This window comes from Sphingobium xenophagum (genome assembly GCF_002288285.1).
Lineage (GTDB): Bacteria > Pseudomonadota > Alphaproteobacteria > Sphingomonadales > Sphingomonadaceae > Sphingobium > Sphingobium xenophagum.
In genome coordinates, this window is record NZ_CP022745.1 from 2966349 (window position 1) to 3024019 (window position 57671).

48 protein-coding genes, 2 tRNA genes, 1 other RNA gene and 3 pseudogenes (2 of these 54 cut by a window edge) are annotated in these 57671 nt (G+C 63.9%); 23 read left to right on the plus strand and 31 right to left on the minus strand.

The window, feature by feature from the left end; translation table 11 throughout:
- Both CJD35_RS14465 and CJD35_RS14470 read right to left on the minus strand, forming a co-directional pair.
- On the minus strand, positions 1–778 hold the 5' portion of the coding sequence (locus CJD35_RS14465; protein WP_095687172.1) for a L,D-transpeptidase family protein. The gene continues 323 nt to the left of window position 1, outside the view; the window shows 778 of its 1101 coding nt (coding positions 1–778); its start codon is at positions 776–778; the stop codon falls past the left edge of the window.
- 50 nt (positions 779–828) lie between these two features.
- Entirely contained in the window at positions 829–2946 is a 2118-nt protein-coding gene (locus CJD35_RS14470) for a malate synthase G (RefSeq protein ID WP_017184611.1), read from the minus strand.
- 91 nt (positions 2947–3037) lie between these two features.
- Here CJD35_RS14470 and CJD35_RS14475 point away from each other — a divergent pair, with 91 nt between their 5' ends.
- The 6 genes from CJD35_RS14475 (at position 3038) to CJD35_RS14500 (ending at position 10232) form a co-directional block, all read left to right on the plus strand.
- Positions 3038–3961, plus strand: a complete 924-nt coding sequence (locus tag CJD35_RS14475; protein WP_037515248.1) for a LysR family transcriptional regulator — start codon at positions 3038–3040, stop codon at positions 3959–3961.
- Positions 3962–3970: 9 nt separating this feature from the next.
- Entirely contained in the window at positions 3971–6238 is a 2268-nt protein-coding gene (locus CJD35_RS14480) for an NADP-dependent malic enzyme (protein ID WP_017184613.1), read from the plus strand.
- A 54-nt stretch (positions 6239–6292) separates the two neighbouring features.
- On the plus strand, positions 6293–6976 hold the full coding sequence (locus tag CJD35_RS14485; protein WP_017184614.1) for a L,D-transpeptidase family protein: 684 nt from the start codon (positions 6293–6295) through the stop codon (positions 6974–6976).
- Between the two features lie 167 nt (positions 6977–7143).
- Positions 7144–8340: an MFS transporter gene (locus tag CJD35_RS14490; protein WP_420876317.1), complete on the plus strand. Its 1197-nt coding sequence runs from the start codon at positions 7144–7146 to the stop codon at positions 8338–8340.
- A gap of 40 nt (positions 8341–8380) precedes the next feature.
- Positions 8381–9520 (plus strand): aspartyl/asparaginyl beta-hydroxylase domain-containing protein, encoded by a 1140-nt coding sequence (locus CJD35_RS14495; RefSeq protein WP_017184616.1) that lies wholly within the window; start codon positions 8381–8383, stop codon positions 9518–9520.
- A 91-nt stretch (positions 9521–9611) separates the two neighbouring features.
- The gene (locus CJD35_RS14500) at positions 9612–10232 is read left to right on the plus strand and encodes a YitT family protein (RefSeq protein WP_017184617.1); all 621 of its coding nucleotides are present in this window, start codon (positions 9612–9614) and stop codon (positions 10230–10232) included.
- Here CJD35_RS14500 and CJD35_RS14505 read toward each other — a convergent pair.
- From CJD35_RS14505 to CJD35_RS14565, 13 genes are all read right to left on the minus strand, one after another.
- Positions 10226–10756 carry a hypothetical protein gene (locus tag CJD35_RS14505; RefSeq protein ID WP_017184618.1) on the minus strand — a complete coding sequence of 177 codons (531 nt, stop codon included), beginning with the start codon at positions 10754–10756 and terminating at the stop codon, positions 10226–10228. The genes CJD35_RS14500 and CJD35_RS14505 overlap by 7 nt on opposite strands.
- Positions 10743–11114, minus strand: coding sequence for a phosphoribosyl-AMP cyclohydrolase (gene hisI, locus CJD35_RS14510; protein WP_026002673.1), 372 nt, complete (start codon positions 11112–11114; stop codon positions 10743–10745). The genes CJD35_RS14505 and hisI overlap by 14 nt, the downstream gene beginning before the upstream one ends.
- Before the next feature lie 90 nt (positions 11115–11204).
- Positions 11205–11281, minus strand: a tRNA-His gene (locus CJD35_RS14515).
- Positions 11282–11389: 108 nt separating this feature from the next.
- Positions 11390–11941, minus strand: coding sequence for a septal ring lytic transglycosylase RlpA family protein (locus CJD35_RS14520; RefSeq protein ID WP_017184619.1), 552 nt, complete (start codon positions 11939–11941; stop codon positions 11390–11392).
- Between the two features lie 209 nt (positions 11942–12150).
- Entirely contained in the window at positions 12151–12423 is a 273-nt protein-coding gene (locus tag CJD35_RS14525; protein ID WP_006959670.1) for an HU family DNA-binding protein, read from the minus strand.
- Between the two features lie 181 nt (positions 12424–12604).
- Positions 12605–15001: an endopeptidase La gene (gene lon, locus CJD35_RS14530; protein ID WP_017184620.1), complete on the minus strand. Its 2397-nt coding sequence runs from the start codon at positions 14999–15001 to the stop codon at positions 12605–12607.
- 155 nt (positions 15002–15156) lie between these two features.
- Positions 15157–15480 carry a YbaB/EbfC family nucleoid-associated protein gene (locus CJD35_RS14535; RefSeq protein WP_017184621.1) on the minus strand — a complete coding sequence of 108 codons (324 nt, stop codon included), beginning with the start codon at positions 15478–15480 and terminating at the stop codon, positions 15157–15159.
- Positions 15481–15483: 3 nt separating this feature from the next.
- Positions 15484–17094 (minus strand): DNA polymerase III subunit gamma/tau, encoded by a 1611-nt coding sequence (locus CJD35_RS14540; RefSeq protein ID WP_095687173.1) that lies wholly within the window; start codon positions 17092–17094, stop codon positions 15484–15486.
- Positions 17095–17145: 51 nt separating this feature from the next.
- Positions 17146–17243, minus strand: an RNA gene (gene ffs, locus CJD35_RS14545) — signal recognition particle sRNA small type.
- Between the two features lie 125 nt (positions 17244–17368).
- Entirely contained in the window at positions 17369–18337 is a 969-nt protein-coding gene (gene blaSGM, locus CJD35_RS14550; RefSeq protein ID WP_037515250.1) for an SGM family class A beta-lactamase, read from the minus strand.
- Positions 18338–18345: 8 nt separating this feature from the next.
- The gene (locus CJD35_RS14555; protein WP_017184624.1) at positions 18346–18681 is read right to left on the minus strand and encodes a 2Fe-2S iron-sulfur cluster-binding protein; all 336 of its coding nucleotides are present in this window, start codon (positions 18679–18681) and stop codon (positions 18346–18348) included.
- 17 nt (positions 18682–18698) lie between these two features.
- Positions 18699–19817: a cysteine desulfurase family protein gene (locus CJD35_RS14560; RefSeq protein WP_017184625.1), complete on the minus strand. Its 1119-nt coding sequence runs from the start codon at positions 19815–19817 to the stop codon at positions 18699–18701.
- Positions 19784–20884, minus strand: coding sequence for a cysteine desulfurase family protein (locus CJD35_RS14565; protein WP_017184626.1), 1101 nt, complete (start codon positions 20882–20884; stop codon positions 19784–19786). Before CJD35_RS14565 ends, CJD35_RS14560 begins: the two co-directional genes overlap by 34 nt.
- A gap of 152 nt (positions 20885–21036) precedes the next feature.
- Between CJD35_RS14565 and CJD35_RS14570 the strand changes: the two genes are divergently transcribed.
- Positions 21037–21693 carry an alpha/beta hydrolase gene (locus CJD35_RS14570; RefSeq protein ID WP_017184627.1) on the plus strand — a complete coding sequence of 219 codons (657 nt, stop codon included), beginning with the start codon at positions 21037–21039 and terminating at the stop codon, positions 21691–21693.
- Positions 21694–21870: 177 nt separating this feature from the next.
- On the opposite strand, the gene CJD35_RS14575 is transcribed toward CJD35_RS14570, so the two are convergent.
- A complete protein-coding gene (locus tag CJD35_RS14575) occupies positions 21871–22062 on the minus strand; it encodes a hypothetical protein (RefSeq protein WP_017184628.1) in 192 nt (63 codons plus the stop codon).
- 102 nt (positions 22063–22164) lie between these two features.
- On the opposite strand from CJD35_RS14575, the gene rpiB reads away from it, so the two are divergent.
- The 4 genes from rpiB (at position 22165) to CJD35_RS14595 (ending at position 25652) form a co-directional block, all read left to right on the plus strand.
- Positions 22165–22602 (plus strand): ribose 5-phosphate isomerase B, encoded by a 438-nt coding sequence (gene rpiB, locus CJD35_RS14580; protein WP_017184629.1) that lies wholly within the window; start codon positions 22165–22167, stop codon positions 22600–22602.
- Between the two features lie 24 nt (positions 22603–22626).
- Positions 22627–23928, plus strand: a complete 1302-nt coding sequence (gene glyA / locus CJD35_RS14585) for a serine hydroxymethyltransferase (protein WP_017184630.1) — start codon at positions 22627–22629, stop codon at positions 23926–23928.
- Between the two features lie 127 nt (positions 23929–24055).
- Positions 24056–24514, plus strand: coding sequence for a transcriptional regulator NrdR (nrdR, locus tag CJD35_RS14590; protein ID WP_026002674.1), 459 nt, complete (start codon positions 24056–24058; stop codon positions 24512–24514).
- Between the two features lie 82 nt (positions 24515–24596).
- Complete coding sequence (locus tag CJD35_RS14595) at positions 24597–25652, plus strand: TrmJ/YjtD family RNA methyltransferase (protein ID WP_017184632.1); 1056 nt, start codon at positions 24597–24599, stop codon at positions 25650–25652.
- Positions 25653–25688: 36 nt separating this feature from the next.
- Here CJD35_RS14595 and CJD35_RS14600 read toward each other — a convergent pair whose 3' ends face one another.
- A complete protein-coding gene (locus tag CJD35_RS14600; RefSeq protein WP_017184633.1) occupies positions 25689–25985 on the minus strand; it encodes a chorismate mutase in 297 nt (98 codons plus the stop codon).
- Positions 25986–26199: 214 nt separating this feature from the next.
- Here CJD35_RS14600 and rpsD point away from each other — a divergent pair, with 214 nt between their 5' ends.
- The 4 genes from rpsD (at position 26200) to CJD35_RS14620 (ending at position 27795) form a co-directional block, all read left to right on the plus strand.
- Complete coding sequence (rpsD, locus tag CJD35_RS14605; RefSeq protein WP_017184634.1) at positions 26200–26814, plus strand: 30S ribosomal protein S4; 615 nt, start codon at positions 26200–26202, stop codon at positions 26812–26814.
- A 58-nt stretch (positions 26815–26872) separates the two neighbouring features.
- Positions 26873–27124, plus strand: coding sequence for a hypothetical protein (locus CJD35_RS14610; protein ID WP_017184635.1), 252 nt, complete (start codon positions 26873–26875; stop codon positions 27122–27124).
- 43 nt (positions 27125–27167) lie between these two features.
- On the plus strand, positions 27168–27764 hold the full coding sequence (gene folK, locus CJD35_RS14615; RefSeq protein ID WP_095687217.1) for a 2-amino-4-hydroxy-6-hydroxymethyldihydropteridine diphosphokinase: 597 nt from the start codon (positions 27168–27170) through the stop codon (positions 27762–27764).
- Positions 27720–27795: transfer RNA gene (locus CJD35_RS14620), tRNA-Lys, on the plus strand. The genes folK and CJD35_RS14620 overlap by 45 nt, the downstream gene beginning before the upstream one ends.
- A 2-nt stretch (positions 27796–27797) precedes the next feature.
- Here the strand turns inward: CJD35_RS14620 and CJD35_RS14625 are convergent.
- The 7 genes and pseudogenes from CJD35_RS14625 to CJD35_RS14655 all read right to left on the minus strand — a co-directional run bounded on the left by CJD35_RS14625 (position 27798) and on the right by CJD35_RS14655 (position 39072).
- Complete coding sequence (locus tag CJD35_RS14625) at positions 27798–28358, minus strand: PaaI family thioesterase (RefSeq protein WP_017184637.1); 561 nt, start codon at positions 28356–28358, stop codon at positions 27798–27800.
- Between the two features lie 114 nt (positions 28359–28472).
- The gene (gene glgX, locus CJD35_RS14630; RefSeq protein ID WP_017184638.1) at positions 28473–30359 is read right to left on the minus strand and encodes a glycogen debranching protein GlgX; all 1887 of its coding nucleotides are present in this window, start codon (positions 30357–30359) and stop codon (positions 28473–28475) included.
- Positions 30356–31803 (minus strand): annotated as a pseudogene (glgA, locus tag CJD35_RS14635) (glycogen synthase GlgA). Before glgA ends, glgX begins: the two are co-directional and overlap by 4 nt.
- Positions 31804–31811: 8 nt before the next feature.
- The gene (gene glgC / locus CJD35_RS14640) at positions 31812–33074 is read right to left on the minus strand and encodes a glucose-1-phosphate adenylyltransferase (protein ID WP_026002676.1); all 1263 of its coding nucleotides are present in this window, start codon (positions 33072–33074) and stop codon (positions 31812–31814) included.
- Between the two features lie 56 nt (positions 33075–33130).
- Positions 33131–35289, minus strand: a pseudogene (gene glgB / locus CJD35_RS14645) (1,4-alpha-glucan branching protein GlgB).
- Positions 35290–35309: 20 nt separating this feature from the next.
- Complete coding sequence (locus CJD35_RS14650) at positions 35310–37778, minus strand: glycogen/starch/alpha-glucan phosphorylase (RefSeq protein ID WP_017184642.1); 2469 nt, start codon at positions 37776–37778, stop codon at positions 35310–35312.
- Positions 37779–37863: 85 nt separating this feature from the next.
- A complete protein-coding gene (locus CJD35_RS14655) occupies positions 37864–39072 on the minus strand; it encodes a serine hydrolase domain-containing protein (protein WP_017184643.1) in 1209 nt (402 codons plus the stop codon).
- Between the two features lie 291 nt (positions 39073–39363).
- On the opposite strand from CJD35_RS14655, the gene CJD35_RS14660 reads away from it, so the two are divergent.
- From CJD35_RS14660 to CJD35_RS14675, 4 genes and pseudogenes are all read left to right on the plus strand, one after another.
- Complete coding sequence (locus tag CJD35_RS14660; RefSeq protein ID WP_017184644.1) at positions 39364–39876, plus strand: RNA polymerase sigma factor; 513 nt, start codon at positions 39364–39366, stop codon at positions 39874–39876.
- A gap of 55 nt (positions 39877–39931) precedes the next feature.
- Positions 39932–40873, plus strand: coding sequence for a FecR family protein (locus CJD35_RS14665; RefSeq protein WP_017184645.1), 942 nt, complete (start codon positions 39932–39934; stop codon positions 40871–40873).
- A pseudogene (locus CJD35_RS14670) lies at positions 40857–43279 on the plus strand (TonB-dependent receptor). The gene CJD35_RS14665 and the pseudogene CJD35_RS14670 overlap by 17 nt, the downstream one beginning before the upstream one ends.
- An 87-nt stretch (positions 43280–43366) precedes the next feature.
- Complete coding sequence (locus CJD35_RS14675) at positions 43367–46570, plus strand: autotransporter outer membrane beta-barrel domain-containing protein (protein ID WP_017184647.1); 3204 nt, start codon at positions 43367–43369, stop codon at positions 46568–46570.
- 174 nt (positions 46571–46744) lie between these two features.
- Here CJD35_RS14675 and gatB read toward each other — a convergent pair whose 3' ends face one another.
- Genes gatB through gatC form a run of 4 tightly spaced genes read right to left on the minus strand, consistent with a single transcriptional unit; the run spans position 46745 to position 50246 of the window.
- The gene (gatB, locus tag CJD35_RS14680; RefSeq protein WP_017184648.1) at positions 46745–48250 is read right to left on the minus strand and encodes an Asp-tRNA(Asn)/Glu-tRNA(Gln) amidotransferase subunit GatB; all 1506 of its coding nucleotides are present in this window, start codon (positions 48248–48250) and stop codon (positions 46745–46747) included.
- Positions 48243–48476: a hypothetical protein gene (locus CJD35_RS14685; RefSeq protein ID WP_095687174.1), complete on the minus strand. Its 234-nt coding sequence runs from the start codon at positions 48474–48476 to the stop codon at positions 48243–48245. The genes gatB and CJD35_RS14685 overlap by 8 nt, the downstream gene beginning before the upstream one ends.
- Position 48477: 1 nt before the next feature.
- Positions 48478–49962, minus strand: a complete 1485-nt coding sequence (gene gatA, locus CJD35_RS14690; protein WP_017184649.1) for an Asp-tRNA(Asn)/Glu-tRNA(Gln) amidotransferase subunit GatA — start codon at positions 49960–49962, stop codon at positions 48478–48480.
- Positions 49959–50246, minus strand: coding sequence for an Asp-tRNA(Asn)/Glu-tRNA(Gln) amidotransferase subunit GatC (gene gatC, locus CJD35_RS14695; RefSeq protein WP_017184650.1), 288 nt, complete (start codon positions 50244–50246; stop codon positions 49959–49961). Before gatC ends, gatA begins: the two co-directional genes overlap by 4 nt.
- 140 nt (positions 50247–50386) lie before the next feature.
- Here gatC and CJD35_RS14700 point away from each other — a divergent pair, with 140 nt between their 5' ends.
- Together CJD35_RS14700 and ruvX are read left to right on the plus strand one after the other, a co-directional pair.
- Positions 50387–51505, plus strand: coding sequence for a DUF3089 domain-containing protein (locus tag CJD35_RS14700; protein ID WP_017184651.1), 1119 nt, complete (start codon positions 50387–50389; stop codon positions 51503–51505).
- A complete protein-coding gene (ruvX, locus tag CJD35_RS14705) occupies positions 51502–51972 on the plus strand; it encodes a Holliday junction resolvase RuvX (protein ID WP_017184652.1) in 471 nt (156 codons plus the stop codon). Before CJD35_RS14700 ends, ruvX begins: the two co-directional genes overlap by 4 nt.
- Before the next feature lie 163 nt (positions 51973–52135).
- Here the strand turns inward: ruvX and CJD35_RS14710 are convergent, their stop codons facing one another.
- From CJD35_RS14710 to serB, 3 genes are all read right to left on the minus strand, one after another.
- A complete protein-coding gene (locus tag CJD35_RS14710; RefSeq protein WP_478048180.1) occupies positions 52136–53746 on the minus strand; it encodes a L,D-transpeptidase family protein in 1611 nt (536 codons plus the stop codon).
- A complete protein-coding gene (locus CJD35_RS14715) occupies positions 53695–53949 on the minus strand; it encodes a hypothetical protein (RefSeq protein WP_017184654.1) in 255 nt (84 codons plus the stop codon). Before CJD35_RS14715 ends, CJD35_RS14710 begins: the two co-directional genes overlap by 52 nt.
- 169 nt (positions 53950–54118) lie before the next feature.
- Complete coding sequence (gene serB / locus CJD35_RS14720; RefSeq protein WP_017184655.1) at positions 54119–54997, minus strand: phosphoserine phosphatase SerB; 879 nt, start codon at positions 54995–54997, stop codon at positions 54119–54121.
- On the opposite strand from serB, the gene miaA reads away from it, so the two are divergent.
- Positions 54996–55940, plus strand: coding sequence for a tRNA (adenosine(37)-N6)-dimethylallyltransferase MiaA (gene miaA / locus CJD35_RS14725; protein ID WP_017184656.1), 945 nt, complete (start codon positions 54996–54998; stop codon positions 55938–55940). The genes serB and miaA overlap by 2 nt on opposite strands.
- Positions 55941–56040: 100 nt before the next feature.
- Positions 56041–57671: the 5' portion of an acetolactate synthase 3 large subunit gene (locus tag CJD35_RS14730; RefSeq protein WP_026002679.1), read on the plus strand. The gene runs 121 nt beyond the window's last position; 1631 of the gene's 1752 nt are visible here — the first part of the coding sequence; its start codon is at positions 56041–56043; its stop codon lies off the right edge, out of view.

Below are 57671 nucleotides of genomic sequence, written 5' to 3' on the forward strand. Positions count from 1 at the left end.
TGGTCGCTGGAAATTGCGCGATCAGCCGGTTTTCAGCGTCATAGACTTTGAGCAGCCCTTCGGACTTGTCGACAACGATATGATCGGCCTTGGGCTGGTCCTTGGCGACCGCCAGGCTCGCCAGCGTCTCGCCCCAGCCGCGCGCATCGCCCTCGATCGTGGCGATAGGCTGGTTGGCGATTGCCGGCACCCGGATGTTGGCCCCCGCCCCTACCCGCGTACCCGGCTGGTTCAGCGCCACCAGCGCCTCCGGCGTTGTGTGAAACCGCTCCGCCAGCTTCTCCAGCAGATTGCGATAGGACAAGGCAGGCAGCTTCGCCTGTTCGTTCAGCCCCTTGGGAATTTCGGCAAAAGGCCCGCGCGCAAAACCCTCCGGCACCTGCACGATCCATGTGGCGGGTTGCGGCGCATCGCCCAGCAGGACTTTCGCCGTCGCCTCATCATATTTGCCATTGGGAGTCAGCCCGCGCGCCTGCTGAAAGCCGGTGAGCGCCTTGGTGAAGGACATGCCCTCCTTGCCATCCAGCACGCCGGGCGAAAAGCCCGCCCGATCGAGCGCGACCTGCGCCTGCAGGATCGAATCCACGCGCGGCGGCACACCAGCCGGTTCAGGCTGCACGACAAAGGCGTAGGGATCGACCGCAGCCTGCGTTGCGCTGCGTTCTTCCCCCTGCGGCGCGGGGGCGCTGTCATTCGCCTCCGTCACCGACAGGTTGCACGCCGAACAGCACAGGGCCACCACAAGCAGAGACTGTTTCAAGATGATCCTCTCCCACATAATGAGGAGAGAACGCCCAAACCTGTCAAAAGGCTGCTTGTGGCAATGGCTTATGCCGGTTCGAGCGCCGCCTGCGCCTTGGCCCGCGCCCGCCAGGCATGAAGCAGCGGCTCGGTATAGCCGTTGGGCTGTTCGACGCCTTCAAACACCAGCGCCCGCGCAGCCTGAAAGGCCAGGCTCTCCGCTTCCCGACCGCTCATCGGCTGATAGAGCGGATCGCCTGCATTTTGCGCATCGACCTTCGCCGCCATCCGCGAGAGCGCCGCATCGACCTGCTCCGCCGTGCAGACGCGATGCAGCAGCCAGTTGGCCATATGCTGCGATGAAATACGCAGCGTCGCCCGATCCTCCATCAGGCCGATGTCGTGAATGTCAGGAACCTTCGAACAACCGACCCCCTGATCGATCCAGCGGACGACATAGCCCAGCATGCCCTGCGCATTATTGTCCAGTTCCTCGGCAATTTCTTCCTCGGACCAGTTGCGCCCGTTAGCGACCGGAATGGCCAGCAGCCGGTCGAGCGAAGCAATGCCCTCTGCCTTGCGCTCCTCCTGCCGGGCAAAAACGTCGATCCGGTGATAATGGGTCGCATGCAGGGTCGCGGCGGTGGGCGAAGGCACCCAGGCCGTATTTGCCCCGGTTTTGGGGTGCCCGGCCTTCTGCTCCAGCATGTCGGCCATGCGGTCGGGCGCGGCCCACATCCCCTTGCCGATCTGCGCCCGGCCCGACAGCCCGCAGGCAAGGCCGATCTGGACGTTGCGATCCTCATAGGCCGCGATCCAGTCGCTGCTCTTCATCTCGCCCTTGCGGATCATCGGCCCGGCCTGCATCGACGTGTGCATCTCGTCCCCGGTGCGGTCGAGGAAGCCGGTGTTGATGAAAACGATCCGGTCGCGAACGGCATGGATACAGGCGGCCAGATTGGCCGAGGTGCGCCGTTCCTCATCCATGACGCCGACTTTCAGCGTATGGCGTGCCATGCCCAGCATATCCTCGATCGCGTCGAACAGGCGGTTGGTGAAGGCCGCTTCCTCCGGCCCGTGCATCTTGGGCTTGACGATATAGACGCTACCCGCCCGGCTGTTGCCGCCGTCCCGCTGCAAGTCATGCAGCGCAATCAGGCTGGTGACGATGCCGTCCAATATGCCTTCGGGTGCTTCCTTGCCATTGGGCAACAGGATGGCAGGCGTGGTCATCAGGTGACCGACATTGCGGACGAACAACAGGCTGCGGCCCGGCAGGGTGAAGCGGCTGCCATCGGGCGCGCTATAGGCGCGGTCGGGATTGAGCGCGCGGGTCATCATCGCGCCGCCCTTTTCGAACGTCTCGGTCAGGTCGCCCCTCATCAGTCCCAGCCAGTTGGCATAGGCCGCAACCTTGTCCTCCGCATCAACCGCCGCGACCGAATCCTCCAGATCGCAGATCGCGGTCAGCGCCGATTCAAGGATGACGTCGGATATGCCAGCGGGATCGGTCGCGCCGATCGGATGGTCGCGATCGAAAACAACCTCGATATGCAGGCCGTTATGGCGGAACAGACGGCCCTTCGCGCTCTGCCCCAGATATTGCGCCGGATGGGCAAGGATGATCTCGTCACTGGTCAGATCCGCCCAGCGCCCATTGGCCAGCGGGACCGCATCGTCCAGAAACGCCTTGGCCCAGGCGATGACCTGCGCCCCGCGCGCAGCGTCATAGCCCTTGCCCGCAGCCGATCCGGGGATCGCGTCGGTGCCATAGAGCGCATCGTAAAGGCTGCCCCAGCGCGCATTGGCCGCATTCAGCAAGAAACGCGCATTGAGGATGGGAACGACCAGCTGCGGCCCGGCGAGCCGCGCGACCTCATCATCGACATTCTCGCTGCCGATGGTGAAGGGTGCAGGCTCTGCGACCAGATAGCCGATTTCGCGCAGGAACGCCTGATAGGCGGCGGCGTCATGCGGCTGCCCGGCGCGCTGTTCGTGCCAGCTGTCGATCTGGGCCTGCATCGTGTCGCGCCTGCGCAGCAAAGCGACATTATCGGGCGCAAACCGGGCAAAAATGTCCGCTGTTCCGGCCCAGAAGGCTTCAGGCTCGATCCCGGTGCCGGGCAGCGCCTGGTCATCGATAAAGGCGGCGAGCGATGCTGCGACCTGAAGGCCAGCCCGGTCGATCATGCGTTCGGTCATCATTCCACTCCTTGGTTGACGGATCCATAGACCTTTTCGATTATGTCGTATATTCACTATTATACGAACACAGTATTTCCCATGGTGAATGAATATGATGGACCCGGACCATGAACTGTTCACGACCATCGTGGACGAAGGCGGCCTGGCTGCAGCGGGCCGCCGCCTGCATATATCGCCCGCCATGATGTCCAAGCGCCTCGCCCGGCTGGAGGAGCGGCTTGGCGCGCGGCTGATCCATCGCACCACCCGACGTTTGGCGCTCACCCCGGCGGGGGAGCGGCTCCATACCGACCTGCGCGCCATATTGGCGGCGCTTGACGAGGCTGAACGGCGCGTGTCGGGCGTCTCGGCCGTTGCTGCCGGACCGCTCCGCATCACCGCGCCCACATCCTTTGGTCGCCTTCATCTCGCGCCCTGGCTTCCCCGCTTTCTCGACGATCATCCCCGTGTCGACCTGACCCTCAACCTGTCCGACGATTTCGCCGACCTGATCGAGGCGCGCGCAGATCTCGCCATCCGCATCACTGCCGATCCCGGCCCAACCCTTGCCGCCCGGCGGCTTGCCACCAATCGCCGCATCCTGTGCGCTGCGCCCGCTTATCTCGACCGGTTCGACACGCCCCGGCGGATAGCGGACCTAAAGGCCCATCGCCTGCTCGCCGCCGACGGGCAGATGCCCTGGCGGCTGGTCGGGCCAAAAGGTCCGGTGACGATAGAGGGCCGCAGCCACGTCCGTACCAATAGCAGCGAAGTCGTCCGCGAAATCGCGCTCGCTGGTGGCGGCATCGCACTGCGATCCTTGTGGGACATTAGCGACGCTTTGGCGCGCGGCGACGTGCGACAGATTTTGCCCGACTTTGAAGGTTCTTCGGATGTCGGCCTGTTCGCGGTGCAATTGCCGCAGCAAAATCCGCCGCTCGCAATCACCAGCTTCGTCGATTTTCTGACCAATCTCTATGCGCCAACTCCACCTTGGGAGCGCACGGCCATTGCTCCTGACGCGCAGCCGCTCTAAGGGCATTTCATGGACGACAACACACGCCGCGCCGCCCTTGACTATCACCGCTTTCCCCGACCGGGGAAACTCCGCATCGAACCGACCAAGCGAATGGTCAACCAGCGCGATCTGGCGCTGGCTTATTCTCCCGGCGTTGCCGCGCCCTGCATGGAAATCGCGGACGATCCCGACAAGGCGCTCGATTACACCGCGAGGGGCAATCTAGTCGCGGTCATCAGCAACGGCACCGCTGTCCTTGGCCTCGGCGCAATTGGTGCGCTGGCATCGAAGCCGGTGATGGAGGGCAAGGCGGTCCTCTTTAAGAAATTCGCTGACATCGACGTATTCGACATCGAAATCGATACGACTGACGCCGACAAGTTCGTCGAAGCCGTCGCGCTGATGGAGCCGACCTTCGGCGGCATCAATCTGGAAGATATCAAGGCGCCTGAATGTTTCGCGATCGAGGCGCGGCTGAAGGAACGGATGAACATTCCGGTCTTTCACGATGACCAGCATGGCACAGCCATCGTCGTCGCCGCCGCCGTGCGCAATGCGCTCGTCTTGCAGGGCAAGACGCTGGCCGATGCCAGGCTGGTGACGTCCGGCGCGGGTGCCGCTGCGCTTGCCTGCGTCGACTTGCTCGTGTCGATGGGCCTGCCGGTCGATAACGTCACCATGACCGACAAGGACGGTGTCATCCATGCGGGGCGCGAAGGGATGCTCCCCAACATGGCGCGCTACGCCCGCGTCACCAACGCCCGCTCCCTGCCCGACGTGCTGCCCGGCGCCAATCTGTTCCTAGGTCTTTCCGCGCCCGGCGTGCTAAAACCTGAATGGTTGCCGCTGATGGCCCCCAATCCGCTGATCTTCGCGCTCGCCAACCCCGAACCGGAAATCCGGCCCGAAGCCGCGCGCGAAGTGCGCCCGGACGCCATCATTGCCACGGGCCGGTCGGATTATCCCAATCAGGTCAACAATGTCCTGTGTTTCCCCTATATCTTCCGGGGTGCGCTGGACGTCGGTGCGACCCAGATCAACGAAGCGATGAAGGCCGCCGCTGCCGAAGCCATTGCCGGCCTTGCGCGCCTGCCCGCGCATGACAGCGTCGCGCAAGCCTATGGCGGCCGGAAGCTGGCATTCGGCCCGGACTATATCATCCCGACCCCCTTCGATCCGCGCCTGATCGCGGAGATCGCGCCCGCCGTGGCAAAGGCTGCGATGGACAGCGGCGTCGCCCGCCGCCCGATCGATCTCGAAGACTATAAGCGCAACCTGTCGCGCCAGAACACCCGCTCCGGCCAGCTGATGATGCCGGTGTTCGAGGCCGCCCGTGGCGGCGGCCGCCGGATCGCTTATGGCGAAGGAGAGGATGAGCGCGTGCTGCGCGCCATTCAGGACGCGCTGGACGAAGCGATTGTGCGTCCGGTCATCGTCGCGCGTCGCCGCATCCTGAACCAGAAGCTGCCGGATCTTGGCCTGCGCTTTCAACTGGACCGCGATGTCGAGGTGATCGACCCGGAAACCGACCATCTGGTCATGGGCGAACTGGTCGAAGCCTATCGCGCCATCGCATCCCGGCGCGGCGTGCCGGCCGCCGAAGTCGTCCGCCATGTCTATCGCCGTCCGACCGTTACTGCCGCCATGCTGCTGCGCACCGGCCGTGTCGATGCCGCGCTGGTCGGGGGCAACAGCGAATATTGGGGCCAGGTCGAGCATGTGCTGCGCATCATCGACCGGGAGCCGGGACAGAGCCGCGTCTATGCGCTGTCTGGCCTGATTCTGGACGCAGGCGCGCTGTTCATCACCGACACCCACATGGTGCCCGACCCGACACCGCAGCAGGTGGCCGAAATGACGTTGCTGGCGGCGGCGGAATTGCTCAATTTCGGCCTGACCCCGCGCGCGGCCCTACTGTCCCACTCCAATTTCGGCGCGTCGCACAGCAACAGCGCGCGCAAGATGCGGTCTGCACTCAAACTGGTCCGCGAAGCCGCGCCCGAACTGATGGTCGATGGTGAAATGCACGCCGACGCGGCGCTCAGCCAGTCGTTGCGCGAACGCCTCATTCCCGACTCGCGCTTTGAAGGTCCGGCCAATCTGCTGGTGATGCCCAATCTGGACGCGGCCAACATCACGCTGACGGCGCTCTCCGCCTCCTCCAGCTCGCCCACGGTCGGGCCGATGCTGATGGGCCTCAAACAACCGATCCACGTCCTTACGCCGGGCGTCACTTCGCGCGGCATACTCAATCTCACCGCCATCGCGGCAGCGGAAGTCGCGCGCGAAGGCTGAGCTTAACCTTTTCGGCGCTATGGTGTCGCCGACGGGATTCAAGCGAGGATTGACATGGCTGGATTGCTTAAGGCGCTGGCAAAAAGCGCCGGACCCAAGCTGGCGATCGGCGCGGGACTGGCGGGCGTCGGCCTGCTGGTGACCAACTGGATCGACCGGCCCGCTGCCGAGGAAGCAGCGCCAGCGGCCACGACTGCCGCCGCGCCTGCTCCGACACCGGCCAAACCGGTCGAGCGCAGCAGCGATCAGGGCATGGCGGTCGATCCCGACGCCCTGCGCGTCAAGCGCGTGCTCAAGATTGACGGACCGTTCCGCCATGGCGATTATGTCTGGGACGAACATGGCGCGCCCGCCGCTGGCCGGGTCATCATCACTGTCGACCTGCGCGCGCAAACCCTGTCCGTATTCCGCGCCGGTTACGAAATCGGCGCTGCCGTCATTCTCTACGGCGCCACCGACAAGCCCAGCCCCTTGGGCGCATTCCCGATCATGGCCAAACATGCCGACTATTATTCGCGCACCTATGACAATGCCCCCATGCCCTTCGCACAGCGCCTGACCAATGACGGCGTGTTCATCCATGGCAGCGACGTCCAATGGGGCCGCGGCACCCATGGCTGCATCGGGGTACCCAAGGAATTTGCCCAAAAGCTGTTCGGCGTCACCAAATTGGGCGATCTGGTCGTCATCACCAACGGCAAGATGCTGGATGTGAGCAAGGCGCAGGTTGGCGGATAAGCCCACATAATACCGCACGGCCAGATGCATTCAGCCACCCCCATGCCGAGTTGCACGTCATGACCACGCACTTGCAATAAACTCACGCGGCACCGGCCTTGACCAGCGCTGTCACTGCGCCCATCTGCCGCGCTTATCCTTTATTGCAATGCAGCATGGAGCTGACCATGGGCACTTCCCGCCCGACCGCGCATCCCGCGCTCGTCCTTTTTGCGCTGTCGGTCGGCGCCTTCGCCATCGGCACGACCGAGTTCGCGAGCATGAGCCTGCTCCCCTTCTTCGCCCATGACCTGGGCATAGATGCGCCGACTGCAGGCCATGCGATCAGCGCCTATGCGCTGGGGGTGGTTGCGGGCGCACCTGTCATCGCTGCTTTTGGCGCGCGCCTGCCGCGCCGAACCTTACTGATCGGCCTGATGGCGATGTTCGCTATCGGCAACGGCCTCTCTGCTCTCTCGCCCAGCTATGGCTGGATGCTCGTGTTCCGTTTTCTGAGCGGCGTGCCGCATGGTGCCTATTTCGGCGTCGCCGCACTGGTCGCCGCCAGCCTGGTGCCGATCGAAAGGCGCACGCAGGCGATTGCGCGGGTCATGTCGGGCCTGACGGTCGCAACCGTTGTCGGTGTACCCGTCGCCAACTGGATGGGGCAGGCGATGGGCTGGCGCTCCGGCTTTATCGTCGTGACGGCGCTCGCCATTGCGACAATGACGCTGGTGGCGCTCTACGCCCCGCGCGATGCGGGCGATCCAAAGGCCAGCCCGGCGCGCGAACTGGGCGCCCTCACCCGGCCCCAGGTCTGGCTCACTCTGTTGACCGGCGCGATTGGCTTTGGCGGGCTGTTCGCCGTCTATACCTATGTGGCGTCCACCATGATGGAGATCACCCATGTCTCCCCATCCTGGGTGCCGGTGGTGCTCGCCATTTTCGGCATCGGCCTGACGATCGGCAATCTCGTCGCGGCATGGTGCGCGGACCGCTCGCTCAAGCGCACCGTCATCGGCGTCACCCTGTGGAGCGCGGCCGCTCTGGCGCTTTTCCCCTTCATGGCCGGCAATATCTGGACGCTCTGCCTCAGCATCTTCCTGATCGGCGCAGGCGGCGGCCTTGGCACACCATTGCAGGCGCGGTTGATGGACGTATCGGGCGATGCGCAGACCTTGGCGGCCGCGCTGCACCACAGCGCCTTCAACATCGCCAATGCGCTTGGCCCATGGCTTGGCGGCCTTTCGATCGCGGCAGGCTACGGCCTCACATCGACCGGCTGGATCGGAGCTGCGCTGGCGCTGGGCGGACTAGGCATCTTCCTGCTGTCGATCATGCTGGAACGGCGCACCGATCGGCTGGTGGTCGTCCCCTGCGAATAAGCCGCTTTCGCGCCGCTCCGCCACCGTTTAAGGCGGGACCATGACCGACCGGGCAAGAGAGAGCGCGCTGCAAGAAGCAGCCATCGCAGCATTGCGACGCGGGGATGCCGCAGTCGCGCGCGCAGCCTTGCACGACATGGCCGCCCCGCCACCCATGCTGCTGGCGCAGGCATGCAACCGCACCGGCGACTGGGACGGCGAAGCCGCCGCGCTCCGGCGCATATTGCGCGAACAGCCCCGCGATCTCCCCGCCCTGCTGGCCATGGGACAGAATGCCCTGCGACGCGGCGATGACCGGGAGGCAACGCGCTGGTGCCGTGCCGCCGTGGCGCAAGCCGCCGCGACCGGCGCGCCGCCCCAACTCCAGCCGATGCTGCTTCAGGCGCAGGCGATCATGAACAACGCCAGCGCCCGGTTCGAGGACCATCTGAGCGCCGCCATCAGCGACCTGCCTGCCTTGCCCCGCATCACGCTGGCGACCGATCTGCTGCTGGGCAAGAGCCAGCTTTACCTCCAGCAACCCAGCATGTTCTATTTCCCCGGCCTGCCCCAGCGCGCCTTTTACGAGCGGGAAGAGTTTGACTGGGTCGCCGCAATTGAGGCGATGACAGATGATATAGTGGCGGAGTTGAACGCCGTCCGCGCAGGCGCCGCCGATTTTGCGCCCTATGTAGAAACCCCGTCGCACGGCCCCGCCCCCAACAACCCGCTGCGCGACGATCCCAGTTGGGGCGCCTATTATTTCTGGCAAAGCGGCAAGCCCGTGGCGGACCACGCCGCCCGCTGCCCTGCCGTCATGGCTGCGCTGGATCTGGCGCCACGGCCGATCATCGCTGGCCGCTCGCCCATGGCGCTCTGGTCGCTGCTCAAGCCCGGCACGCATATCCAGCCGCACCACGGCCTGCTCAACACCCGCCTGATCTGCCACTTGCCGCTGCTCGCCCCCAGCGACTGCGCGCTGCGCGTCGGCGCGGAGACCCGCGCCTGGCGGACGGGCGAAATGCTGATCTTCGACGACAGCGTCGAACATGAGGCATGGAACCGCAGCACTGAAACCCGCGTCGTCCTGCTGTTCGAAGTCTGGCGCCCGGAAATCCTGCCCGAAGAACGCGAAGCGCTTGCCCGGCTTTTCGAGGCCATCGACCAGTTCGGGCCGGCAGAGATCGACACGGGCGGCTAAGACCAAGGCTTTGCAGCACGGGCTCGCGCGGTTATCATGAATCCGTAAGGGGGAGAGGATGGCCTGGGGCATAACCCCTCACGGACATGCCATGCCCCCTGCTTCTGCGTCGCTCGCACCCCGCCCCCATAATCTGGCCGAAGACGGTTATGCCATCGTCATCGGTTGCGCATTCATCGCGATGGGATTGATGCTGCTCAAGGCCGCCAATCTGGTCACCGGCGGCATGGCGGGGATCGCGCTGCTCCTTTCCTATCTCGTCCACTATCCGCCAGCGACGCTGTTTCTCTTCATAAACATCCCCTTCTTTCTCTTCGCCGGACGAGCGATGGGCATCGCCTTCGGCATCAAGACGCTGTTTGCCAATCTGGCGATCATGGCGATGGGGTTGATGATGCCGTCAGCGCTGCATCTGGCGCAGGTCAGCCCGCTTTTTGCCGCGCTGTTCGGCGGCTCGATTATCGGCTTTGGCATCCTTGCCGTCGCCCGCCATGGCGCAGGCGTGGGCGGCCTGGGCGTTATCGCCCTGCTGCTGCAAAGGCGCCGGGGCTGGAATGCCGGACGGACGCAGATGCTGGGCGACGCGCTGATCCTGTTGGCCTCGCTCCCCTTGCTCAGCGTGGACCGCTTCGCCCTCTCGATCCTGTCAGCTGCGGCCATCAATGCGGTGCTGATCGTCAACCACCGCCCCGGACGCTATATCGGCTATTGAGCCTCGCATAGCGCATCGCCGCCGCGATCGCGCGCGCGCAGCGCGCTGGCCGCATCATTGGCGATCCGCGGAAAGCTCACCCCCTCCAGCGTGCCACGCCCCTCGCACAGGTCAGCGCAGGCCATGTCGACCACGCCCGGCAGCGCGACCTGATCGCCATCATATTGCGCCACGATGATGCAGCGGTCGCCCCCGGCAAAACTCAGGATCAGCTTGTCGCCCGTCCGGCGGGCGTTCCCCCGTCCCCGGCAGCTTTGGTCCTCGCCGAAATTGGCCTCCAGCCCGAACCGCAGCGCGCCGCCCTTGCCGGGAATGACGCACAGCGCATCGCGCCCGGCCTCATGGTTGCGCTGAAACAATCCGACGGGGGAAATCGCCGCCGCATCCGCGATTGCGCCACTGGCAATCGCCGCCTGCTCTAGCCCCGACGCGGCAACAACGCCCGTCACCGGCCCCGCGTCGCTTGCCGGTTCACGCTGGCATGCCGCCAGCAATAACAACAGGATCAGGCTAGTCCGCCGCATCAACCGCCATAAGCCCATCCGCCCCGACGCGGCGGAAGAAACAGGATCGCGCGCCGGTATGGCAAGTCGGCCCGGCTGGCACCGCCTTCACCCACACCGCGTCCTGATCGCAATCGATCCGGATGTCGCGCACCGCCAGCATATGCCCGGACGTCTCGCCCTTCTTCCACAGCGACTGCCGGCTGCGCGACCAGAAATGGGCAAGACCTGTCTCGACCGTCAGCGCCAACGCCTGCGCATTCATATGCGCCACCATCAGCACGTCGCCGCTCGCCACGTCAGTGACCACGGCGGTGATCAGGCCATGATCGTCAAATTTGGGATTGAGGGTCAGCCCCTTGTCGCGCGCATCGGTCATGCCGGGGCTATAGAGCGCAATCGCGATGCTGCGAAGCCCCTTCCAGCCTGCACGGCAATTATGCCGGAACCGGGCCAGGAACAGAAAGAATGGGGCGATCGACGGGATCCGAACCCGCGACCTCCGGTACCACAAACCGGCGCTCTAACCAACTGAGCTACGATCGCCACAGCACTCACCATGGGGCGCTTTGCCCCGCGAGAAGTGGGCACATATGCGGCGGATAACCGGGCGTCAAGCAGGCAATTGCTCCCGCCCCATCTTTCGCGCGAGGGTTACAGGCCCGCGGCCTTCATCTGCGCGCGCAGCTTGACCAGGATTCGTTCGGGCACGCGCGGACGCTCCTCCGCCGTCTTGCCCTTGCGCAGCCGTTCGCGCTGTTTTTCCGGCGGATTGACCACTCGCACCCGTACCGCGACATGCCCCTGCGCGCGCATGCCCAGTTGCTCGGCCGCGCCGCGCGACAGGTCGATCACGCGCCCCTTGCCCGCAAACGGCCCGCGATCATTGACCCGCACGACGATGGTGCGCCCGCTGTCCAGAGCCGTTACCTCGACATAACTGGGCAGCGGCAGGCTGGTATGCGCCGCCGTCACCCAGTCTGGCCGGAAACGCTCGCCATTGGCCGTACGATTGCCAGATTCCGATCCGTACCAACTGGCATAGCCCAGCATGTCATAGCCCGGATCGGCAGCCGGGACATAAGTGACGCCCCGCACGGTGTAGGGCGGACCGATCCTGACGGGCACGTCGCGCACCGGGCGATAATCGCCCCCCGCGCACGCCGACATGGCCAGTGCCAGCCCCAGCGCGCCGAACGCACCCATCCTACCCGTCATGCCGCCCCCTTAACCGACATTGCCCCATGAACGGAAAAAGGGGCAAAGACTGGATCAGCCTTCACCCCTTTGCCCAGACATACATGCGCGCCTGGGACAGTTCCCTCTGGCAACGCTACTCTCCTAAACGCTTTCCGGCCGCGACACCGGCTTGGGTCAGACGTCGAGCGCTCGCCCAATGGCAAGCGCCCTGATCGTCAGTTGACCGAATCCTTGAGACCCTTGCCAGCCTTGAACTTGGGCTGGGCCGACGCCTTGATCGTCATCGTCTCGCCGGTGCGCGGGTTGCGACCGGTCGACGCCTTGCGCTGCGAAACGGAAAATGTGCCAAAACCAACCAGGCGCACTTCGTCGCCCTTCTTCAACGCACCGGTGATGGCGTCGAATACACCTTCGACGGCCTTGCTGGCGTCGCTTTTGCTGAGACCGCTGCTGTCCGCGACAGCGCTGATAAGATCCTGCTTGTTCATGCCTTGGGAACCCCCTGTGCTATTTGGTTGTATAGGAATCGCGGCGTAGGCGGCGCAATAAGGCGCAGCTTCCAGCGCCTGTCAAAGAGAAAGCGACGAAGTCACCGGCTTCGATGCAAATTATCGCTCCCAGGCGTACAATCGATCGAAACCGGCGGATATGCGCCGCTTTTCCCTCCAATCAATGCCGCAGTGCAGCATCCCCATCCCGACTCGACCCGCTGCTTGGCTGCGCGGCAAGGTCATCCTCTTCGGTCCAGGCAATGGCTTCGGGCACCGAGACCAGCGCCCGCGAAAGCACTTCATCGACATGCGACACAGGCACGATTTCCAGCCCGTCACGGATGTTGGCCGGAATTTCCGCTAGGTCTTTCTCGTTTTCCTGCGGGATCAGCACCGTCTTGATGCCCCCGCGCAACGCCGCCAGCAGCTTCTCCTTCAGGCCGCCGATCGGCAGCACCCTGCCGCGCAACGTCACCTCGCCGGTCATCGCCACGTCCTTGTGCACCGGGATGCCGGTCAGAGTGGACACGATGCAGGTGACCATGCCGATCCCTGCCGAAGGCCCGTCCTTGGGCACCGCCCCTTCGGGCAGATGGATGTGGATGTCCTTGCGATTGAACAGGCTGGGCTTGATCCCATAGCCGGGCGACCGCGCACGAACATAGGAGAAGGCCGCCTGGACCGATTCGTTCATCACCTCGCCCAGCTTGCCGGTGGTCTTGATCATGCCCTTGCCCGGCACGGTCACCGCCTCGATCGTCAGCAATTCGCCGCCAACCTCGGTCCAGGCCAGACCCGTCACCGCGCCGATCTGATGCTCGTCCTCACCCACGCCGTGACGGAACTTACGCACCCCGGCATAGTCGGCCAGATTGTCGGGCGTAATTTCGACCTTCTCGTAAACGCCTTCCAATATCTTGCGCAGCGCCTTGCGGGCGAGACGCGCAATTTCGCGCTCCAGCGTGCGGACACCCGCTTCGCGCGTATAATAGCGGATCAGGTCGCGCACGGCCGCTTCCGTCACGACGAATTCGCCGTCCTTCAGGCCATGGGCATCGATCTGCTTGGCAATCAGATGGCGTTGCGCGATCTCGACCTTCTCATCCTCGGTATAGCCCTCCAGCCGGATGATCTCCATGCGATCGAGCAAAGCCTGCGGCAAATTCAACGAGTTGGCCGTCGTCACGAACATGATGTCTGAAAGATCGACGTCGATCTCCAGATAATGGTCCTGAAACTTGTTATTCTGTTCAGGGTCCAGCACTTCCAGCAGCGCCGACGCGGGATCGCCCCGGAAATCCTGTCCCAGCTTGTCGATCTCGTCGAGCAGGAACAGCGGGTTCATCGTACCGGCCTTTTTCAGGTTGGTCACGATCTTGCCCGGCAGCGATCCGATATAGGTGCGGCGGTGGCCGCGAATTTCCGCCTCGTCGCGCACGCCGCCCAGCGACTGGCGCACGAATTCGCGCCCGGTCGCCTTGGCGATCGAACGGCCAAGCGATGTCTTGCCCACGCCCGGCGGGCCGACGAGGCACAGGATCGGCCCCTTCAGCTTATTGGTGCGCGCCTGCACGGCCAGATATTCGATGATCCGGTCCTTGACCTTCTCCAGCGCAAAATGATCCTGGTCCAGAATATCCTGCGCCTTTTTCAGGTCATTCTTGACCTTGCCCTTCTTGCCCCAGGGCAGGCCCAGCAGCACGTCCAGATAGTTGCGCACGACCGTGGCTTCGGCCGACATGGGCTGCATGCCCTTCAGCTTTTTCAGCTCGGCCGTCGCCTTGGCGCGGGCTTCCTTGCTCAGCTTGGTCTTGGCGATCTTCTCGGTCAGTTCGGCAAGCTCATCGCCTTCCTCACCATCGCCATTGCCCAGTTCGCGCTGGATCGCCTTCAACTGCTCGTTGAGATAATATTCGCGCTGGGTCTTTTCCATCTGGCGCTTCACGCGGCCACGGATCTTCTTTTCGACCTGCAGGACGCCCAGTTCGCCTTCCATGAAGGCAAATACCATCTCCAGCCGCTTGACCGGATCGGCCTCCACCAGCAACGACTGCTTGTCGGACACCTTGACGTTGATATTGGCGGAAATCGCGTCCGCCAACCGCCCGGCATCCTCAATCTCGCGCAACTGCACCGGCGTTTCGGCAGGCAGCTTCTTGTTGAGCTTGGCGTAATTTTCAAACTGTTCGGCAACCGAGCGCATCAGCGCGGCCGCTTCCGGTCCCTCGGCCGCGATATCCTCTATCGTCTCGACATCCGAAACCAGATAGCCGTCCTTGCTCTCCATCGTCTGCAACCGGGCGCGATGCTTGCCCTCCACCAGCACGCGAACGGTGCCGTCAGGCAGCTTGAGCAGTTGCAGCACCATGGCGACGACGCCAGTGTCATAGAGGGAATCGCGGCCCGGATCATCCTCTGCCGGGTCAAGCTGGGACACAAGGAAGATTTCCTTGGAGCCTTCCATCGCCGCTTCCAGCGCGGCAACGCTCTTGTCGCGACCCACGAAGAGCGGGACGATCATCTGCGGAAAAACGACAATGTCACGCAGCGGCAGAAGGGGATATTGCACAGTCATTCACTCTCCGGGGCCAAAAGAAGCGGCCCTGTCCTACGGTTCAACGCCTTTATGGGGATGACCGTCGCACCAATCAATCGTCACATGTCATAATGCCGCAACGATGAACCGATGGTTATCGGGTTTTGGCAGGGCAGACAGGCCCCCTGATTCCATCAGAAAGGCAGCTTGAAGCCGGGGGGCAAAGGCAGACCGGACGTCATCTTGCCCATCTCGGCATTGCTGACTTCATCCGCTTTCTTGCGCGCATCGTTGAACGCAGCGGTGATCAGATCCTCCAATATCTGCTTTTCGGACGGCGCAAGCAGCGTGTCGTCGATCGACACGCCAATGATCCGGCCCTTGGCCGACGCGCGAACCTTGACCAGCCCGCCACCGGCCGCGCCTTCGACTTCCAGCTTGTCCAGATTATCCTGCGCGCGCTGCAATTCCTCCTGCACGCGGGTGGCCATGCCCAATATTTCGTTCAGATCCTTCATGCCTCATGCACTCCATTGTTCCGGCTGATCGGTTTCGACCAGCGCAGCGTCGGGGAAAGCGGCCATTGCCGCCTTGACCACCGGAATTTCCAGAATTTCGGCGCGGGCGTCGGCCTTGGCCGCTTCCTCCCGTTCCAGCAAGGTCGGTTGCGCCGCCGCATCGCTCACCGCCACGCGCCAGCCGATGCCCGTCATCTCCCGCAACGCCTGGGTCAGTCGCGCCGCGAAATCGGACGGCAATTGCGGCGTCGCGCGATAATCCAGCTCAGGCGGCGCATAACGGACCAACCCGACGCAGTCATGCAGTTCCTGCGCCAGTTGCCCCTTGCCCCTTTGCCACAGCGCCTCGATCAAATCCTCGAACGTCGCAGGCAGCTTCGCGGCTGGGCCAGCCGATGGCGCGGCGGCAACCGCGCCCGGCGTCGCTGCTGCGACAGGCCCGCCCTCGCGCAATAGCCGCGCCAGTTCGCCCGGATCGGGCATGGTCGCCGCGTGCATCACCCGCAACAGCGCCATTTCACAGCTTTCGATCGGCAGGATCGCTCCCGCCACCTCGTCATGACCTTTCAGCAGCAACTGCCACAAGCGATGCAGGGGCGCGAAGCCGAGGTGCGACGCCCAGTCGGCCAGCATCTCGCGCTCCTCAGCCGACTGGCCGGGGCTGGCAATGTCGCGCCCCGCCTTCACCAGCGTCACGGCATGCACCAGCTCCAGCAGCCCGCGCATCAGCGCCAGCGGCTCCACCCCCAGCGCATATTGATCGCGCGCACCGCCCAGCAAGGCGGCAGTGTCGCCCTCCAGCAACAGCCCCAGCAACCGGCGCACCGATCCGCGATCCGACAGGCCCAGCATGTCGCGAACCTGGGTCGCTGTGACCACCGGCTCGCCCTCGCCCATCTCGGCATGGGCAATCGCCTGGTCGAGTATCGACAGCCCGTCGCGGGCCGATCCTTCGGCCGCCTGCGCGATCAGCGACAGCGCGTCCGCCTCCGCCGCGACGCCTTCGGCCTCCACCACATGGGCGAAATGCCCCGCGAGCAATTCAGCCGGAATCCGGCGCAGATCGAACCGCTGGCAGCGCGACAGCACCGTCACCGGCACCTTGTTCACCTCGGTCGTGGCGAACAGGAATTTCACATGGGCAGGCGGCTCCTCCAGCGTTTTCAACAGCGCGTTGAACGCATTTTTGGAGAGCATGTGCACTTCGTCGATAATGTAGATCTTGTAGCGCGCCGACACGGCGGCATAGCGCACCGCCTCGATGATCTCGCGCACATCGTCGACGCCGGTATGGCTGGCCGCATCCATTTCGACCACGTCGATATGCCGCCCTTCGGCAATCGCGCGGCACGGCTCGCACACGCCGCACGGGTCGATCGTCGGCCCGCCCTGCCCATCCCCGCCAATGCAGTTCAACGCCTTGGCGATCAGCCGCGCGGTCGATGTCTTGCCGACCCCGCGCACCCCGGTCATCAGAAAGGCATGGGCCAGCCGTCCCCGCCTGATCGCATTGCCCAGCGTCTGGACCATCGCGTCCTGGCCGATCAACTCGCGAAAATTGCGCGGCCGATATTTGCGCGCAAGGACGCGATAGGGCTGGGGGGAATCGGACATGGGGCTTGTCTAGCCGTTCGGATGGCTATTGTCGAAGCTGGATGATGGCTGGAAGGTGGGAGCCGGAACGACCCGCGGCAAAATCACTGTGGCTGCTTCCGTCAGGACCTGACCAGGTTGGCGACGACCTCGTCCGCCCGACTCCCGGCGCGGCATATGGCGAAGAAGGATGGGGATGGCAAGGGGCCACACACCATGTCCGTTCGTGTCGAGCGAAGTCGAGACACAACAGCGCAACGGCTTCTCGACTTCGCTCGAAGCGAACGGACTGTGGTCAATCCAGCCCGCTCTTCTGCGCCTTGGCCAGAAAATCGAGCGCGGCCTGCGCCGCCTGCGCGATCGCGGCCTCCGCCGCCTTGGCATCCACGGTCGGTCGATCGAGATAGATGGCAAGGATATATTCCTCGCCCGACGGCGCCTTCACCAGCGCCACGTCATTATAGGCGGTGCCGCACGATCCGGTCTTGCTGCCCGACGTCCAGCCTTCGGGCAGCCCCGCCTTGATCCTGTTGTCGCCAGTGGTGCTGGCGTTGAGCCAGCCACGCAAGCGATCTGCGCTCTCGCCCTTCATGTCGCGGAACAACAACCGCCCCATCAATTCCGCCATGGCGGCGGGGGTGGTGGTGTCGCGCGGATCGTCCGGGGCATTTTCGTTCAATGCCGGTTCGTTGCGGTCCAGCCGGGTCACGCTGTCCCCATGGGCGCGCATGAAGGCGGTCAACCCCTCCGGCCCGCCCACCATCGGCAGCAGCAGGTTCGCCGCGCTGTTGTCGCTCACCTCGACCGCCGCCTGCGCCAGTTCGGCCATGCTCATCCGGCCGCGTTTCCTGTTCTTTTTCACCACCGGCGCATAATCAAGTATGTCGTCCTTGCCGAAGGGGATTTCCCCCTCCAGCCCGAATTTCCCGCCTTCCGCACCGATCAGCACGGCAGCGGCCAGCGGCGCCTTGAAGGTCGAACAGAGCGCAAAGCGATCGTCCCGGTTGAACCCCAGGATCAACGCGCCCTTGCTGTCGACCAGCGCGATGCCCAGCCGCCCGCCCGTCTCCTCCTCGATCGACCGGGGATTGCGCACCGACGCCAGCGCCGATTGCGGCACCAGATAGCGGGGTGGCGGCGGCAGCAGCGAATCAAGCCGCCCTGTTGGCACTGGCTCTGGCGCGGCCTTCTTCGGCGCGGCGGGCGCGGTTGTGGCCATGCACATAAGAGCGGCCAGCGCGGCGATGCGGAATGGTCGGCCCATGACGATGCTCACATGCCCTGCATATTGTAGGATTCGGACGGGATACGGACGGTCAGGCTTTTCAGTCCTTCCGGCAGGACGATCTGGCAGGACAGGCGGCTGGTGCGCGTGGCGGATGCCGCCAGGTCCAGCATGTCCTCCTCATCCTCGCTCGCCCGGCTGAGTTGCGGGAAATCCGCCGCGTCGACGATGACATGGCAGGTGGAACACGCCATCTGCCCCTCGCACGTACCCTCCAGTGGCTGACCCGCGGCCTGCGCTACATCCAGCAGGATCGACCCCGCCGGAGCATCGACTTCCTGCCGTCGCTCGCCATCGGCGCTGATGAAAATGATCCTGGTCATTGATGCGACGCTCCCTGTCACGGCGCCGCTTGTGCGGCTGCCGCCATGTTCAATGCTTCCGCAGCGCTCTCCAGTTCGGCCGGTGTCGTGTAGCGGCCAAAGCCGATCCGCACCGATCCACGCGCCTGGGCATCGGTCAGGCCCAGCGCGCGCAGCACATGGCTAGGACGCCCGGACCCGCTTGCGCAAGCGCTTCCCAACGAAAAAGCAACATTGCGGCAATATGACAACAACCGCGCGCCGTCGATCCCGTCCCTGCGCAGGTTGAGATTGCCGGGATAACGCGCGTCCGCGCTGCCATTGAGCGTCCAGTCGGCAAACAGTCCGCGTGCCAGGGCAGCAAGCGCTTCGACATGCGTCCGGTCCGCCTCCGCCCGATCCTGCATCAACCGCGCCGCCACCCCAAAACCCGCGCACAGCGCAGGCGACAGCGTGCCGGACCGCAATCCACCCTCCTGCCCGCCGCCATGGATCAGCGCGGCGGGCTTCACCCCCTCGCGCAGCCACAAGGCGCCCACCCCCTTGGGACCATGAATCTTGTGCGCGCTGATCGCCACCATGTCGCATGTGTCGGGGATAGGCACCCGGCCATAGCCTTGCACCGCATCGCACAGGAACAGCGCCCCTGCCTCATGCGCAAGGTCGGCGAGTGCCGCGACCGGCTGGATCACGCCAATCTCGTTATTCACCAGCATCGCCGCCACCAGCGCGACACCCGGCCGGATAGCCTGCGCGGCGGCATCCATATCCACCAACCCATCGGGCCCAACCGGCAACATTGTGACTGTCCGCCCCGCCCTGCCCAGTGCGTCCACCGTATCGAGCACAGCCGCATGTTCCGTTGCGATCGTCACAATGTCACCCGCTGGCGCACCCTGTATCGCGATATTGAGCGCCTCGGTCGCCCCGGACGTGAAGATCAGCCGTCCGCCGCTTGGCAGCAATCGACCTATCTCCTCCCGCGCGACCTCTACCTGCGCCGCCGCCGCCCGGCCCAGCCGATGCGCGCTGTGCGGATTGGCGAACTGGTCACGCAGCAACGGCACCATCGCCTCGAACGCTTCGGGGGCCAGCGGCGTCGTCGCCTGATAATCCAGATAAATCATCGCGCCGCCCGCGCTGCCATGGTGGTCCATTGCCCCAGGAACCGCTCGACATCGGCCTCATCCGTTTGCGGCCCGAAGCTGACCCGCACCACCTCGCCCGCCGCCGTCTCGTCCCAACCCATGGCGTGCAACACATGGCTGGTCTTGAGCGACCCGGACGAGCAGGCGCTGCCCGCCGACACCGATATGCCCGCCAGATCAAACTGAATCAGTTGCGCCCGCGCCGACAGGCCCGGCATGCGGTAGCTGGCTATGGCCGGAATGCGCGGCGCATCACGCGCGACGACCTGCCCGCCCGCTGCCTCGACCCCCGCGTCCAGCCGTGCGCGCAGCCGCGCCGCATCAGGCAACCATTCCGTGCGCGCCTCCAAGGCGGCTGCCATCGCCAATATGGCAGGCAAATTCTCCGTCCCCGCCCGATAGCCCTGTTCCTGCCCGCCCCCGGCGTGCAGGAACCCCAGATCGCGCACCAGCAAGGCGCCGATACCCGGCGGTCCGCCAAATTTATGCGCGCTGATCGCGATCATGTCCGCATTCGGCATTGGCAATTTGCCAGCACTCTGGGCGCAATCGGCAAACAATAGCGCTCCGTCACGGTCCAGCGCGTCGAGCGGCTGTATCACCCCGGTTTCATTATTGACGTGCTGGATGGCCAAAACCACGTCATCCCAGCGAACGCTGGGATCTCTCTTTTCTTCGAATGCAGCAAAAGAAGCGGGATCCCGGCTTTCGCCGGGATGACGGAGTAGGGAAGCAACCCCATCCCAATTCACCGCCAGCCGGTCCGCCCCCTCCGTCACCCGCAATACCGAATCATGCTCGACCGGCGACGTCATCACCCGCCCGGCCTTCGCCTGCCCAAGGCCGATCGCAATCGCCTCGCTGGCCCCTGACGTAAAGATCACATGCCCGCGCCATCCCAGCGCCTCGGCGATCCGTGCGCGCGCCATTTCCAGCATGGCGCGCGCCGCGCGTCCATCGGCATGGGGGCTGGACGGGTTGGCCCAGCGGTCCATCGCATCCACCATCGCCGCCTTGGCGGCGGGCAACATCGGCGTGGTCGCGGCATGGTCAAGATAGAGGCGTTGGGCAGCCACGATGCGATGCTACTCATTGATTGCGGAAATGGCGGCGGCTTCTATATAGGCGGTCTGCCGCGCAGCGCCAGCTTATGGCGTGGCGCGCGTCCTTTTGCCACCGACCGCCGGCCTGACAATGGTGTTCGGTGGCCATAACGATAACAGGTACCATGCCCGACGTAATCTTTACCGGACCCGAAGGTCGTCTCGAAGGCCGCTTCAGCCCCCCGCCCCGCCCGCGTGCGCCGGTCGCCATGATCCTGCATCCGCACCCCCAGGGCGGCGGCACGATGAACGACCGCATCACCCAGGCGCTCTACAAGACGTTCGTGAAGCGCGGCTTCGCCGTGCTGCGCTTCAACTTCCGCGGCGTGGGCCGCAGCCAGGGGACGTTCGACAACGGCATTGGCGAACTGTCCGACGCCGCAGCGGCGCTCGACTGGGTGCAGAGCTTCCATCCCGAAGCGCAGACCACCTGGATCGCGGGCTTCTCCTTCGGTGCGTGGATCGGGATGCAGCTGCTGATGCGCCGCCCGGAAATTCGCGGCTTCATCTCGGTTGCGCCGCCGGCCAACATGTATGATTTCTCCTTCCTCGCACCCTGCCCCTCATCGGGTATCATCGTGCAGGGAACCTCGGACGAAGTCGTGACCGCCAGCGCCGTGCAAAAGCTGGTCGACAAGCTGCGCACGCAAAAGGGCATCACCATCCACCACGACGAAATCCGTGGCGCCAACCATTTCTTCGAACATGAACTCGACCAGCTGATGAAGTCGGTCGACAATTATCTCGACATGCGCCTGTCCCCGGACTCGCCGATCCGCTGAGGATAGTGGAAGGCAAGGGGCTTCCACTCCCCATGCCCGTTCGCCCTGAGCGAAGTCGAAGGGCTTGGCTGAGCGCAGTCGAAGCCACTTCGCTTTGCTCAGTGCAGGGCTTCGACTGCGCTCAGCCCGAACGGTGTTAACACGGGCCAGCCCCTCGCTCGGCCTTGCCCGTATGGCTCAGCGCTGCTCCAGCCCCGGCAGGTCCGGCCCCGGAATCGCCGTGATCGCCACATTGCCGAACATAACCAGCCCCGCGACGATCATCAGCGCGCCGCGCTTGCGATCGCGCAGCTTGACCATCACATACAGCCCGCCGCCTGTCAGCAGCAGCCCGGCCAGCATCAATATGGATAAAATCGTGCCTGTCATGGCCCTTCCCATAAGGGCGGCGGTCCAAGGTGGCAATTGCCGCCCTCACCCCCTATGAGGCGCGGGAACGAATCACCCCCGTGGTGAAGGGACACATTCCATATGAAAATCGCCATCGCATCCGATCATGCCGCCGTCGATCTGAAAGCGGAACTAGCCCAATGGCTGCGTGATGAAGGGCATGATGTCGCCGATCTGGGTCCGGCCACCGCCGACCGGGTCGATTATCCCGATTATGGTTACAAACTGGCGACAGCCATAGCGTCTGGCGACGCCGAACGTGGCATTGCGCTCTGCGGCTCAGGCATCGGCATCTCGATCGCGGTCAATCGCAACCCGGCCTGCCGCGCCGCGCTGGTCGGGGAACCGCTGTCCGCCGCGCTCAGCCGCGAACATAATGACGCCAATGTCCTCGCCATGGGCGCACGCCTGACCGGCGTGGACATGGCCAAGGCCTGCGTCACCGCTTTCCTCACCACCGAATTTGGCGGAGGCCGCCACAGCGGCCGCGTCGAAAAACTGTCCCAACCCGCAATCTGACCCGCGCTCTGAAAGGAATTTTCGATGAGCATCGACACCCTCGCCCCCGCCATCCGCCAGGACGGCTTTTTCAGCGAAAGCCTTGCCAGCGCGGACCCGGAAATCTTCGGTGCGATCGGCAATGAGCTGAAGCGTCAGCAGGACAAGATCGAGCTGATCGCGTCCGAAAACATCGTGTCGAAGGCGGTGCTGGAAGCCGCTGGCTCCATCTTCACCAACAAATATGCCGAAGGCTATCCGGGCAAGCGCTATTATGGCGGCTGCGAATATGCCGATGTGGTCGAAACGCTGGCGATCGAGCGCGCCAAGCAATTGTTCGGCGCCAATTTCGCCAATGTGCAGCCCAATAGCGGCAGCCAGATGAATCAGGCCGTGTTCCTGGCGCTGCTCCAGCCGGGCGATACCTTCATGGGTCTCGACCTGTCGTCGGGTGGCCACCTGACCCATGGGTCGCCGGTCAATATGAGCGGCAAATGGTTCAACCCGGTTCCCTATGGCGTGCGCGCCGACGATCATCTGATCGACATGGACGAAGTCGCCCGCATCGCCCGCGAGTGCAAGCCCAAGCTCATCATCTGCGGCGGCACCGCTTACTCGCGCGTATGGGATTTCCCGCGCTTCCGCGAGATTGCCGACGAAGTGGGCGCCTATCTGCTCGCCGACATGTCGCATTTCTCCGGCCTGGTCGCGGGCGGCGCGCATCCCTCGCCCGTCCCTCATGCCCATGTCACCACCACCACGACCCACAAGTCGCTGCGTGGCCCGCGCTCCGGCATTGTCCTGTGCAATGACGAAGCGATCGCCAAGAAGATCAACAGCGCCATCTTCCCCGGCATGCAGGGCGGCCCGCTGATGCACATCATCGCGGCCAAGGCGGTCGCATTCAAGGAAGCGCTCAGCCCTGAATTCAAGGCCTATGCCCACCAGATCGTCGCCAATGCGCGGACGCTGGCCGCCACGCTGGCCGATGCTGGGCTGTCGATCGTATCGGGCGGCACCGACAATCATCTGATGCTGGTCGATCTGCGCGCCAAGAACACCACCGGCAAGGCCGCTGAAAAGGCGCTCGACCGCGCTTTCATCACCTGCAACAAGAATAATGTGCCGTTCGACACCGCCAGCCCGTTCGTGACGTCGGGCGTCCGCCTTGGCACCCCCGCTGGCACCACCCGCGGTTTTGGTGAAGCGGAATTCCGCGAGATCGGCGAACTGATCGCGCAGGTCGTCGAAGGGCTCAAGCGCAACGGCGACGAAGGGGACGGCCAGGTCGAAGCCCATGTGCGTGACAAGGTGCTGGCCCTGACAAGCCGCTTCCCGATTTATTGAGCAACATGAAGCCCCTCTCCTTCAGGGGAGGGGTTGGGGTGGGGTCTGTCCGGCTTAGGCAGCGTTAGGACAGGCCTACCCCTGGCCCCTCCCGCAAGCGAGAGGGGGAACTTGTGGGAGAATGTGAATGCGCTGCCCCTTTTGCGCCCATGAGGACAGTCAGGTGAAGGACAGTCGGCCGACGGAAGATGGCAATGCCATCCGCCGTCGCCGCCAGTGCGAAGCCTGCGGCGCGCGCTTCACCACCTTCGAACGCATCCAGTTGCGCGACATCTGGGTAGTCAAGAGCGAGGGCCGCAAAGAAGCCTTTGAGCGCGACAAGCTGACCCGTTCGATCGGCATCGCCTGCCGCAAGCGCCCGATCGACCCCAGCCGGATCGAAAAACTCATCTCAGGCATCCAGCGCCAGCTCGAAACCAGCGGCGACAGCGAAGTGTCTGCCCGCACGATCGGCGAACTGGTGATGGAAGGCCTCAAACGCCTCGACAGCGTCGCCTATATCCGCTTCGCCAGCGTCTATAAGGACTTCACCGACGCCAAGGATTTCGAGGAATTTGCGAGCACGGTGAAGGAAGTGGGGGGGTGAAGGAGATGCTTCATACACCCGCCTCCGTTCGTCCTGAGTAGCCATTGAGCGAAGTCGAAATGGCGTATCGAAGGACCGCGCAATGACGTTTCATACTTATATGCTGCATTGCGCCGACGGCAGCTATTATGTCGGCCACACTGATAATCTGGAGCAACGCATCGCCCAGCACCAGTCGGGCGAGATTTCGGGATACACGCAGACCCGTCGCCCGGTCGCGTTGGTCTGGAGCCAGGATTTCGGGACGCGGGACGAAGCGCTTTCCGCCGAACAGCAGATCAAGGGCTGGTCGCGCAAAAAGAAGGAAGGATTGATCGCGGGAGACTGGGACGCCATTCGGCAGGCCGCGCGCAAATCCTTCGATACGGGGCTTCGACAGGCTCAGCCCCTACTCAGGACGAACGGTATTGAAATGACAGCTTTCCCCCCTCCCCCCGTCATCGTCCTGGTCCGCCCCCAGCTTGGCGAAAATATCGGCAAGGCCGCGCGCGCCATGCTCAATTTCGGCCTTACCGAAATGCGGCTGGTCGCGCCGCGCGATGGCTGGCCCAATCCGGATGCCGGCCCTTCAGCCGCGGGCGCAGACTTCATTCTCGATCAGGCGCAGGTCTTTGAAACCCTCGCCGACGCCGTGTCCGATTGCGCCCATGTCTATGCGACCACCGTGCGCAAGCGTGGCGTGACCAAGCCGGTCGTCACGCCAGAGGAAGCCGCCCGCGAAATCCACGCTGCTCAGGGCCGCTGCGCCTATATTTTCGGGCCGGAGCGATCCGGTCTGGAAACCGAGGATGTGGCGCTCGCCCGCAAGATATTGACCGTGCCGATCAACCCGGAATTCGGTTCCCTGAACCTTGCCCAGGCGGTCATCCTCTGCGCCTATGAATGGTCGAAACAGGCTAATCTGTCGCAACCGACCGTCACCGACCTGGGCGAACCCGCGCCGCAGGTGGAGTTGGAAGGGATGATCGAGCAGCTCAACACGCTGCTGGAAAAGGTCGGCTATTTTTTCCCACCCGATCGCGCGCCCGCAACCAAGCTGACGTTGCGCAACCTGCTGACCAAGCCGGGCTGGAACCATCTGGAGGTGCGGACGCTGCGTGGCGTCCTGTCCCACCTCAATCGCCCGCGCGAACGCTAAGGGTCTGACACCCCCTCCTCCGAACGGGTCGGGATTCTATCCTCGCGTCCGGTCGAATTCGGCCATTTCATAGGCAATCGACGCTTCGACCAGCTGCTCCCAAAGATCGGCGACGATTGCCACCGGCACGCCCAGTTGCGCCGCCTGCGCGCAGGCCTGATCGATCACCTGACGCTTGCGCGCCTCGTCCCGCACGGCACCGCGATCCGGCTTGATCCGCGCGGCGGCGCGCATATGGGCAAAGCGTTGGGCCAGCAGCGCCACCAGATCGCGGTCGATCGCATCGACGCCCGCCCGCACCTCTGCCATGCTGCTATAGTCATCAGGGTTCATGCCCCGCCAATTAGGCGCAGCCTGCGCCCCTGTCGAGGGTTGACATGCCGCCCCCTTGTGGCCATAGGCGCGCCTTCGCAATTGGCCTCGCATCCCGGTGAAGCGGCGGCCCTGCCCCTGAGCGCACAAACGCAAAACGGACGTAGGCGATACCGGGAATGATGCTCACCCTTTCAGGGCGAGCTTAGTTGTTAGCATTTGTAAGGAATTATCTATGACGAAGCGCACAAGCGCCAAGTATAAACTCGACCGTCGCATGGGCGAGAATATCTGGGGCCGTCCCAAATCGCCTGTCAACAAGCGCGAATATGGTCCCGGTCAGCACGGCCAGCGCCGCAAGGGCAAGGTGTCCGACTATGGCATCCAGCTGCGCGCCAAGCAGAAGCTGAAGGGCTATTACGGCGACATCACCGAAAAGCAGTTCAAGAAGAACTATTTCGAAGCCAGCCGCATGAAGGGCGACACCGGCCAGAACCTCATTGGTCTGCTCGAACGCCGCCTGGACGCCGTCGTCTATCGCGCCAAGTTCGCGCCGACCATCTTCGCGTCGCGCCAGATCGTTTCGCACGGCCACATCTATGTGAACGGCGTGAAGTGCAACATTGCCTCGCGTCTGGTGAAGCCGGGCGACGAAATCACCCTGGGCAAGAAGGCGCAGGAAATGGCGCTGGTGATGGAAGCGCAGGCCCTGGCCGAACGCGACATCCCCGACTATGTCTCGCCCGATGGCGCCGCCAAGGTCACCTATGTCCGCGTTCCCACGCTGGACGAAGTGCCCTATCCGGTGAAGATGGAACCCAATCTGGTCGTCGAATTCTATTCGCGCTGATCGGCTTTCACTCAAGGCTTTACAAAAAGGGCGGCCCCGCAAGGAGCCGCCCTTTTTCATGCACAAGGTTCCACCACAGACCATGACCGACACCGAAAGCGCGTCGCCGATCGGCAGGACGCAACGACGCCTGCTCAGGCGAATCTATAATGGCCGCACCGTGCCGATCATCGCCGATGGCAAGGATTTCCTGACCTACAAGGCCGCGATCAAATATCTGGAGGCGCTGGAGCCCGATGCGCGCGACGTCGTCTATGAAGAAATGAAGGCATCAGCGAAACATGGCAAAGCGCCACCCGCACAATCCTGAACGCGCCGCTTGCGCGCGCGCGCCACAGCTGTAAGCGCAGCTCATGGCGACCGCGATCCTCCATCTCTATGCCCTGGCGCTGGGATCGAACCGCGCCCTGTCCGCTCGCCTGACGCCGCGCAGGCTATTGGTCGAAGCGACTGCGCGAATCGCGCAGCACGGCCGGGTGATCGCAATCTCGCCGACGATCGAAACGCCACCCATCGGTCCGTCCCGCCGCCGCTACGCCAACGCCGCGCTGCTGGTCCAAAGCCCGCTTGCCCCGCCCGCCATGCTGGCATGGCTCCAGTCGATCGAACGGGCGCTAGGCCGGCGCCGCTACCGCCGCTGGGGCGCGCGCAGCATCGACATCGACATCATCCTGTGGTCGGGCGGCGCATGGGACAGCCCTGCACTGACGATCCCCCATCCCGCCTTTGCCACGCGCGATTTCGTTTTGACCCCGCTCTACAGCATCGCCCCCACCTGGCGCGATCCCCGCTCAGGGCTCAACGTCCGTCACCTCCGCGCCCGCCTGCAAAAAGCCAGCCAAAGCATGCCACAAGAGGTTGACCATCCCCGCCGCCCCTCTAGGGCGTCCGCACCTAAGCAGTTGGGGTCCATAGCTCAGTCGGTAGAGCAACTGACTTTTAATCAGTAGGTCGCTGGTTCGAACCCAGCTGGACTCACCACATCATTGCTGGCCGGGCAGCAGTTCCAGAAACAGCCCATCGGCATCGGCGCACAGCCGCTCCCCATCCTTCAATTCCCCGCGCACGAACCGCTTTCTGCCTTCGATTGCATAAACGGTCGCGGTCACCGTCAATGGCCGGTTCATGGGTGTGATCGCGCGATAATTGATGTGCAGATAGGCAGTGCGCGCCACGCCGCCCGGACCAGCATTGGCCGACATGCCAAGCAGTTCGTCGAACATGAGCGACACCGCGCCGCCATGAGCGGCCGCATTGCCCCCCAGAAAATAGTCGCCAAAGGTCACCTGCGCCCGAACAGACGTCTCATCCAGCTCTTCGATGTCGATGGCGGGACACATGACCTGGCCGTGACCCGGCACATTGTCGACCCGCCCGAACATCCGATGTTCCTCGCTTGCCTTCAACGGTGCCAGTCGTCCGCGCCATTGCTGCAGGTCCGCTGCCAGCGCCTCGATCGTCGTTTCATCAAGCTTGGCGGCGGCGAGATCGTCCAGAAAATCGCGCAGCGTGTCGATCATCGCTGGATAGGCCGAACCCGGCATGGACCCCCTGATCTTTCCGCGCCGATAGCCTCGAAATATGGGGGGTGTTCGTCCGGCATCAGGTCAACTTTCTCTTGCTCGTTCCAGTCCCGACCGTCGGGAGACTCACGCCCCTTAGCGGGGTAATGGATCGAGCAACAACAGGCTTCGGCTGGCAACAGTTACGCAGCGATCATCGCCCAGGTGAAATTCGCAGGGCTCTGCGCTGCCATTCACGCACAATGTCCATCCCGATCGCAGGAAATGCAGCGCAACGCAGCGTCGCTCCGGCTGCTCCCATTGGGCAACGTCCATGGCGCGGCCGCTCTGGTCGGTCCATGCCACATCCTCCTCACGCAGCATGGCAATATCCTTAAAATCAGGACATCGCGCCCGCAGCGCTGCCAGGGTGAATGCGTGGGCTTCAATCTCCCGGTCACGCCCGGCCCAGTCGATCCAGCCAATCGCATTATCCTGCGCATAGGCATTATTATTGCCCTGCTGGCTGCGGCCAAATTCATCGCCCGCGCTCAGCATGATCGCGCCGCGCGAACAGAAGAGGGTGGAGAGCAGCGCCATCACGTCACGCCGCCGCGCCGCTATGATGACGGGATCGTCGCTCACCCCCTCGACACCATTGTTCCAGCTCAGATTTTCGCCATGGCCATCGCGATTCTGCTCGCCATTGGCGTGGTTATGCCGCTGCTCATAGGCGGTAAGGTCCGCCAGCGTGAAACCATCATGGGCGGCCAGAAAGTTGACGGTCCGGGTCGCATCCCCGCCGAATATGTCGGACGATCCCGCCAGGCGCGTGGCAAATCCACCCAGCATCCCGGCGTCCCCCCGCCAGAAGCGCCGCATGTCGTCACGATAGCGGTCGTTCCACTCCAGCCACTCCTGCCCGAACCGGCCCAGTTGATAACCGCCCGGTCCAATATCCCATGGCTCCGCGATCATCACCCGGTCGGCCAGCACCGGGTCGGCCCGCATCTCCTCCAGCAACGGCGCATGGGGGTCGAACCCGTCCGTCATCCGCCCCAGCGCTGGCCCCAGATCGAAACGGAAGCCATCCACCCCCGCCTGCGTCACGAAATGGCGGAGTGAATCCAGGATCAGGCGGCGCACCATCGGCTGGTTGCACGCGATGCTGTTGCCGGTCCCGGTATCGTTGATCAGTTCCCCACTATCGGCATGGCGGAAATAGTCGCGGGCATTGAGGCCACGCAGCGACAGCGTCGGTCCCTGCATGTCGCTCTCGCCATTATGATTATAGACCATGTCCAGGATCACGCCGATCCCTGCGTCCTGCAAAGCCGCCACCGTGGCGCGCAGTTCCGCCATGCCGCCCGGCGCCAGGCGCGGGTCGATCGCGAACCAGCTGACCGGATTATAGCCCCAATAGTTGGTCAGGCCGATCGGCCCCAGATGCCGCTCGTCGATCCAGGCGTTGATCGGCATCAGCTCCACGGCGGACACATGCAACTGCTTCAAATGCGCGATGATCGCCGGATGGGCCAGCGCGGCGATGGTGCCGCGCAGCGCCTCCGGCACATCGGGATGCAGCATCGTAAAGCCGCGCACATGCAGTTCGTAGATCAGGCCGCCCGGCGTAAAATGCGGCGGCCTGGCGGGGAGCGGCATCGACGGCGCAACCACCACCCCCTTCGGGCAAAGCGGCGCCGTGTCCTCGCCCTCCCCCCGCTTGGCCGTCAGCGCCGGGTCATAGACGAAGGCCCGGTCGACTGCCGGAGCATAGGGATCGAGCAGTAGCTTGTCGGGATCGAACCACAGCCCCGCCGCCGGATCATAAGGGCCATCCGCGCGCACGCCGTACCGCGCGCCCGCCCCGACGCCGGACAACTCGACATGCCACACGCCATCGACGTCGCGCAGCATCGGCGCGCGCCGCTCCCGATCCGCGTCATCGAACAGGCACAGCCATAGCTGTTCGGCGTCCGGCGCCCAGATCGAAAAGCGGGTGGCGGCAGCGCCGATGACCGGCGCACATCCGCCCCCGCTCACGCCACCTCCGCCAGCAACGCCCGGTACAGCGCCGCATAGCGCGCCGCGCTATGATCCCACGACACTTCGCTGCGCATCCCCGCCCGCTGCATCGCCTGCCAGACAGGCCGTTGTCCATGCAATCGCACCGCCCTGCCGATCGCACCATGCAAGGCCAGCGGATCGGACGGGGCAAAGACGATGCCTGTCGCCGCCAGCGCCGCCAGCGCCGCCTCATTGGCGTCGATCACCGTATCGGCCAGCCCGCCGACCCGCGCCACCACCGGCACGCAGCCATAGCGCAACGCATAAAGCTGGGTCAGTCCGCACGGCTCGAATCGCGACGGGATCAATATGGCGTCTCCCCCCGCCTGCATCAGGTGCGACAGCGGCTCATCATAGCCGATCTGCACGCCGATCCGTCCGCGATGCCGGTCCGCCGCGCCCAGAAATGCACCCTCCAGCGGATGGTCGCCCGATCCCAGCACGGCGAGCTTCGCACCCAGCCCGACCAGATGATCGATCGCGTCCACCAGCAGGTCCATCCCCTTCTGCCAGGTCAACCGACTGACGATGATGAAGATCGGCGCGCCGTCATGATCCAGGCCAAATCGGCTTTCCAGCGCCCGCCGGTTGGTCGTCCGCCCACCAAGCGACCGTGCGGAATAAGGCTTTGAAATCAAAGCATCATTTGCCGGATTCCAGATGTCGGTATCGACCCCGTTCAATATGCCGTGCAGGCGGTCCACCCGCCCGTTGATCAGGCCGTCCAGCCCCATGCCATGGACCGGCGAACGAATTTCCTCCGCATATGTCGGACTGACTGTCGTAATCGCATCCGCCGATACCAGCCCCGCCTTCAAATAACCGATGCCGCCATAATATTCGACGCCATCCACCCCCACGCCTCCTGCGGCAGGCCCAGCGCGGCAAAGATGTCCGCGCCGAACCGCCCCTGAAACGCCAGATTGTGGATCGTCACCACCTTGGGCACGCCATGGGCCGGACCAAAGCGCATATAGGCCGCGGTCATCGCAGCCTGCCAGTCATGGACATGGACGACATCGGGCCGCCAGCCCTTCAGTCCTTCCGCTGCAATATCCGCCCCCACCCGCGACAGGGCCGCAAAACGCCGCCAGTTGTCAGGCCACTCATTGCCCGCAGGATCGCCATAGGGACCGCCTTCGCGCGCGTAGAAATCGGGCGCATCCAGTACCAGCAGGTCCAGTCCGTCGACGCTCGCCGCCAGCACCGTCGCGGGAACGCCGAACAGCGCCTCATAGCGACGCACCACCTTCGCCTTGCCCAGACGCGCAATCACGCCGGGATAACCCGGCACCAACGTGCGCACCTGCACATCCTGCGCCGCCAGCGCCCCCGGCAGCGCACCTGCGACGTCGGCCAGGCCGCCCGTCTTGACCAGCGGATAGATTTCGGATGCAACCGACAGCAATTTCATCGCCATGCGACCGCTCAAGCCACCAGCCGCTCGATCATCGGCTGCGTGACCAGACATATGCCGCTGTCGGTCCGGCGAAAGCGCTGCGCATCCTCCTCCGGATGTTCGCCGATGATCAGGCCGGGCGGGATGATGATGCCGGAATCGAGCACGCATTTGTGCAACCGCGCCCCGCGCCCGATCTCGCAATTGGGCATGATCACGCTGTCGGTGACCGACGAAAAGCTATGTGTCTTGACCCCGGAAAACAGCAGGCTGCGATGCAGCGATGAACCCGACACAATGCAACCGCCGGCCACCAGCGACGATGTCGCGGACCCGCGCCGTCCATCCTCATTATGCACGAACTTGGCGGGCGGAGTGACTTCGGAATAGGTCCATAGCGGCCAGCTGCGGTCATACAGATCCAGCGAGGGCACCACGTCGGTCAGGTCGATGCTCGCCTGCCAATAGGCATCGATCGTCCCCACGTCGCGCCAATAGGGAACCAGCTCGCTTTCGGCACGCACGCAACTGCTCGAAAAGCGGTGCGCCACCGCTTTGCCATGCTTGACGATATGGGGGATGATGTCGCCGCCAAAGTCGCGCTTGCTGGCCGGATCGTCCGCATCGCGGCGCAACTGCTCGATCAGGAACCGGGTCTGGAAAACATAGATGCCCATCGACGCCAGGGCCATATCGGGCTGGCCGGGAATGGCTGGCGGGTCTTTTGGCTTTTCGACGAAGGCGGTGATCCAGTCCTTTTCATCGACATGCATCACGCCAAAGCCGGACGCCTCGCTACGCGGCACTTCCATGCAGCCGACCGTCACGTCCGCGCCGCTATCGACATGCTGCTGGAGCATCAGCTCATAGTCCATTTTATAGACATGATCGCCCGCCAGCAGCACCATATATTCGGGCGCATAACTTTCGATGATGTCGATATTCTGGAACACGGCGTCGGCGGTCCCTTCATACCATTGGCTTTCCGACACGCGCTGGCTGGCGGGCAGAATATCGAAGCTCTCGTTGCGTTCGGGACGAAAGAAGTTCCAGCCGCGCTGCAAATGGCGGATCAGCGAATGCGCCTTATACTGCGTCGCCACGCCGATGCGGCGAATACCGCTGTTAAGCGCATTGGACAGGGCAAAATCGATGATCCGCGCCTTGCCGCCAAAATGGACGGCAGGCTTGGCGCGCTTGTCGGTCAGTTCCGCCAGGCGACTGCCGCGCCCTCCCGCCAGCACATAGGCCATGGCGTCACGGGCGATCGGCTGGTTTCGTGGTTGCTGCATTTCGGGCCTCTCCTCGCATTGCCCCGTCCGTCGCCTGCACGCGCCCGTCGGCTTCCTTAAATATCCAGTTCCAGCATCAACGTCGCGAATGGGGGAATGGTTACATTGGCCCATCCCTCCTCATCCGCCGTCACCATGCCCATATTTCCTGCATTGCTGCCGCCATAACCGGCCGCGTCGCTGTTCAATATTTCGCGCCACGTTCCGCCCGATGGCAAACGCATCCGGTAACCATGCCGCAGCAATGGCGTAAAATGGCTGATGACGACGATCGGACGCGCGCCGGGCGCCCGCCGCACCCACGCAAAGACGGAGTCGGCGGCGGCATCTACCAGCACCCATTCAAACCCCTCCGGCTCGCAATCGCGCGCATGCAGCGCCGGTCGGGAGCGATAGAGATGGTTGAGATCGCTCACCCATTGCTGCACCCCCTGGTGGGGGGGATGATCGACCAGATGCCAGTCGAGCGCCCGGTCCTCGCTCCACTCCCCGCGCTGGGCGAACTCCTGCCCCATGAACAGCAGCTTCTTGCCGGGATACCCCACATCAGGCCATAATAGGCCCGCAGCGTGGCGAATTTCTGCCAGTCATCGCCCGGCATCTTGTGCAGCAACGACGCCTTGCCATGCACCACCTCGTCATGGCTCAGCGCCAGCACGAAATTCTCGGTAAAGGCGTAGAGCAGGCCGAAGGTGATGTCGTCATGATGATGGCAGCGATGCACCGGATCGCGCTGCAAATAGCGCAGCGTATCGTGCATGAACCCCATATTCCATTTGAAACCGAAACCCAGGCCACCGCTATGCACCGGGCGCGACACGTCGGGCCAGCTAGTCGATTCCTCCGCGATCGTCATCACCCCGCCATGGGTGCCGTACAGGACGGTGTTGAGTTGCTGGAGGAAGGCCACTGCCTCCACATTCTCCCGCCCGCCATGATCGTTGGGCACCCACTCGCCGGGCGCCCGCGAATAATCGAGATAGAGCATCGAGGCGACGGCATCGACGCGCAGCCCGTCGACATGATAGCGCTCGGCCCAGAACAGCGCATTATTGACCAGATATTGCGATACCTCGCGCCGCCCGAAATTATAGATGGCGGTATTCCAGTCGGGGTGGAATCCCTTGCGCGGATCGGCATGTTCATACAGCGCCGTGCCGTCAAAATAGGCCAGCCCATGTTCGTCGGTCGGGAAATGCGCCGGCACCCAATCCAGAATAACGCCAATCCCGGCCTGGTGCGCCCCGTCGACAAAACGCGCAAAGCCCGCCGGATCGCCGAACCGCGCGGTCGGCGCATAGAGACCCAGCGTCTGGTATCCCCAACTGGGATCATAGGGATATTCGCTGATCGGCAGAAATTCGACATGGGTAAAGCCCATGCCGACGACATAGGGGATCAACCGCCGCGCCAGTTCATCCCAGCTCAGGAAATCGCCGGACTCGTCCCGCTGCCATGACCCGGCATGGACTTCGTAAATCGACACCGGCTCACGCCGCGCATCGGCCTTCTGCCAATGGTCCTTATGCCGTTCGTCGCCCCATTCATGGTCAAGCGGCGCGGCGACGATCGACGCGGTCGAGGGGCGCAGTTCGGACTGAAAGGCAAAGGGGTCGGCCTTGAGCGGCAGGATGACGCCATCCGCGCCCATAATCTCATATTTATACGCGCTGCCCGGCCCGACATCGGGCAGGAAAATCTCCCACACGCCAGCATCCGCCCGGCGGCGCATCGGCGCGCGGCGGCCATCCCAGCGATTGAAGTCGCCCACCACCGACACGCGCTTTGCATTGGGCGCCCACACGGCAAAATGCGTGCCGGTCACTCCGTCATGGGTCATTGCATGCGCGCCCAGCTTGTCGAACAGGCGTCCGTGCGATCCTTGCGCGAAATAATAATCATCCATCGGCCCCAGGACCGGGCCGAAGCCATAGGGATCGATCATGACATGGTCGCCGCCATCGCCATAATGGGCGACGTAACGCAACGGCTGGCGCTTGCGGATTTTCACCTTGCCGAAAAACAGCCCGTCCGGGTGGATCGCCGCCAGTTCGCCGACCGGCTTGCCATCCAACGTCTGGGCGCTGACGCCAACCGCTTCGGGCAGCAGCACACAGGCAGTAAAGCCGCTTTCAGCCGGATGCACGCCAAGCGTGGCAAAGGGGTCGTCCTCGCGACCTTGTATCAGCCGGTCAATCTGTTCCGGCGTCAACACCGCTTATCCTCGCATTCCGCTCATGGCTTTATCTTCCAGATGTCGGTCGCATATTCGCGGATGGTCCGGTCCGACGAGAACCAGCCCATCCGGGCAACATTATGTATCGCCTTCTTCGCCCACAAAGCGCCATCCGTCCAGAGCGCATCGACATTGCGCTGCGCGGCGGAATAGCTGTCGAAATCCGCCGCCAGCATGAACCAGTCATGGTCATAGATGCCCTGGATCAGCCCCTTGTAGCGATCGGGATCGTCGGGCGAGAATACGCCGCTGGCAATCGCGTTCAACGCTTGGGACAATTCGCGGCTCTGGTCGATTACCTCACGCGGATTATAGCCGTTGGCACGGCGCTCGTTCACCTCCTGCGCGGTCAGGCCGAAGATGATGATATTCTCATCACCCACATGATCGCGCATTTCGACATTGGCGCCATCCAGCGTGCCGATGGTCAGCGCGCCATTGACCGCGAACTTCATATTGCCGGTGCCCGACGCCTCCATGCCCGCGGTCGAAATCTGTTCGGACAGGTCAGCCGCCGGGATCATGACTTCGGCCAGCGACACATTATAATTGGGCACGAACTGCAATTTGAGCAGCCCCTGCACTGCCGGATCATGATTGACCGCGCGCGCCACGTCGCCCGCCAGTTTGATGATCAGCTTGGCATTGTGATAGCTCGATGCCGCCTTGCCGCCGAACAATTTGACGCGCGGCACCCAGTTCTTTTCCGGGTGCGACCGGATCTGATCATAGAGCGACACGGCCTCGACGATGTTGAGCAATTGCCGTTTATATTCGTGGATACGCTTGATCTGGATGTCGAACATAGCGCCCGGATCGATCCGGGCGTTCACCTTCTGGCGCAATATATTGGACAGCGCTTCCTTGTTGGCCCGCTTCACGCCCAGGAATTTCTCCTGAAAGGCGCTGTCGTCGGCAAAGGGATCAAGGTCGCGCAGCGCTTCGGGATCGTCCATGAAACGGTCGCCAATCGCCTCGCGGATCAGCGCGAACAGCCCCGGATTGCACTGCATCAGCCAGCGGCGGAAGGTGACGCCATTCGTCTTGTTGTTGATCCGCGTCGGATAGAGATTGTGCAGGTCAGCAAAGACCGTGACCTTCATCAGATCGGTATGCAGCGCCGACACGCCATTGACGCTGTGCGATCCGGCAAAGGCCAGATTGCCCATCCGCACCCGCCGGTCGCCGCCCTCGTCGATCAGGGAGATGGCGCCAATCCCATGGTTGTCAAACTGACCGGATTTGCGCGCTTCGGCCAGCAGGCGGCTGTTGACGGCATAGACGATCTGCATGTGCCGGGGCAGCAATCGCTCGAACAGCGGCACCGGCCAGCTTTCCAGCGCTTCGGGCAGCAGCGTATGGTTGGTATAGCTGAAGGTGCGCCGGGTGATGTCCCAAGCCTCGCCGAAATCCAGCCCGTGATCGTCGAGCAATATTCGCATCAGCTCCGCCACCGCAACCGCCGGATGGGTGTCGTTAAGCTGGATCGCGGCCTTGTCCGGCAGGGTCAGGATGCTGCCGAAATATTGCAGATGCCGCCGCACAATGTCCTGCAGGGACGCGGACGAGAAGAAATATTCCTGCCGCAGCCGCAATTCCTGCCCCGCGGCTGAACTGTCGGCGGGATAGAGAACACGGGTCAGCGCCTCGGCACGATTGCTTTCGGCCAGCGCCCCCAGATGGTCGCCCGCATTGAATTTTTCGAGCAGGATCGGATCGATCGGCTGCGCCTGCCACAGCCGCAGCGTATTGACCCGCTTGCCGCGCCAGCCGGCAATCGGCGTATCATAGGGCGTCGCGATCACCCGTTCGGACGGATGCCAGTGCATTTGATGCGGTCCGGCATCCTCGCTCTCGACCGGATCGACCCGCCCGCCAAAGCCGATCTCGTAACTGGCCTCGCGCCGCTCAAACTCCCACGGATTGCCGTGCGCCAGCCAGGTTTCGGGCAGTTCCACCTGCCAGCCGTCGGAAATTTCCTGCCGGAACATGCCGTTCACATAGCGGATGCCATAGCCATAGGCTGGCACGTCCGTCGTCGCCATGCTCTCCATGAAACAGGCGGCCAGACGGCCAAGCCCGCCATTACCCAGCGCCGCGTCCGGCTCCAGCGCCGCGATAATGTCTATATCGACGCCCAGCGAGGCAAGCGCGGCCTGCATGTCGTCCAGCATTTCCATATTGGACGCGGCATCGCGCATCAGGCGGCCGATCAGAAATTCCAGCGACAGATAATAGACCCGCCGCCCTTCTTCCTCATAGGTTTTCTGGGTCGACGTGATCCAGGCGTCGATCACCCGGTCGCGGATGGAAAGGATGACGGCGTGCAGCCAGTCGTGCGGCTTGGCGGCGGCGGCATTCTTGCCGATGCGATAGGTGAGCCGCTCGACAATCTCATGGGCCAGGACCTGGGGATCGACCCGGCGCGGTTCGGGGATAGGAAGTTTGGTCTGGCCCTTGAGGTTCATGCGGCTGGTCCCCCTATATTGTCGGGGCGATGATGGCACAGCGTCGCGGCCCAAGCCAAAGGGTTTTTGCGGCGCAGCAAAAAAATCAGTGCGCCTGACCGCCCCGATGATCGACGATCGAAGCCCGGACACCAGCGCGCAGGTCGGCCCGCACCGGATAGGCGCTGGACGGGAGCAACTGGGTCATGAAAATGCCGATCAGTCGCTCGATCGGATCGATCCAGAAAAAGGTCGAAAACACCCCGCCCCAATAATATTCCTGGCTTTTGAGATCCATTGCAAAGCCGAGGCCAAAGCCGACGCCATTATAGTCGGCCTCACTGAACATGCCGGTCGAATGGCGGGCCAGGTCGCTGCCACCCGGCAACTGATTGTCCCGCATCATCGCCACGGTTTCGGGCCGCAACAGCCGCGCGCCATCGAATTCTCCGCCGCGCAGCAACATGCGCGCAAAGCGATGATAATCCGAAACGCCCGACACCAGCCCGCCGCCGCCGGACAGGAAGCGGCCCTGCCGCCGCCAGCCGCTACGTGCGCCAAGGTCTGCGATGACGCGTTCGCCATCCTCGTTCAGCCGCCAGGCATCGGTCATCCGCTCGACCTGATCGTCGCGCAGGACGAAGCCGGTGTCGATCATGCCCAGCGGATCGCATATGCGGGCGCGGAAAAACGCGCCCAGGTCCATGCCGCTCAGCCGTTCAACCACCACGCCCAGCACATCGGTCGACACGGAGTAGATCCACCGCTCGCCGGGCGAATATTCCAGCGGCAGCCGGGCAAGATCGGCAATGAATTCGTCCGACGTGCGTTTCTGCTGAAATTCGTCCAGCCCAAGTTGCCGGTATCGCGCGTCGATCGGCGTCTGGCGTTGCAGCCCATATGTCAGCCCCGACATGTGCCGCAGCAGGTCGACCATCCGCATCACCTGCTTGGGCCGCGCGCGATTACCCCGTCCGACGCGCAGGTTGGCGAATTCGGTGATGACGTCTGCCACCGGCGTATCCAGCGCGACCTTGCCAGCCTCCACCAGCATCATGAAGGCGACCGACGTGATCGGCTTGGTCATCGACGCAATGCGGAACAAGGCATCGTCCCGCAGCGGCTCGCCTGTCGCCCGCGCCGCGCCGCGCGCCGCCGTCAACACGGGTTGTTCATCGCGCGAAACCAGCAATTGCATGTGCGCCAGCTTGCCCGACGCCAGATAGGTCGCGTCGAGATGGTCGATCAGCGCACCGAGCCGGTCGGGGTCCATCCCCGCCGCCTGCGTCGCCGCCTTGTCCACGCCATCTGTCATGCTCAACGCTGCTCCCTACAAGGATTAAGAGATTTGAACCCATCCTCCCCTGCAAGGGGAGGTGGATGGCCGCAGGCCAGACGGTGGGGGGCAAGCTATCGATGGCTTCACGCCCCTCCGTCATCGCTCCGCGCTGACACATCCCCTTCCAGGAGAGGATGTTGAAGTCTGGATCAGGTCCGACCCTAAAACAGCAATGCACGCCCGTAAACCGCTTGCCGATTGCCAAGACCCCGCTTGGCCATCTATGGCAACATGCCAAGACTTGCCTCGCATTGGATATAGACAGGCATGGCCACCGGCCTCTCCGCACTATTCATGGCAAACCGCGCCGCCTTGCTGCGCTTCCTGCGGGCGCGCGGTGCCGGGGAGAATGCGGAGGACTTGATTCAGGACATGTGGATGAAGCTGGAGGCCAAGGATATCGGCCCGGTCGCCGATCCGCTCCCCTATCTTTATCGCATGGCCAATAATCTGATGCTGGACCGATACCGATCCGCCACGCGGCGCGAACGGCGCGAACAGGATTGGGCGGAAGGGGCAGGCGGCGTGATGGCCGATCCGGTCGACGACATGCCGGTCGACGAACGACTGATCCTCAACCAGACGCTGGACGAAGCGCGCGAGACGCTGCGCGCGCTCGGCCCGCGGGTCGAGTTGGTGTTCCGTCGCTTCCGTATCGAGGGGGTGGGGCAACGCGCGATCGCCGAGGAACTGGGGGTCAGCCTGACCACGGTGGAGAAGGATCTGCAAAAGGCCTATCGTGCCATGATCGCGCTCAAGCAGAAAATGGATACGGCATGAGCGGGTCGGCGGCGTCAGTCTCTGCAAGGGGCAAGAAATGAACAGGGCTGGAGCCATGATGCAAGAGGAAGCGCTGGGATGGGTCATCCGCACGCGCGATCCCGACTTTGTCGATTGGGAGGCGTTCACGCTGTGGCTGGAGGGCGACCCTGCGCGCGCCGCCGCCTATGACGCATTGATGGCGGCCGACGCCGACCTGGACGCCATCATCCCGTCCAGTCCCGCAGCCCTGCCCGCTGCCTTGCCCATTGCCGCCAATGATCCGGGCGAACCCCGGCACCGGACATGGCGCTGGGTTGGCGGCGGCGCGATTGCAGCAGCGCTGGTCGCGACCATTTCGCTGAGCATGATGAATCGCGCCGACATCTACACCATCACCACCCGGCCCGGCGAAACGCAGACCATCGCGCTGGACGATGGCACGCGGATCGACGTCAATGGCGGCACGACGCTGCGGCTCGACCGCAATGATACCCGCTTTGCCGCGCTCGACAGCGGCGAAGCGGCCTTCACCGTACGCCATGATGCGGCCGATCCCTTCCGCGTAACCGTGGGCGATGCCGTGTTCGAGGATGCGGGCACCGTGTTCAACATCGTCTATACCGGCGATGCGACCCGGATCGGCGTATCCGAAGGCAAGGTGATCTACAATCCGCAGGCCGAAGCGATCAGCCTGCCCGCCGGACGCGCACTGGCCGATGATGGCGATGGATTGCGGGTGATGGACGTCGCCCCCGCCGCCGTCGCCAGCTGGCGGCAGGGACGCCTGGTCTACGCCAATGCCGCCGTGGCCGACATCAGCCAGGACATCGCCCGCTCGCTCGGCATCGTGCTGACCACCACGCCCGGCGCGCGGGCAATGCGCTTCACTGGCACGATCCGGCTGGACAAAGACCCGGCGCGCTTCTTCGCCGGGGCCGCGCCGCTCATGGGGCTGAGCGCGATACGCACTGGCGACGGCTGGGTGCTGAAGGAAGGGAATGGGCCGCAAAGCTGAGCTCCTGATCGTCACCGCCCTAGCGATCGCAACGCCCGCGCACGCAGCGGACAGACAGACTATCAGCATCGCCCCTTCACGGCTGGGCGAGGCCGTGGTGGCGCTTGGCCGTCAAACCGGCGTCAGCGTCGGCATGTCGGACCAGTCGCTCGCCGGCATAGCCACCCCCGCCGTCAAGGGCCGCCTGTCGGTCGACGCGGCGCTCAAGCGCCTGCTGCGGGGCAGCGGTGCCAGGGCCATGATGATCGACGCCTCGACCTGGCGCATCGTACGCGCGCGCCCGGTGGCAACCGCCCAAACCCCCGCCCGCGCACCGGCAGCCCCCTGCCCGATCAACCCGTTGCGGAAATCATCGTCACCGCGTCCAAACGCTACACGCCCCTGCCCCGCTATGCCGGCATGGTCGAAGCGATCGACGCCAATCTCTTTTCCAGCGGCGAAGCGTCGGGCGGCACGGCTACGCTGCTGGCGCGGGTCGCCAGCCTCAGTTCCACCCATGCGGGCAATGGCCGCAACAAACTGTTCATCCGCGCCATCGCCGATTCCGGCGTCGCGGGACCAACCCAGGCGACCACTGGCCAATATCTGGGCGACATGCGCCTCAATTATGCCGCGCCTGACCCGGACCTCAAACTCTATGATGTCGGCCGGGTCGAGATATTGGAAGGACCGCAGGGGACGTTGTACGGCGCGGGGTCGCTTGGCGGCATCATCCGCATCATGCCCAACGCCCCCAATCTGGGCGAATTTGGCGGGCAGGTATCGGCGGGCCTTTCCGCCACCCAGCATGGCGCGCCGGGGGGCGATCTGTCGGCGACGATCAACCTGCCGATCATGCCGGAAAAAATTGCGCTGCGGGTCGTTGGCTATGGCGTGCAGGAGGGTGGCTATATTGACGATGTCAGCCGCGACCTGAACGATGTCAATCGCACCCGTACCTATGGTGGCCGGGCGGCTTTGCGCTTTGCCCCGGACGAAAACTGGACCGTCGACCTGAACGGCGTGTACCAGCATATTCATGGTCGCGACGCGCAATATGCGACCCAGTCGCTCGACCGGCTCCAGCGCGCCTCCAGCGTCGCACAGCCTTATTTTTCCGACTATCTGCTTGGCAATATCAGGGTCGAGCGCCAATGGGACAGCCTGCGCTTCGTCTCCTCCACCGGCTTCGTCCATCATGAACTCACCGAAAGCTACGACGCCACGCAACAGGATGGACCCAGCGCGCTGTTCCGCCAGCGCAATGACATCGACATCTTTTCGACCGAAAATCGGCTCGTGCGCGATCTCGACAACGGTCTGGGCTGGATATTGGGCGCATCCTATCTGCAAAGCCAGTCGAAGCTCCGGCGATCGCTGACCTCCTATGGCACCGCCATGTTCCAGCCGCAGGTGATCCCCGGCGTGCCCATGATCGGCCGCGGCTTGCCCGCCACCGCCACCGGGGTCCGCAACAAGGTCAAGGAAGCGACCCTGTTCGGCGAAGCCTCTTTCGAGCCGGTCAGGGGCCTGATCGCGACCGTTGGCGGACGGCTGACCAACAGCCGCCTGTCGGGCGAGGCGCTCGATCCCATTGCCGCCCTGTCCTTTGCCGATATCGCCCGCGCCGAAGCGCAGGCGGACCGCAGCGAAACCATCTTCCTGCCCTCCTTCGCGCTGCTGACGGACGCGATCCCCGACGTCACCCTCTACGCCCGCTATCAACAGGGCTTCCGGCCCGGCGGTCTGGCGGTGGATGACCAGCGCGTCCGCCGGTTCCAGAATGACCGCATATCGACGGCCGAGATCGGTTTTCGCAAAGGCGTGGCGGGGCGCGACGCCATCGCGATCAGCGCCAACCTTGCCTATACCGACTGGCGCAACATCCAGGCCGACGTGACCGACCGGATCGGCCTGCCGACCACCGCGAATATCGGCGATGGGCGCATATACACCGCCGAAGGACGCATTGTCGTGCGCGCGATCCAGCGCCTGACGCTGGATGCCAGCATCATCTATAATGACAGCCGCCTGACCCGGCCGGCGCAATTCCTGCGGGCGCTGTCCTTCGAAGGGCGCTCGCTGGACTTGCCCAACGTCGCCAATCTGGGCGGACGGCTGGGGTTCGACTATCGCACCGTGATGGGCAATGGGATGCGTCTGCATCTGTCTGGATCGGCCCGTTATGTCGGCAAGTCGCAACTGGGCGTCGGCCCGATATTGGGGCGGACGCAGGGCGATTATGTCGACACCAGCCTGTCGACCAGCGTGACGCGCGGCCCGGTGCAAATATCCCTTTCGCTGGCCAACCTGCTCGACAGCGACGGCAACCGTTTCTCGCTCGGTACGCCGTTCGACCTCCATACCGACTATTACACCCCGCTACGCCCCCGCACCGTCCGCATCGGCATGGATTTCGCTTTCTGAACATCGGTTCAGACGGAAATGCCGATCCGGCACCGTCCTTCCTGCACGCGCGCATAAAAATCAGGCGCGGGACGCAGAGGAGACATCATGCGACATCTACTGGCCTGCACGGCCATCGCCCCGGCGCTGGTCGCGCTGACGCTGGCCAATGCAACGGCCGCCACCACGATCGGCACGTCGACCACCACCTCAGTCAAGACGTCGACCGTCGCGAACGGATCGGCGGACGACATCGTCATCAGTTCCGCTGGATCGATCACCCTGACCAGCGGCACCGGGATCACGCTCGATAGCAACCATGACGTCAGCAATGCCGGCACGATCACGATCAATGATGCGAACGATGTTACCGCCATCCTCGCCGCACCCGGCACGACGGGGGACATCACCAACAGCGGTACGATCACCCTGACCGAAAATTATACCGCGACCGACACCGACAGTGACGGCGACATAGACGGCCCCTTCGCCAAAGGATCGGGCAAGACCGGCATCCGGGTCCAGCCCGGTGCGCCGCATGTCGGCAATATCGGCCATAGTGGTACAATCACGATCGAGGGTAACCAGTCGGCGGGCCTTCGGCTGGACGGTGCGCTGACCGGCAATCTGTCGACCAGCGGCATCACCAATATCACCGGCGACAATAGCTACGGACTGGTCGCCAATGCCGTTACCGGCAACGTCACGCTGCGCGGTTCGACGTCGGTGCAGGGCGCCAACAGCATTGGCGCGGCTTTGCTGGGCGACATCAATGGCGCGCTCAAAATCCAGGGCAACATCGCCAGCACTGGCTATCGCTCCACCACCCGTCCGACCGACGTGACCAAGCTGGATGCCGACGATCTGTTGCAGGGCGGCTCCGCCGTCGTCATCGCTGGCAATGTGAGCGGCGGCGTGATCTTCGATGTACCGCCGACGCCCAGCAGCACGGATACCGACGTGGACGATGACGGCCTGCCCGACGCCAGCGAAGGCAGCGCCTCGATCGTCACCTATGGCTCCGCCGCTGCGGTGCAGGTCGGCGCTTCCAATGCCGACACCGTCATCGGCGCGGTCGCGGCCGACAGTTCGGGCTATGGCCTGATCGTCAAGGGCCAGATCGGAGGCTTTGGCGTGTATGACGGGGTTGCCGCCAATGGTTTGAGCATCGGCGGACTGGGCGGCAATGTCACCATCGCCAACGGCATCGGGATCGACGGGACGGTGTCCGCCGTCTCCTACGACAGCAGCGCCACTGCATTGCGGCTTGGATCGGGCGCCAGTACCGGCACGATCAAGGTAGGCGGCACGGTCGGCGCGGCAGGATCGGCGCTGGCTGGCACATCGGCTCGCGCCATCGTCATCGACGCTGGCGCGTCGGCCAACGCGCTTACCATCAGCGGCACCGTCAGCGCGTCAGCGGCCAATAAGGAAAAAGGTACGGCGATCGCCATACTCGATTCCTCCGGCACGCTCGCCAGCCTGTCCAACACTGGCCGGATCAGCGCATCGGGCGGCCTGACCAACACCGCCATAGACCTGACCGCCAACAGCAGCGGCGTCACCCTGACGCAGGCGCTCGCGTCCTCGACAGCCGCTGCGCCGACCATTATCGGCGATATTCGACTGGGATCGGGCAATGACGGGCTCACCGTTTCGGCCGGCAGCATCACCGGCAATCTGACGCTGGGCGCAGGCAATGACAGCATCGCCCTGTCAGGCGCATCCAACCTGACCGGCAATGTCGACTTCGGTGTCGGCAATGCGAACCTCTCCCTGGCCGACAGCGCCAGACTGGACGGCGCGGTCGATTTCGGCAGCGGCAGCGGCACGCTGACCCTGGGCGGCACGTCGGCGCTGACCGGCGCGATCAGCAACAGCGGTAACATGGCGGTCGTACTGAACGGCGGCACGCTCAATGCCACCAACAGCGGCCCGGTTTCTCTTGCGTCGCTGTCCGCCAGCGGCACATCGACACTGGGCGTCACCATCAACGCGGCGACCAATGCCGCCACCGTCTATAATGTGGCGGGCGCGGCCAGCTTCGCCAGCGGATCGCAGGTGAAGGTCAACCTGACCCAGGTCGGCGGATCGGCGGGCGACTATGTCATCGTCCGTGCCGGATCGCTCAGTGGAGCCCCGGCGTTGGCGACCAGCACCCTGCTCCCCTATCTGTTCAAGGGCAATATCAGCGGCGACAGCAATGCCGGGACCGTCACCCTCTCGATTGCCGCCAAAAGCGTGACCGAACTGGGGCTGACCGGCTCGCTCGCCCGTGCCTATCCGGCGATCTTCAATGCGCTCGATAATGATGCCGCCGTCGCCACCGCCTATCTCGGCATCAGCGATGGCACGACTCTGGCCACCAATCTGCGCCAGATGCTGCCCGATCATGCGGGCGGCACGTTCGAAGCAGTGACGTCGGGATCGCGCGCGACCGCGCGCATCCTGTCGGACCCCAATGGCGTCTATCGGACCAAGGACGGGCGGCTGGGCTTCTGGCTGCAACAGGTGGGATTTGGCGGCGCCAAGAGCGTGGGCGATACAGCCTCCTACGACATCAACGGCTGGGGCGCAGGCGGCGGGGTCGAATATCTGACCGATCTGGGCGCGTTCGGCGGCTCCTTCGCCTATATCCACGCCAGCGACAGCGGCGGCAGTTCCAACAATGCGGTCGATTCCGATCAATATGAACTGGCGGCGCACTGGCGCGGCCAATGGGGTCCGCTGCTGGCCTTTGCCCGTCTGTCCGCCGCCCATATCGGCTTTGACGGCACCCGCCGTTTCGACAATGGCGATGTCACCCGCACCGCGAACGGCAACTGGAACGGCAAACTCTATTCCGCCACGGCCGGTGCCTCCTACCAGTGGCAGATGGGCCGCATCAGCCTGCGCCCGGCGATCGGCATCGACTATTATCGCCTGAAGGAGGATGGCTATAGTGAGAGCGGCGGCGGCGACGCCTTCAACCTCACCGTGCTGGGCCGGACCAGCGATGAAACCACGGCCAGCGGCACAGTGACGGCGGGCTATGACTTTGGCAGCCTGAAGCGTGAAGATGGCTGGGTTCGACTGGAACTGGAGGGTGGCCGCCGCCAGATCATTGGCGGATCGCTGGGCGACACGGTGGCCAATTTCAAGGATGGCGATCGTTTCACCCTGGTCGCCGACGATCGCACCAATGGCTGGACAGGCCGCGCGCGCCTCTATGGCGGCACCGACACATTCCGGGTCGGCGGCGAATTCGGCGCGGAAGAACAGCAAAATCACGTCGCCATCTCATTTCGGGCGACGGTTAACTTCGTGCTGTGACGTCTTGCCTATGAATGGACGGGCCACACCCCACAGACTTCCCGGCCCGTCCATTTCCGCCCCGGCATGATCCCTCCCCCAGGGGCCGGGCACAAAAGAGGGGCGTCGCCATCCCCACCGGCGACGCCCCTTAAATTTGCCCCATCCTCGCCAGCCGGAGGATGAATTTTCCGCTTACCCGGCCAATGCCTTCTTCACCAGTTCGTTCACGACCTGTGGGTTGGCCTTGCCCTGCATGGCTTTCATGGTCTGACCCACGAAGAAGCCGAACAGCGCTTCCTTGCCGCCGCGATATTGTTCGACCTTGTCGGCGTTGTTCGCCAGCACCGTGGCCACCGCCGCCTCGATCGCGCCAGTGTCGGACGTTTGCTTCAGACCCTTCTCCTCGACGATCTTGCCGGGCTTGTCGCCAGTTTCCAGCATGATCTCGAACACCTGCTTGGCGATCGTGCCGCTGATCGTGCCGTCGGCGACCAGTGCCAGCAATTCCGCGCCATCGGTCGGGCCGACCGGGCTGGTCTCCAGCGTCTTGCCCAGCCGATTGAGCGCGCCATAAAGTTCCGACAATAGCCAGTTGGCCGATGCTTTCGCGACATCGCTCTCGCTTTTGCCCTGGATGCGCGCGGCTTCGGCCACCAGCGTCTCGAACCAGCGCGCCGTGTCGGCGTCGGCGGTCAGGGTCGCGGCATTATAGGCGGACAGGCCCAGCGCCTGCTCATAGCGCTTACGCTTGACGTCGGGCAGTTCCGGCAGCGAGGCGCGGCATTCGTCCAGAAACGCATCGTCCAGCACCAGCGGCAACAGGTCGGGATCGGGGAAATAGCGATAGTCGTGCGCATCTTCCTTCGACCGCATCGACCGCGTTTCGTTGCGATCGGGATCGTAGAGCCGCGTTTCCTGCACGATCTTGCCGCCGGCCTCCAGCACATCGACCTGCCGGTTGGCCTCATGCTCGACCACGGCCATGACGAAGCGGACCGAGTTGACATTCTTCGTTTCGGTGCGGGTGCCGAATTCTTCGCCGGGCTTGCGAACCGACACGTTCACGTCGGCGCGCATCGATCCCTGGTCCATATTGCCGTCGCACGACCCGACATAGCGCAGGATCGTCCGCAGCTTGGACAGATAAGCCCCGGCTTCGGCGGGCGAGCGCATGTCGGGCTTCGACACGATCTCCATGAGCGCCACGCCCGACCGGTTGAGGTCGACATAGGAACTGGTGGGATGCTGGTCATGCATCAGCTTGCCCGCATCCTGCTCGACATGGATACGCTCGACGCCGATCACCTTGGTGCTGCTGTCCGGGTTCTTCTCGTCCAGCACGATCTCGATCTGCCCCTCTCCCACGATCGGGTGATAGAGCTGACTGATCTGATAGCCCTGCGGCAGATCGGCATAGAAATAATTCTTCCGGTCGAAGCGCGACCATTTGTTGATCTGCGCCTCGATCGCCATGCCGGTGCGGACCGCCTGGCGAATGCACTCGCGATTGGGGACAGGCAACATGCCGGGCATGGCCGCATCGACCAGGCTGACCTGCGTGTTCGGCTCTGCCCCGAAGGCAGTCGCCGCGCCGGAAAACAGCTTGGCATTCGACGTCACCTGCGCATGGACTTCCAGGCCGATCACGACCTCCCACTCGCCGGTTGCGCCCTGGATGCGATAGGTTGATTCAGTCATTCGCTTCTTGCCCATCAATTTCTGTCGGAGCGATCCGACCTTTGCCTCGGCGACCCTTAACCCACAGGCTGGTCCTGGGACGATCGGATGTCGCTTCCGCCGTCGCCATGACGATCTTCTGCCGCTTGGCTGGTCGATCATCCTTACGCTGATATCGCTGTTTCTCAGAAACAGTGAAGGAACCAAGCAAATCGACAAGTCCCCCCACCAGTTCTGCGAAACTCATATTACCACCACTTGTCCGGTCGCGCGGTGAAGCCCGAACGCTCCTCGATCGCCAGCGAAGCGTTCAGCACAGTCTGCTCGTCCAGCGCCTTGCCGATCACCTGCAATCCGATTGGCAGCCCCGCCGAATCCAGCCCGCCCGGCACAGCCATCGCGGGCAGCCCCGCCAGCGAGCCCGGCACGGTGAATACGTCATTCAGATACATGGCCAGTGGATCGGCCTGCTTCTCACCCAGCGCGAAGGAGGAACTGGGCGCGGTCGGCGTCAGCAGCAGGTCGCATTTTTCAAACGCGAGTTCGAAGTCGCGCGCGATCAGTGCCCGCACCTTCTGCGCCTGGGTATAATAAGCGTCGTAGAAGCCGGCAGACAGCACATAGGTGCCGATCATGATGCGGCGCTTGACCTCCGGCCCGAAACCGGCGGCGCGGGTTGCGGCATACATATCCTGCAAACCAGCGCCATCGGGCAGGTCGCGCTGGCCATAGCGCACGCCGTCATAGCGGGCGAGGTTGGACGACGCTTCGGCAGGCGCGATGATATAATAGGTCGGCAGCGCATATTGGGTATGCGGCAGCGATACCTCCACCACATTGGCGCCTGCGTCCTTCAGCCATTCGATGCCGCGATCCCACATGGCGGAGATTTCGGCGTTCAGGCCATCGGGACGATATTCCTTCGGAATGCCGACCGTCTTGCCCTTGAGGTCGCTCGACAGATTGGCTTCCCACTGCGGCACCGGCAGGTCGAGGCTGGTCGAATCCTTGGGGTCAAAGCCCGACATGACTTCCAGCAGGATCGCATTGTCGCGAACCGTCCGCGCCATCGGCCCGGCCTGATCGAGCGAGGACGCAAAGGCCACGATGCCCCAGCGCGAGCAGCGGCCATAGGTCGGCTTGATCCCCGAAATGCCAGTGAAGGCGGCAGGCTGGCGGATCGAGCCGCCAGTATCCGTGCCGGTCGCCGCCGGGCACAGCCGCGCGGAAATGGCCGAGGAAGAACCGCCCGAAGAGCCGCCGGGCGCGAGTGCGGCATTGTCGCCACCGCCACGCTTCCATGGGGAGATAACATTGCCGAAATAGCTGGTCTCGTTGGACGATCCCATGGCGAACTGATCCAGGTTCAGCTTGCCCAGCATCCCCGCGCCTGCCGCCCACAGCTTGCCCGATACGGTGGATTCATAGGTCGGGACGAACCCTTCCAGCATGTGCGACGCCGCGGTGGTCTGCACCCCTTTGGTGCAGAACAGATCCTTCATGCCGATCGGCACACCGGCCAGCGCGCCCGGCGTTTCGCCAGCAGCCTTCGCCTTGTCGGCCGCGTCGGCGGCTTCCAGCGCCTTGTCCGGCGTCTCGACGATGAAGGCGTTGAGCGCCTTGGCCGCCGCGACATTGGCGTTGAACCCTTCGGCCACTTCGCGCGCGGAAAAATCGCCAGCGCGAAACCCGTCGCGGATTTCGGCTACGGTCAGGTCAGTCAGATTGGTCACTCGATCACCTTGGGAACGGCAAAAAAGCCATGTTCGGCCTGGGGGGCATTGGCCAGCACAAGTTCGCGGACATTGCCGTCGGTCACGACATCCTCACGCAGGCGCTGAACATTGGGAATGACGGCGGTCATCGGCTCTATGCCGGTGACGTCCACCTCGCCCAATTGCTCCACCCAGCCAAGGATGTTGTTGAGTTCGGGCACCATCGCTTGCGCTTCGGCGTCAGTCACCGAAATGCGCGAAAGGCTGGCGATCTTTTTTACAGTTTGAAGGTCTATCGACATGGCTTCGCCGCTAGCACTCGGTTCAACCTGCTTCAAGGGGCGACCTGTCGACCATGGTTCATCTTGCGCAGGCGCAGCGCTTGCGCCAGACAGGCGGGGAGAAGGGCGGGCCAGGGTCCACCCGACATCGGAGAGCAGTCGTGGCGCGCAAATTCCTCTATGTATTCGCTGGCCTGATTGTGTTGGTGATCGTGGGTAAGCTGGCTTATGGAATCTTGCAGCCCCAATTGATGCGTATTGCAATGGTCCCGCGCGAAGCGTTTAGCGACCTTCAACCCCTGCCTGCCGACGCTTATGACAAGCAGGCGATGTGGATCGCCAGGCCCGACATCTTAAAGGATAATCCCGCGCTCTGGACGCCACAGGGGGTCAAGGATGCGCCCGTTCCGGAAAAGGCTGCGGTATTCTTCATCCACCCTACCAGCTACATCACCACCTTTAGCAACGCTCATTGGAACGCGCCGATTGGCGAGAAGGAAGCTGACGCAACCGCGCGCCGCTTCGTGACCGGCCAGGCCAGTGCGTTCAATGCGGCTGGCAATATCTGGGCGCCGCGCTATCGCCAGGCCAACTTTGGCGCCTTTCTGACCGACGGGCCGGAGGGGGACAAGGCGCTTGCCGTCGCCTATCGCGACGTGGCCCAGGCGTTCGCTGCTTTCCTGAAAGCCAATCCTACCGGGCCGCTGATACTGGCCGGGCATAGCCAGGGGTCGCGCCACCTGCTGCAATTGCTGCGCGAACAAGTCGCGGGCAAGCCGGTCGAAAAGCGGATCGCCGCTGTCTATGCCGTGGGCTGGCCGATTTCGGTCGAGGCAGACCTGCCCGCACTCGGCCTGCCTGCCTGCGCGCGCGCAGCGCAGGCGCATTGCATCGTCAGTTGGCAAAGCTATGCCGAACCGGCCGATCCGTCAGCGGTGATCGAAACATTCGGCAAGAAAACCGGCTATACCGGCAAGCCGCGCAAGGGCACCCACATGCTCTGCACCAACCCCATCACCGGCGCGTTCAACGGCGCAGCGCCCGCCAGCGCCAATCGCGGCACGCTCGACAGCCGCGACGCAGGCAAGCCCCCGCGTCTCCTGTCAGGCATCGTGCCCGCCCGCTGCGACACCAGCGGCGTGCTGATGATCGGCGAACCGGTGGACATGGGCCCCTTCACCCTGCCCGGCAACAACTACCATGTGTATGATTACAGCCTGTTCTGGGCCAACGTCCGCAACGACGCCCGGCAGCGGCTGGCCGCATTCCTGAAGTCATGAGCCTGCTGACCACGGATCGCGTCGCCTTTCGCGAATGCCTGCCCGAAGGCGGGCGACTGATCGGCATGGATGTCGGCACCAAGACGATCGGACTGGCGCTGTGCGACGATCGCTGGTCGATCGCCAGCCCGGCCCACACGATCAATCGCGGCAAGTTCACCAAGGACAAGATCGCGATCGCCGCCTTCATCGCGCAGCAGCAGGTCAAGGGCATCGTCATCGGCCTGCCGCTCAACCTGGACGGCACAGGCAGCCCGCGCAGCCAGTCCAGCCGCGCCTTTGCGCAAAATCTGACCGATCTGGGCCTCCCCATCCTGTTGTGGGACGAACGCTGGTCGACCCAGGCCGTCACCCGCACCCTGCTGGAAGCCGACGCCAGCCGTGCCCGGCGCGAGGTACTGGTCGACAAGCTGGCGGCGAGTTACATTTTGCAGGGCGCGATTGATGGGCTGGTGGCGGGTCTTTAGGCCAGCGAATGCTCCATCCTCACCGTCATCCTGAATTTATTTCAGGATCCATCGTGCCCCAAAAGCCGCCGCTGGAGACGAGAAATGGATGCTGAAACAAGTTCAGCATGACGATGATGGCGGGGGCGGAGTCATATATGATAGCCCCGCATTTGATGCGCTCCTAATCCCCGTCCCGCCCGTACACATCCGGCAGAAACTGCACCCCCTGCGCGGTCGGAACGGCGGTCAGATAGGTGAGATATACCGGCACCGGCTGCGGCAAAGGCTGATGCTGTTCCGGCGCGCTGCCGTCCGCCACCGGCTGCTTGCCGAAGAACCAGCGGCCAAGGCGCTGCGCATCCTCCAGGCGGACGCAGCCATTGCTGAAATGGCGCGCAGGCTTGGCGAACAGGTCGCGCGAGGGCGTGTCGTGCAGGTAGATGCCAAGGTCGTTGGGGAACATGAATTTCACCCGGCCCATGGCATTGTCGCCGCCCGGCAATTGCCGCACCCGCACTTCGCTGCGCCCCGCCGCGACCGAACCCCAGTCGACCGCGCTCTGGGCAAGAGGCGCGGGATTGGCGCTCCAGTCGGCCAATGCCTCATAATGCATGCCCTTGAGCGAAGCGCCTTTCAGGATTTTTGGCGCGACCCGGCTTTGCACCAGATCGGGCGGGATGTTCCAATAGGGGTTGAGCGTGGCGTAGCGGATCATGCCCGCCATCATCGGCGTCTGCGATTCCCTGGCGCCAGCCACGACCTTCATCGTGCCGTCGAGCGCGCCTTTGCTGTAATACCAGAGGCGCGCCGATGCGGCATCCACCACGACATGCCGCACCCAGGGTCCGGGAAGCAGCCGGGCCCGCTCCATATTGAGCGCCAACTGCCGGTCATAATAAGCCGGTCCCCGGTTGAGCGCGCTGATCGTCTGCCCGCCCGCTATGCCGTCCGCGGACAGCCCATGATCGCTCTGGAACGCGCGCACACGCGCTGTCAGTGCCCGGTCATAGGCGGCGCCCTGGGCCAAGCCGAGCCGATGGCGCAGCAGAGCGATTTCCGGCGTGCTGCCGCCGGGGCGCAGCTTCACCCCTTCCGGCACCGTAACGCCCGGCAGGTCGCCCCAGCGCGCCCGGTAATCGGCGCGGGCCGTGCGCAGGCGCATGTAAAAGGGACTCATCCAGCCAGCGGTCTGAATATAGTCGGTGAGCGACGGGGTCACGGCAGCGGCACGCAGCAGGTCCGATGGATCGGGATCGCGCGGTTCGACTTCCGGGTCCAAATAGCGCATGCCGATGCCGCGTGCGGGACGGCGCATGTCTGCGACCAGCGCGGCAAAGGCTTTTGACAGCGCCAGATCGGCGCGGGCCAGTGCCTTGGGCGTGGGGCTGGCGTCCGCTTCCTCGATCAGGCGCTGGAGGCCGCGCGGATCATAATCACGCGGGTCGAGGCCATCGACATCGACGCTGGCGATCAGCGCCAGCAATGCGTCGGCCTGCGGCCCGATCGCGTCCTTTTCCACCCAGAGCGGCCAATAGCCGCGCGGACCGTAAAAATCCTTGAGCTTTCCGCTCACGCCCGCGCGAATTTCGCTCGCGACGCTGGCTTTCGCCGCGTCCGCAGGCGCATCGGCGGGCTGGGCACGCGCGGACACAGGCAGCGCGACGGCGCAGGCCGCAAGCAGCAGAGCGAGGGGAAAGGCGCGGGCGCGGCGGTGGTGCCGCGCCCGGTTCATCTTACGGATCAGCCGCGTTCTCCGCGACGGGGCGGCGGCGGCGGGGGCGGCGGCGGGCAAGGCGGCCCCTGCACGGCATGATACATGCCGTCCGACGTGTAATAGCCATCGACATAGCCGTCGCCATCGCGATCGGCAGCGACCGTACCGGCAATCGCGCCCGGCCCGACGGGCGGCGCAACGGTAACGGGCGGTTCATTCTTGGCGCAGGCGCTCAGCGCGAACAGCCCGGCGGCAGCCAAAGCCATATGGTTGATTTTCATATCTTCTCCCTGGGCGCGATGGCGGGGATCGCCGGACGCCGCATTGACCTCTAGCCGCAGCAGGTGCGACGCGAGGGCAACGTGCGAACCACGCAAAATAATCCATTACCGGAGCGAAATGACGGCGAACAGTGGCTTAACCACGATAATGCGACGAAATGGCCGAAAATCAGTCCTGCACCCAGTCGGCCGAGGCGATGCCTTGCGCATAGAGCAGCACGGAAAGGTCGCCATGGACGATTTCCGCTGCGGCCGCCGCGCGAGTCTTGGGCTTGGCATGATAGGCGACGCCCAGCCCCGCCCCCTCGATCATCGGAATATCATTGGCACCATCGCCCACAGCCAGCGTCAGCGCGCGATCCATGCCGCCAGCGATCATGGCTTCCAGTTCGGCGCGTTTGCGCGCGGCATCGACGATCGGGCGGGTGACAGTGCCCAGAAGCGCGCCGTCGGCAATCTCCAGCACATTGGCGACAGCAGCATCGAAGCCGATTTCCTCAGCCACTGGTCCAGTGAAACGGGTGAAGCCACCCGACACCAGCAGGGCTTTGGCACCCCGCGCCTTCATCGTGCGAACCAGTGCCCTGGCGCCGGGCATAATTGTCACCCGTTCGGCGCGGCAGCGGTCGATGGCGCTGTCCTCCAGCCCTTTGAGCAGCGCGACCCGCTCGTCCAGCGCGCCTGCAAAGTCCAGTTCGCCGCGCATCGCCCGTTCGGTGATCTCGGCGATCTGCGGCTTGATCCCGGCATAGTCGGCCAGTTCGTCGATACATTCGACCGTGATCATGGTCGAATCCATGTCGGCGATGATCAGCTTTTTTTCGCGGGTGGCGGCGGGTTGGACGATCACGTCGATGCCCTGCCCCAGATCGGCAAGCGCAGCACGGGCTCCGACCGGGTCGGCGGCGAAAAGGATGTCGGCAGCTTTGCCCGCGTCCAGCCAGATTATATCGCCCGGCCTGCATCCCGCCTGGGCGAGTCTGTCCGCCCCTTGCGCAATATCCCCCTGCCCCATCGAGGCGCTTGCCACTAAGGTCGCGACGAACATGCACACTCCTGAACCACAAGAGGGCGAATCCCGCCCACGGGTCGCGCTTATTGCCGGGCCGACCGCCAGCGGCAAGAGCGCGCTTGCCATTGCGCTGGCCAAAGCCGCCAATGGCATCGTCATCAATGCCGACGCCAGCCAGGTCTATGCCGATCTGGCGATCCTGTCCGCCCGGCCTTCGCCAGAGGAAATGGGCGATGTGCCGCACAAGCTGTTCGGCCATATCGACGGCGCGGAGGCCTGTACCGCGCCGCGCTGGGCGGCGGAGGCCAAGGCAGAGATTGCTGCCGCCCATGGCGCCGGACGCCTGCCCGTGCTGGTCGGCGGGACCGGCCTTTATATCCGCACGCTGCTGGACGGCATCGCGCCGGTGCCTGAGATCGACCCGGAGATTCGCGCGACGGTGCGGGCGCTTCCGGTGGCTGACGCCCATGCGGCATTGCGCGTCGAAGACCCCGAAGCCGCCGCCCGGCTGGCCCCAGCCGACACGACGCGGGTGGCGCGGGCGCTGGAGGTCGTGCGATCGACCGGCAAGCCGCTCAAAGCCTGGCAGCAGCATAAAAGCGGCGGCATCGGCGACGCCATCACCCTGATCCCGATGATCCTGCTGCCGCCGCGCGAGTGGCTGATGGAACGGTGCGACCGGCGGTTCGGGCAGATGATGGAACAGGGCGCAGTGGCGGAGGTGGAGGCGCTGCTGGCGCGCAATCTGCACCCCGACCTGCCGGTAATGCGGGCGATCGGCGTACCGGAAATCCGCGGCTGGATCAAAGGCGACACTAAGCTGGACATAGCAATTGAAAAAGGTCGGCTGGCGACGCGGCAATATGCAAAGCGGCAATATACCTGGTTTTCGAACCAGCCGCCGCCAGGCTGGACGCGTGAAAGGCGGCATATTGATGATAAAATTATCGACGAATTGGCAATTAAATTACAACAATAGTATTTGACACGTCATTTTGTGTCAGATAGTGGCGGCTACCTTGCCATTTCGCGTCGCTTGACGCAAAGGGCCCGGCTTGAACAATGCGAAGGAATCTATCGTGGCCGAAAAGAGCGGCGCGGACATTTTGGTCGAATGCCTGCTGGATCTGGGTGTCGAAGTCGTGTTCGGCTATCCGGGCGGCGCAGTGCTGCCCATCTACGACGCACTCTTCAATCATCCCACGATCAAGCATGTGCTGGTCCGCCACGAACAGGGCGCGACCCATATGGCGGAGGGCTATGCCCGGTCGACCGGCAAGCCCGGCGTCGTCCTGGTCACGTCCGGCCCCGGCGCGACCAATGCCGTCACCGGCATCACCGACGCGCTGATGGATTCGATCCCCATGGTCGTCATCACCGGCCAGGTTCCAACCCAGCTGATCGGTACCGACGCTTTTCAGGAAGCGGATACGGTCGGCATCACGCGCCACTGCACCAAGCATAATTATCTGGTGAAAGACCCGGCCAAACTGGCGGGCGTCATTCATGAGGCGTTTCATATCGCCACGACTGGCCGCCCCGGCCCCGTCGTCATCGACATTCCAAAGAATGTCCAGATCGCCACCGCGCCCTACAAGCGTCCCGCGCCGGTCGCCCATGCCAGCTATCATCCGCAGACCAAGGCGGATGCCGCCGGGATCGACGTTGCGGTCGAGATGCTGGCCGCGGCGGAACGGCCGGTTTTCTATACGGGCGGCGGCGTCATCAACAGCGGGCCGGAAGCATCCACCCTGTTGCGCGAACTTGCAGCCCTGACCGGCGCGCCCGTCACGTCGACGCTGATGGGTCTGGGCGCCTATCCCGCGACCGGCCCGCAATGGCTGGGCATGCTGGGCATGCACGGCACCTACGAAGCCAATTTCGCGATGAACAAGGCGGACCTCATCATCTGCGTCGGCGCGCGTTTCGACGACCGGGTTACCGGCCGTCTGGACGCTTTCGCGCCCAACAGTCGCAAGGTCCATATCGACATCGACCGCAGCAGCATCAACAAGATCGTCGATGTCGACGTCGCCATCGTCGCCGATGTCGGCAGCGCGATGGCGGACATGGTGGCGCTGTGGAAGGCGCGCGGTCATGAAGCCGCCGACCTGTCGGCCTGGTGGGCGCAGATTGACGGCTGGCGTGCGAAAAAGTCGCTCGGCTATGCCGAAGACGGCGCCGAAATCATGCCCCAACGCGCGATCGCCGACCTGTACACGGCCTGCACCGCGACCGGCAAGGACGTCATCATCACCACCGAAGTCGGCCAGCACCAGATGTGGGCGGCGCAGCATTTCGGCTTCGACGCGCCCAACAAATGGCTGACCTCCGGGGGCCTTGGCACGATGGGCTATGGTTTCCCGGCCGCCATCGGCGCGCAGATGGGCAATCCCGACAGCCTGGTCATCTGCGTCGCGGGCGATGCGTCGATCCAGATGAACATTCAGGAAATGGGAACGGCCAGCCAATATCGCCTGCCGGTCAAGATCTTCATCCTGAACAATGAATATATGGGCATGGTCCGCCAGTGGCAGGAACTGACCTATCAGAGCCGCTATTCCAACAGCTATTCCGACAGCCTGCCCGATTTCGTGAAGCTGGCCGAAGCCTATGGCTGGACCGGCATTCGGATCGAGGGGCCGGACGATCTGGAAAGCGGCATCCGCGCCATGATCGACACGCCCGGCCCGGTGATCGTCGACTGCCG

Coding starts and splice junctions, on each gene's coding strand:
- gatB (WP_017184648.1), bottom strand. CDS start 48,250: ATGACTGAATCAACCTATCGCATCCAGGGCGCAACCGGCGAGTGGGAG.
- CJD35_RS14655 (WP_017184643.1), bottom strand. CDS start 39,072: ATGACAGATGGCGTGGACAAGGCGGCGACGCAGGCGGCGGGGATGGAC.
- CJD35_RS14490 (WP_420876317.1), top strand. CDS start 7,144: ATGGGCACTTCCCGCCCGACCGCGCATCCCGCGCTCGTCCTTTTTGCG.
- CJD35_RS14555 (WP_017184624.1), bottom strand. CDS start 18,681: ATGACCAGGATCATTTTCATCAGCGCCGATGGCGAGCGACGGCAGGAA.
- CJD35_RS14560 (WP_017184625.1), bottom strand. CDS start 19,817: ATGGACCACCATGGCAGCGCGGGCGGCGCGATGATTTATCTGGATTAT.
- rpiB (WP_017184629.1), top strand. CDS start 22,165: ATGAAAATCGCCATCGCATCCGATCATGCCGCCGTCGATCTGAAAGCG.
- serB (WP_017184655.1), bottom strand. CDS start 54,997: ATGTTCGTCGCGACCTTAGTGGCAAGCGCCTCGATGGGGCAGGGGGAT.
- glgC (WP_026002676.1), bottom strand. CDS start 33,074: ATGCAGCAACCACGAAACCAGCCGATCGCCCGTGACGCCATGGCCTAT.
- CJD35_RS14505 (WP_017184618.1), bottom strand. CDS start 10,756: ATGCGGCGGACTAGCCTGATCCTGTTGTTATTGCTGGCGGCATGCCAG.
- glyA (WP_017184630.1), top strand. CDS start 22,627: ATGAGCATCGACACCCTCGCCCCCGCCATCCGCCAGGACGGCTTTTTC.
- lon (WP_017184620.1), bottom strand. CDS start 15,001: ATGACTGTGCAATATCCCCTTCTGCCGCTGCGTGACATTGTCGTTTTT.
- CJD35_RS14610 (WP_017184635.1), top strand. CDS start 26,873: ATGCACAAGGTTCCACCACAGACCATGACCGACACCGAAAGCGCGTCG.
- CJD35_RS14665 (WP_017184645.1), top strand. CDS start 39,932: ATGATGCAAGAGGAAGCGCTGGGATGGGTCATCCGCACGCGCGATCCC.
- ruvX (WP_017184652.1), top strand. CDS start 51,502: ATGAGCCTGCTGACCACGGATCGCGTCGCCTTTCGCGAATGCCTGCCC.
- CJD35_RS14625 (WP_017184637.1), bottom strand. CDS start 28,358: ATGCCGGGTTCGGCCTATCCAGCGATGATCGACACGCTGCGCGATTTT.
- blaSGM (WP_037515250.1), bottom strand. CDS start 18,337: ATGGGCCGACCATTCCGCATCGCCGCGCTGGCCGCTCTTATGTGCATG.
- gatC (WP_017184650.1), bottom strand. CDS start 50,246: ATGTCGATAGACCTTCAAACTGTAAAAAAGATCGCCAGCCTTTCGCGC.
- CJD35_RS14650 (WP_017184642.1), bottom strand. CDS start 37,778: ATGAACCTCAAGGGCCAGACCAAACTTCCTATCCCCGAACCGCGCCGG.
- CJD35_RS14525 (WP_006959670.1), bottom strand. CDS start 12,423: ATGAACAAGCAGGATCTTATCAGCGCTGTCGCGGACAGCAGCGGTCTC.
- CJD35_RS14500 (WP_017184617.1), top strand. CDS start 9,612: ATGCCCCCTGCTTCTGCGTCGCTCGCACCCCGCCCCCATAATCTGGCC.
- CJD35_RS14540 (WP_095687173.1), bottom strand. CDS start 17,094: ATGTCCGATTCCCCCCAGCCCTATCGCGTCCTTGCGCGCAAATATCGG.
- CJD35_RS14480 (WP_017184613.1), top strand. CDS start 3,971: ATGGACGACAACACACGCCGCGCCGCCCTTGACTATCACCGCTTTCCC.
- CJD35_RS14475 (WP_037515248.1), top strand. CDS start 3,038: ATGATGGACCCGGACCATGAACTGTTCACGACCATCGTGGACGAAGGC.
- CJD35_RS14715 (WP_017184654.1), bottom strand. CDS start 53,949: ATGAAAATCAACCATATGGCTTTGGCTGCCGCCGGGCTGTTCGCGCTG.
- CJD35_RS14570 (WP_017184627.1), top strand. CDS start 21,037: ATGCCCGACGTAATCTTTACCGGACCCGAAGGTCGTCTCGAAGGCCGC.
- CJD35_RS14575 (WP_017184628.1), bottom strand. CDS start 22,062: ATGACAGGCACGATTTTATCCATATTGATGCTGGCCGGGCTGCTGCTG.
- hisI (WP_026002673.1), bottom strand. CDS start 11,114: ATGACCGATGCGCGCGACAAGGGGCTGACCCTCAATCCCAAATTTGAC.
- CJD35_RS14600 (WP_017184633.1), bottom strand. CDS start 25,985: ATGAACCCTGATGACTATAGCAGCATGGCAGAGGTGCGGGCGGGCGTC.
- CJD35_RS14535 (WP_017184621.1), bottom strand. CDS start 15,480: ATGAAGGATCTGAACGAAATATTGGGCATGGCCACCCGCGTGCAGGAG.
- nrdR (WP_026002674.1), top strand. CDS start 24,056: ATGCGCTGCCCCTTTTGCGCCCATGAGGACAGTCAGGTGAAGGACAGT.
- CJD35_RS14685 (WP_095687174.1), bottom strand. CDS start 48,476: ATGAGTTTCGCAGAACTGGTGGGGGGACTTGTCGATTTGCTTGGTTCC.
- CJD35_RS14485 (WP_017184614.1), top strand. CDS start 6,293: ATGGCTGGATTGCTTAAGGCGCTGGCAAAAAGCGCCGGACCCAAGCTG.
- CJD35_RS14470 (WP_017184611.1), bottom strand. CDS start 2,946: ATGATGACCGAACGCATGATCGACCGGGCTGGCCTTCAGGTCGCAGCA.
- CJD35_RS14675 (WP_017184647.1), top strand. CDS start 43,367: ATGCGACATCTACTGGCCTGCACGGCCATCGCCCCGGCGCTGGTCGCG.
- folK (WP_095687217.1), top strand. CDS start 27,168: ATGGCGACCGCGATCCTCCATCTCTATGCCCTGGCGCTGGGATCGAAC.
- rpsD (WP_017184634.1), top strand. CDS start 26,200: ATGACGAAGCGCACAAGCGCCAAGTATAAACTCGACCGTCGCATGGGC.
- CJD35_RS14660 (WP_017184644.1), top strand. CDS start 39,364: ATGGCCACCGGCCTCTCCGCACTATTCATGGCAAACCGCGCCGCCTTG.
- CJD35_RS14595 (WP_017184632.1), top strand. CDS start 24,597: ATGACGTTTCATACTTATATGCTGCATTGCGCCGACGGCAGCTATTAT.
- CJD35_RS14495 (WP_017184616.1), top strand. CDS start 8,381: ATGACCGACCGGGCAAGAGAGAGCGCGCTGCAAGAAGCAGCCATCGCA.
- CJD35_RS14520 (WP_017184619.1), bottom strand. CDS start 11,941: ATGGGTGCGTTCGGCGCGCTGGGGCTGGCACTGGCCATGTCGGCGTGC.
- miaA (WP_017184656.1), top strand. CDS start 54,996: ATGCACACTCCTGAACCACAAGAGGGCGAATCCCGCCCACGGGTCGCG.